The organism is Butyrivibrio sp. INlla21, from assembly GCF_900116875.1.
In the GTDB taxonomy this organism is placed as follows: domain Bacteria; phylum Bacillota; class Clostridia; order Lachnospirales; family Lachnospiraceae; genus Butyrivibrio.
This window is the reverse complement of the sequence record NZ_FPCC01000002.1, coordinates 171968-229638: the sequence shown is the minus strand read 5'-3', so window position 1 is coordinate 229638 and position 57671 is coordinate 171968. Positions and strand designations below refer to the sequence as shown.

At 40.8% G+C, this 57671-nt stretch carries 58 protein-coding genes, 1 tRNA gene and 1 pseudogene (2 of these 60 running past the window's edge); 44 read left to right on the top strand and 16 right to left on the bottom strand.

Annotated features, from left to right (window positions below; all coding sequences use genetic code 11):
• The 43 genes and pseudogenes from BM377_RS01245 to BM377_RS01020 all read left to right on the top strand — a co-directional run.
• Positions 1 to 578: the 3' portion of a hypothetical protein gene (locus tag BM377_RS01245; protein WP_092242508.1), read on the top strand. It extends 208 nt beyond the left edge of the window; 578 of the gene's 786 nt are visible here — the last part of the coding sequence; the start codon falls outside the window, past its left edge; the stop codon is at positions 576 to 578.
• Positions 579 to 617: 39 nt separating this feature from the next.
• Positions 618 to 1376 carry a hypothetical protein gene (locus BM377_RS01240; protein ID WP_092242505.1) on the top strand — a complete coding sequence of 253 codons (759 nt, stop codon included), beginning with the start codon at positions 618 to 620 and terminating at the stop codon, positions 1374 to 1376.
• A gap of 570 nt (positions 1377 to 1946) precedes the next feature.
• Positions 1947 to 2447, top strand: a complete 501-nt coding sequence (locus BM377_RS01230; RefSeq protein WP_092242499.1) for a hypothetical protein — start codon at positions 1947 to 1949, stop codon at positions 2445 to 2447.
• Positions 2448 to 2779: 332 nt separating this feature from the next.
• A complete protein-coding gene (locus tag BM377_RS01220) occupies positions 2780 to 3217 on the top strand; it encodes a RusA family crossover junction endodeoxyribonuclease (RefSeq protein WP_092242492.1) in 438 nt (145 codons plus the stop codon).
• Between the two features lie 283 nt (positions 3218 to 3500).
• On the top strand, positions 3501 to 4766 hold the full coding sequence (gene iscB / locus BM377_RS01215) for an RNA-guided endonuclease IscB (protein ID WP_092242484.1): 1266 nt from the start codon (positions 3501 to 3503) through the stop codon (positions 4764 to 4766).
• Between the two features lie 69 nt (positions 4767 to 4835).
• Positions 4836 to 6752, top strand: coding sequence for a glycosyltransferase family 2 protein (locus tag BM377_RS01210; RefSeq protein WP_092242479.1), 1917 nt, complete (start codon positions 4836 to 4838; stop codon positions 6750 to 6752).
• Positions 6753 to 6783: 31 nt separating this feature from the next.
• Positions 6784 to 7290, top strand: a complete 507-nt coding sequence (locus tag BM377_RS01205; RefSeq protein ID WP_092242477.1) for a hypothetical protein — start codon at positions 6784 to 6786, stop codon at positions 7288 to 7290.
• Complete coding sequence (locus tag BM377_RS01200; RefSeq protein ID WP_177223758.1) at positions 7241 to 7804, top strand: hypothetical protein; 564 nt, start codon at positions 7241 to 7243, stop codon at positions 7802 to 7804. Before BM377_RS01205 ends, BM377_RS01200 begins: the two co-directional genes overlap by 50 nt.
• 25 nt (positions 7805 to 7829) lie before the next feature.
• Entirely contained in the window at positions 7830 to 10886 is a 3057-nt protein-coding gene (locus BM377_RS01195; protein ID WP_092242471.1) for a hypothetical protein, read from the top strand.
• 450 nt (positions 10887 to 11336) lie between these two features.
• Positions 11337 to 11489 carry a hypothetical protein gene (locus BM377_RS16220; RefSeq protein ID WP_177223757.1) on the top strand — a complete coding sequence of 51 codons (153 nt, stop codon included), beginning with the start codon at positions 11337 to 11339 and terminating at the stop codon, positions 11487 to 11489.
• Positions 11490 to 11900: 411 nt separating this feature from the next.
• Positions 11901 to 15356: a phage tail tape measure protein gene (locus BM377_RS01190; protein ID WP_092242468.1), complete on the top strand. Its 3456-nt coding sequence runs from the start codon at positions 11901 to 11903 to the stop codon at positions 15354 to 15356.
• 106 nt (positions 15357 to 15462) lie between these two features.
• Complete coding sequence (locus tag BM377_RS01185) at positions 15463 to 16608, top strand: PDDEXK family nuclease (protein WP_092242465.1); 1146 nt, start codon at positions 15463 to 15465, stop codon at positions 16606 to 16608.
• A 161-nt stretch (positions 16609 to 16769) separates the two neighbouring features.
• Positions 16770 to 18779 (top strand): hypothetical protein, encoded by a 2010-nt coding sequence (locus BM377_RS01180; RefSeq protein ID WP_092242463.1) that lies wholly within the window; start codon positions 16770 to 16772, stop codon positions 18777 to 18779.
• Between the two features lie 331 nt (positions 18780 to 19110).
• Positions 19111 to 20340, top strand: coding sequence for a hypothetical protein (locus BM377_RS01170; RefSeq protein ID WP_092242457.1), 1230 nt, complete (start codon positions 19111 to 19113; stop codon positions 20338 to 20340).
• Entirely contained in the window at positions 20337 to 21272 is a 936-nt protein-coding gene (locus tag BM377_RS01165) for a hypothetical protein (protein ID WP_092242454.1), read from the top strand. Before BM377_RS01170 ends, BM377_RS01165 begins: the two co-directional genes overlap by 4 nt.
• Positions 21273 to 21287: 15 nt before the next feature.
• Positions 21288 to 23060 carry a DUF5048 domain-containing protein gene (locus BM377_RS01160; RefSeq protein ID WP_092242451.1) on the top strand — a complete coding sequence of 591 codons (1773 nt, stop codon included), beginning with the start codon at positions 21288 to 21290 and terminating at the stop codon, positions 23058 to 23060.
• Positions 23061 to 23075: 15 nt separating this feature from the next.
• Positions 23076 to 25136, top strand: a complete 2061-nt coding sequence (locus BM377_RS01155) for a hypothetical protein (protein WP_092242448.1) — start codon at positions 23076 to 23078, stop codon at positions 25134 to 25136.
• A 2-nt stretch (positions 25137 to 25138) separates the two neighbouring features.
• Positions 25139 to 25807, top strand: coding sequence for a hypothetical protein (locus BM377_RS01150; RefSeq protein WP_092242446.1), 669 nt, complete (start codon positions 25139 to 25141; stop codon positions 25805 to 25807).
• A 15-nt stretch (positions 25808 to 25822) separates the two neighbouring features.
• Complete coding sequence (locus BM377_RS01145) at positions 25823 to 26368, top strand: hypothetical protein (RefSeq protein ID WP_092242445.1); 546 nt, start codon at positions 25823 to 25825, stop codon at positions 26366 to 26368.
• Between the two features lie 15 nt (positions 26369 to 26383).
• Complete coding sequence (locus BM377_RS01140; RefSeq protein WP_092242444.1) at positions 26384 to 26587, top strand: hypothetical protein; 204 nt, start codon at positions 26384 to 26386, stop codon at positions 26585 to 26587.
• A 21-nt stretch (positions 26588 to 26608) separates the two neighbouring features.
• Positions 26609 to 26896: a hypothetical protein gene (locus BM377_RS01135; protein WP_092242442.1), complete on the top strand. Its 288-nt coding sequence runs from the start codon at positions 26609 to 26611 to the stop codon at positions 26894 to 26896.
• Between the two features lie 96 nt (positions 26897 to 26992).
• On the top strand, positions 26993 to 27616 hold the full coding sequence (locus BM377_RS01130) for an IS607 family transposase (RefSeq protein ID WP_177223765.1): 624 nt from the start codon (positions 26993 to 26995) through the stop codon (positions 27614 to 27616).
• On the top strand, positions 27579 to 28739 hold the full coding sequence (locus BM377_RS01125) for an RNA-guided endonuclease InsQ/TnpB family protein (protein WP_092242437.1): 1161 nt from the start codon (positions 27579 to 27581) through the stop codon (positions 28737 to 28739). Before BM377_RS01130 ends, BM377_RS01125 begins: the two co-directional genes overlap by 38 nt.
• Positions 28740 to 28932: 193 nt before the next feature.
• On the top strand, positions 28933 to 29271 hold the full coding sequence (locus BM377_RS01120; RefSeq protein WP_092242433.1) for a hypothetical protein: 339 nt from the start codon (positions 28933 to 28935) through the stop codon (positions 29269 to 29271).
• Positions 29272 to 29274: 3 nt separating this feature from the next.
• Complete coding sequence (locus BM377_RS01115; protein WP_092242430.1) at positions 29275 to 29583, top strand: hypothetical protein; 309 nt, start codon at positions 29275 to 29277, stop codon at positions 29581 to 29583.
• A 51-nt stretch (positions 29584 to 29634) separates the two neighbouring features.
• Positions 29635 to 30087, top strand: coding sequence for a hypothetical protein (locus tag BM377_RS01110; protein WP_092242427.1), 453 nt, complete (start codon positions 29635 to 29637; stop codon positions 30085 to 30087).
• Positions 30088 to 30098: 11 nt separating this feature from the next.
• Positions 30099 to 30488: a hypothetical protein gene (locus BM377_RS01105; protein ID WP_092242425.1), complete on the top strand. Its 390-nt coding sequence runs from the start codon at positions 30099 to 30101 to the stop codon at positions 30486 to 30488.
• Between the two features lie 65 nt (positions 30489 to 30553).
• Positions 30554 to 31051 (top strand): annotated as a pseudogene (locus BM377_RS01100) (RNA-guided endonuclease InsQ/TnpB family protein); the annotation flags it as partial.
• A 435-nt stretch (positions 31052 to 31486) separates the two neighbouring features.
• Entirely contained in the window at positions 31487 to 33106 is a 1620-nt protein-coding gene (locus tag BM377_RS01090) for a hypothetical protein (RefSeq protein ID WP_092242422.1), read from the top strand.
• A 13-nt stretch (positions 33107 to 33119) separates the two neighbouring features.
• The gene (locus BM377_RS01085) at positions 33120 to 33887 is read left to right on the top strand and encodes a hypothetical protein (protein ID WP_092242419.1); all 768 of its coding nucleotides are present in this window, start codon (positions 33120 to 33122) and stop codon (positions 33885 to 33887) included.
• 12 nt (positions 33888 to 33899) lie between these two features.
• Positions 33900 to 34259: a hypothetical protein gene (locus BM377_RS01080; RefSeq protein ID WP_092242416.1), complete on the top strand. Its 360-nt coding sequence runs from the start codon at positions 33900 to 33902 to the stop codon at positions 34257 to 34259.
• 12 nt (positions 34260 to 34271) lie between these two features.
• Positions 34272 to 34628 carry a hypothetical protein gene (locus BM377_RS01075; RefSeq protein ID WP_092242414.1) on the top strand — a complete coding sequence of 119 codons (357 nt, stop codon included), beginning with the start codon at positions 34272 to 34274 and terminating at the stop codon, positions 34626 to 34628.
• Positions 34629 to 34642: 14 nt separating this feature from the next.
• Entirely contained in the window at positions 34643 to 35143 is a 501-nt protein-coding gene (locus tag BM377_RS01070) for a hypothetical protein (RefSeq protein WP_092242413.1), read from the top strand.
• A 92-nt stretch (positions 35144 to 35235) separates the two neighbouring features.
• Positions 35236 to 35439: a hypothetical protein gene (locus BM377_RS01065; protein ID WP_092242412.1), complete on the top strand. Its 204-nt coding sequence runs from the start codon at positions 35236 to 35238 to the stop codon at positions 35437 to 35439.
• 58 nt (positions 35440 to 35497) lie between these two features.
• A complete protein-coding gene (locus BM377_RS01060) occupies positions 35498 to 35869 on the top strand; it encodes a hypothetical protein (protein ID WP_092242410.1) in 372 nt (123 codons plus the stop codon).
• A gap of 6 nt (positions 35870 to 35875) precedes the next feature.
• Positions 35876 to 36298 carry a hypothetical protein gene (locus BM377_RS01055; protein WP_092242407.1) on the top strand — a complete coding sequence of 141 codons (423 nt, stop codon included), beginning with the start codon at positions 35876 to 35878 and terminating at the stop codon, positions 36296 to 36298.
• 7 nt (positions 36299 to 36305) lie between these two features.
• Positions 36306 to 36524 (top strand): hypothetical protein, encoded by a 219-nt coding sequence (locus tag BM377_RS01050; protein ID WP_242948059.1) that lies wholly within the window; start codon positions 36306 to 36308, stop codon positions 36522 to 36524.
• Between the two features lie 56 nt (positions 36525 to 36580).
• Positions 36581 to 37390, top strand: coding sequence for a hypothetical protein (locus BM377_RS01045; protein WP_092242406.1), 810 nt, complete (start codon positions 36581 to 36583; stop codon positions 37388 to 37390).
• 12 nt (positions 37391 to 37402) lie between these two features.
• Positions 37403 to 37834, top strand: a complete 432-nt coding sequence (locus tag BM377_RS01040) for a hypothetical protein (RefSeq protein WP_092242405.1) — start codon at positions 37403 to 37405, stop codon at positions 37832 to 37834.
• 11 nt (positions 37835 to 37845) lie between these two features.
• Positions 37846 to 38178: a hypothetical protein gene (locus BM377_RS01035; protein ID WP_092242402.1), complete on the top strand. Its 333-nt coding sequence runs from the start codon at positions 37846 to 37848 to the stop codon at positions 38176 to 38178.
• A 71-nt stretch (positions 38179 to 38249) separates the two neighbouring features.
• A complete protein-coding gene (locus BM377_RS16470) occupies positions 38250 to 38984 on the top strand; it encodes a peptidoglycan-binding domain-containing protein (RefSeq protein ID WP_242948058.1) in 735 nt (244 codons plus the stop codon).
• Between the two features lie 9 nt (positions 38985 to 38993).
• Positions 38994 to 39890 carry a GH25 family lysozyme gene (locus BM377_RS01025; protein ID WP_092242398.1) on the top strand — a complete coding sequence of 299 codons (897 nt, stop codon included), beginning with the start codon at positions 38994 to 38996 and terminating at the stop codon, positions 39888 to 39890.
• Positions 39890 to 40459 (top strand): hypothetical protein, encoded by a 570-nt coding sequence (locus BM377_RS01020; RefSeq protein WP_092242394.1) that lies wholly within the window; start codon positions 39890 to 39892, stop codon positions 40457 to 40459. Before BM377_RS01025 ends, BM377_RS01020 begins: the two co-directional genes overlap by 1 nt.
• A 142-nt stretch (positions 40460 to 40601) precedes the next feature.
• Here the strand turns inward: BM377_RS01020 and BM377_RS01015 are convergent.
• From BM377_RS01015 to BM377_RS00990, 6 genes are all read right to left on the bottom strand, one after another.
• Positions 40602 to 40674 (bottom strand) — tRNA-Pro (locus BM377_RS01015).
• 139 nt (positions 40675 to 40813) lie between these two features.
• Positions 40814 to 41491, bottom strand: a complete 678-nt coding sequence (locus tag BM377_RS01010; RefSeq protein WP_092242390.1) for a hypothetical protein — start codon at positions 41489 to 41491, stop codon at positions 40814 to 40816.
• Between the two features lie 137 nt (positions 41492 to 41628).
• Entirely contained in the window at positions 41629 to 42696 is a 1068-nt protein-coding gene (locus BM377_RS01005) for a substrate-binding domain-containing protein (protein ID WP_092242387.1), read from the bottom strand.
• A 146-nt stretch (positions 42697 to 42842) separates the two neighbouring features.
• Positions 42843 to 43253 carry a hypothetical protein gene (locus BM377_RS01000; protein WP_092242384.1) on the bottom strand — a complete coding sequence of 137 codons (411 nt, stop codon included), beginning with the start codon at positions 43251 to 43253 and terminating at the stop codon, positions 42843 to 42845.
• 21 nt (positions 43254 to 43274) lie between these two features.
• The gene (locus BM377_RS00995; RefSeq protein WP_092242380.1) at positions 43275 to 44330 is read right to left on the bottom strand and encodes a transglutaminase domain-containing protein; all 1056 of its coding nucleotides are present in this window, start codon (positions 44328 to 44330) and stop codon (positions 43275 to 43277) included.
• 47 nt (positions 44331 to 44377) lie between these two features.
• A complete protein-coding gene (locus BM377_RS00990) occupies positions 44378 to 45298 on the bottom strand; it encodes a hypothetical protein (RefSeq protein WP_092242365.1) in 921 nt (306 codons plus the stop codon).
• Between the two features lie 128 nt (positions 45299 to 45426).
• Here BM377_RS00990 and BM377_RS00985 point away from each other — a divergent pair, with 128 nt between their 5' ends.
• Positions 45427 to 47208: a hypothetical protein gene (locus tag BM377_RS00985; protein ID WP_092242360.1), complete on the top strand. Its 1782-nt coding sequence runs from the start codon at positions 45427 to 45429 to the stop codon at positions 47206 to 47208.
• Here the strand turns inward: BM377_RS00985 and radA are convergent, their stop codons facing one another.
• The 10 genes from radA to BM377_RS00935 all read right to left on the bottom strand — a co-directional run.
• Complete coding sequence (radA, locus tag BM377_RS00980) at positions 47209 to 48591, bottom strand: DNA repair protein RadA (protein WP_092242357.1); 1383 nt, start codon at positions 48589 to 48591, stop codon at positions 47209 to 47211. It lies immediately after the preceding gene.
• 67 nt (positions 48592 to 48658) lie between these two features.
• Positions 48659 to 49069, bottom strand: coding sequence for an endosialidase (locus tag BM377_RS00975; RefSeq protein ID WP_092242354.1), 411 nt, complete (start codon positions 49067 to 49069; stop codon positions 48659 to 48661).
• Positions 49070 to 49158: 89 nt separating this feature from the next.
• Entirely contained in the window at positions 49159 to 51744 is a 2586-nt protein-coding gene (locus tag BM377_RS00970; protein ID WP_092242351.1) for an ATP-dependent Clp protease ATP-binding subunit, read from the bottom strand.
• A gap of 19 nt (positions 51745 to 51763) precedes the next feature.
• Positions 51764 to 52144 carry a GntR family transcriptional regulator gene (locus BM377_RS00965; RefSeq protein ID WP_092242348.1) on the bottom strand — a complete coding sequence of 127 codons (381 nt, stop codon included), beginning with the start codon at positions 52142 to 52144 and terminating at the stop codon, positions 51764 to 51766.
• 132 nt (positions 52145 to 52276) lie between these two features.
• On the bottom strand, positions 52277 to 53752 hold the full coding sequence (locus tag BM377_RS00960; RefSeq protein WP_092242345.1) for an SH3 domain-containing protein: 1476 nt from the start codon (positions 53750 to 53752) through the stop codon (positions 52277 to 52279).
• Positions 53753 to 53771: 19 nt separating this feature from the next.
• The gene (gene purD, locus BM377_RS00955; protein WP_092242342.1) at positions 53772 to 55046 is read right to left on the bottom strand and encodes a phosphoribosylamine--glycine ligase; all 1275 of its coding nucleotides are present in this window, start codon (positions 55044 to 55046) and stop codon (positions 53772 to 53774) included.
• Positions 55046 to 55690, bottom strand: coding sequence for a phosphoribosylglycinamide formyltransferase (purN, locus tag BM377_RS00950; protein ID WP_092242339.1), 645 nt, complete (start codon positions 55688 to 55690; stop codon positions 55046 to 55048). The genes purD and purN overlap by 1 nt, the downstream gene beginning before the upstream one ends.
• A complete protein-coding gene (purM, locus tag BM377_RS00945; protein WP_092242697.1) occupies positions 55687 to 56712 on the bottom strand; it encodes a phosphoribosylformylglycinamidine cyclo-ligase in 1026 nt (341 codons plus the stop codon). Before purM ends, purN begins: the two co-directional genes overlap by 4 nt.
• Positions 56713 to 56784: 72 nt before the next feature.
• Positions 56785 to 57285 carry a 5-(carboxyamino)imidazole ribonucleotide mutase gene (gene purE / locus BM377_RS00940; RefSeq protein WP_092242336.1) on the bottom strand — a complete coding sequence of 167 codons (501 nt, stop codon included), beginning with the start codon at positions 57283 to 57285 and terminating at the stop codon, positions 56785 to 56787.
• Positions 57286 to 57356: 71 nt separating this feature from the next.
• On the bottom strand, positions 57357 to 57671 hold the 3' end of the coding sequence (locus BM377_RS00935; protein WP_092242333.1) for an aminopeptidase. 1785 nt of this gene lie beyond the right edge of the window; 315 of the gene's 2100 nt are visible here — the last part of the coding sequence; its start codon lies beyond the right edge, outside the window — the gene reads right to left on this strand; the stop codon is at positions 57357 to 57359.

Here is a 57671-nt window from a genome sequence, read left to right as displayed (position 1 = left end):
AATATTTTCTTTCTGTTGTACAGGTAATGGATAAAGAAGCCACGAAGCTTATATTTGGTGACTTTGATTTCTCAGAATTTACTCTCCAAAAGAGAGACAATAATGGCGTACTTGAGTATGTCTTGTATAGAGAATCAGATGGATACATATTTGACGAGGCAGTATACCATGAAGTCATTGCTTATGTAAGGGAAATGGTGAACTTCCACCATTCGGGAAAGAAGGCCGCCAATAAATCCACTGCGAAACTTCTCATTATGGATGATCGCAGAGCGAGGGAAAGGAATAAGAATAAAGAATCAGAATCAATGCTTGATGGTATCTTAATCTCTTTGGTTAATACTGAGGAGTTTTCATATACGTATAAGACAGTATATGAAATAACAATATATCAACTTATGAAATCATTTACGCAGATATGCGGTAAGAAGTCAGCAATGGCTCTTATGCAAGGAAGTATGAGTGGTTTCATGGATACTTCTGGAATAGATTCCAAAGCTTTTGATTGGACCTATTCCGAGGAGAAGTATAAGCCGAAAGGCAAAAAGCTAATAACAAAAACAGTTAAAAAGAAGTAGTCCGTGTGGCTACTTCTTTATTTTTGAAAGGAGAAGGTTATGCCTACATTAAATCTTGATAAACTCGTAATCGACAGAGTTTATGATGCTTGGTTTGAGGACAAGAATCTCAATCTTCTTGCATGCCTTGATCAGGTTCAGAACTTTGGCGTAAACACAACTTCTGAGACAAAAGACAAGACTGATGCTCAGGGTGCTCTTATTAAGAGATACTACACATCAAAGTCAGTTGAGGTTACCGGAGAGAATGCTGTTCTTTCGCTCAACCTCATGTCTATTCAGACAGGTTCTGATAAGGTTGTTAACGAGAACGTTGTTCTTCCTCGTATCCTTATGCTTAACGCATCAGAATCACCCATTACTCTTCCCGAGACACCTATCGAGGGTACAGTGATGGTATATGGAACATATGACAATGGTCTTCCTAACACAGATGCTCCTTACACTGCAGGTGCAGCAGCAGCCGATGATACATACGTACTTACAACTGTTGACGGAGTGACAACTCTTACCGCTCCTACAAACGCAACAGCTACAATTCAGATCAAGTATGATTATCAGGTTGCTACAGGAAAGACTGCCGTTAGAGTTAACCAGTATGCATCTGAGTTCCCGAAGGAGTGCAAAGCTACATTCCGTGTACTTTGCTCTGACGTTTGTGATCCCGAGACAGTACGTGCTCTTTACATCGTATTCCCTCGCTTCCAGATGTCTCCTGACTTTGACTGGACTCTTGATACAGAGAGTGCTCAGAGCTTCTCTGGAACAGCATTTAAGGATTCAAAAATGGTTGCATAATCAATGGAGGTACAACGATGAACAACCAAAGTATAGATCCCGTATCGAGTAATCGGTATGAAAAAATGACACATTGAATTGCTGGAAGTTCCTAAAGCCAGGCAAACCAAAACAGAGTGTATGCTATCATAAATTAACAGTATATGTTATAATGTATGCACAGATGGTAAGGTTGCGAAAGTAGAAAGAATTGCTTGGATAGTGCAAGGTTAAATCCTAAACACTCAAACAATGGAAAATCAGCAGCCAAGCCCGAAAGGGAAGGTTCAACGACTATCTCCGTTAAGGAGAGTAGATGGCAAGTGCCATCGAAGTGGTGTGCCCCAGTGATGGGTGATGATATAGTCTCTGCACATGGCGAAAGCCTGTGGTGCGTATGCACAGATGAAAGTAACGACTTCATCTAAAGATAACAGATTGCGGTAAGGAACAGCTTCTGTTCTATGTTGCACTCGCTGAGGATTCAGATGAGTACGACACACAGTTCCCTTATTCAAACGGAACAGTTAGTGCTTAATAAGCAAACAAGGAGAGGGCTACGGCTCTCTCCTATTTTTGAAAGGAAAAATTATGTCACTAAAGAGTAAAAGAATTTGTAAGTGTTGTGGCAAGGAATATGAATATTGCCCTCATTGTGGGTCTAAGAGTGATGAACTATGGAAGAACCTCACGGACACAAAAGAGTGTCTTGCAGTATTTAATATAGTCGCTGCTTACAATGTTGGCAGAGCTACAGCCGAACAAGTAAAGAAGGTCCTTAAAGAAAACAACATTAAAGACTATTCAACATTTAATAGTGGCATCGTTGCTACGTTAGATAAAGTCTTTAAGCCAACTCCTACAGCTGAAACTGTAAAGACGGTTGTTGAAAAAGTAGATCCTTCAGCTCCTCATATTTATAATGTCGAGCCTACAATTGATGAACCCAAGGCTGAAGAGCCAAAGGTTGAATATTTAAAAAATGATGAACCCGAAAAGATAGAACCGGTTGTTGAAACTCAGAGTTCTTCGAGAAAAACCCGTAGCGGTAAAAAGAAATATAGAAAACGTAATACGGATATAGGATTTTAAAAAGAGGAAACATCCGTAGAGACAAATGGTTGTTTCCTCTTTTTTTTATGGACTGAAAGGACAACAAAATGAATGAGCTGGTAAAACCTGCGTTCCAAACAAAGTTCTATCATTCAAGAGAGGTTGTAAGGATCGTAGACAGGTATGAACAGTTTTTGTTCATAAAACATGGTGCATATCCTATAGATATGTATGTAAGTGATGAGAATCTTGTAATGATTTTCTTGAAACAAGACACGAAAGAATTATACGAAATGTATAGACAATATAAGTTGAAGTAATATAAAGCGGTCTGATATGGGCCGCTTTTGTATTTAATGAGGGAGGGATAAATGGAATATAAGATTGTAATCACGCAGTCTGATGTTGATAGATATGCGGAAGAATATTTTAAAGTGCATACGAAGGCTCGTAAGAAACCTATCGAACATCCATATCATCCCTCTATTAACACATGGTTTGTAATGAAACGACCTCAGATGAATGATCTTAAACAGAAATGGAAAGACTTCATTGAGTGGGTTATATCAGAAAATAATTTGTCAGACTTGAAGCTCACTACTTTTAGGATGACTTTCAAAACATATATGCCGACAAAAAGAAGAATAGATCCCGACAATACGGTTCCGAAATTTATTTTAGATGGAATGACTGAGGCTGGATTTATTGTAGATGATGATGGTGAACATCTTGTATCTTTGGAGCTATGTACCGGGTATGACAAGGACATGCCTCGTACAGAAATAACTATAACAAGCATAGAAAAATAAGAACAAAAGGAAAAAAGAATGTCAATTACCACGCACCTAAAGGTACGTGGCCTGCAAAAGCCACAAGTTGACTAGCCTAAGTCCTACGAGGACTACGTTAAGAGAGAATATATAGGTACTTTGGGATGTAATACCAAGTTCCAAACACTACGGCTTATATTTAAACAATCCTATGTGGTAGGGATAGTGATATAAGTATACAAAACCTCTTATTAACATTGGCGATGGTATACTAACCACTCTTCGGAGTGAGTAATTAAAATATGTGAAAGGAGTACACGAAATGGTATATGTATCAAATCAAGACGGACAACCTATAATGCCTACAAGTAACTATGCTAAAGTGCGTGTGCTTCTGAAAAATGGTAAGGCTAAAGTAGTAAAGCGTTGTCCGTTTACAATACAACTCTTATATCCATGTGATAACGAAGTACAACCTATTTCACTGGGAGTGGATGCAGGAAGTAAACATATTGGTATTTCTGCTACTACCAAAGGAGAAAATACCGGAGCAATAGTTCTTTACGAAGCCGATGTAACTCTTAGGAATGACATCGTGGAGCTGTTATCTACTCGTAGGGAAAATCGTAGAGCAAGACGTAACCGAAAAACAAGATATCGCAAGGCAAGATTTAATAACAGACGCAAAGGTGAAGGATGGCTTGCACCTAGTATCAGAGAAAAGATTGACGCACACCTTACAGTAATAGCCAATGTACATAAGATACTTCCAATAACAAAGATAACAGTTGAAACAGCACAATTTGATATTCAGAAAATAAAGAATCCCGATATACAAGGAATTGAGTATCAGCAAGGAGAACAATTAGATTTTTGGAATGTAAGGGAATATGTATTATGGCGAGATAATCATACTTGCCAATGTTGTAAAGGTAAATCAAAAGACAAAGTATTAAATGTACATCATATTGAAAGTCGTAAGACTGGCGGTAATGCACCAAATAACCTTATAACTTTGTGTGAGTATTGTCATTCGCAGTACCACCAAGGAAATATCAAACTTCCTAAAACAATAAAGCGTGGAACAAGTTTTAAAGATGCTAGTTTTATGGATGTTATGCGGTGGAATTTCTATAACAGACTTAAGGAGATATATCCGAATGTCCATATGACTTATGGGTATATAACAAAGAACACACGTATATCACGTAACTTACCAAAGGAGCATTACATTGATGCGAGATGTATAAGTGATTATCCCGAAGCAATTCATCCTTGGAACAAGACAGTAGTTTATTATCAAAAGAAAGTACGTTGCCATAATAGACAGATACACAAAATGTCAATTCTAAAAGGTGGTAATAGGAAACTAAATCAAGCTGAGTATATTGTAAAAGGTTATAGACTGTTTGATAAGGTTCAGTATCACGGGAAAAATTATTTTGTATTTGGTAGACGTACAAGCGGTTTCTTTGATATACGAACCCTTGATGGAGAAAAGGTTAATAAAGGAAGTATTAGTTGCAAAAAACTTAGATTAGTTGAGATGACAAAAGGTTTTTTAATAGAGAGAAAGGTAGTGGCATAGCTAAACAGCGTTCCTCCCACCACCTAAAGGTAGTGGGTTTCCACGCTTTGCTTGCCAAGGTAATTATTAATGAAACTATCAATTATAATCCCATACTATAACGCAAAAGAATATACTGACGAGCTGTTAGATGTTCTCGCTCCTCAGATGACAGATGAAATAGAATGTTTGCTTGTAGACGACGGAAGTGAAAAGCCTTTTAAGACCAAATACAAATGGTGTAAGGTATTCCGTAAGGAAAACGGTGGGTGCTCTACTGCACGAAATGTTGGATTGGATAACGCCATGGGTGAATACGTCTCTTTCGTAGACGCAGATGATCTTGTCCCCGATTATTATGTGAAGAAAATTTTGGAGGCTGCCAAGACTCTGCCAGATGTCATAGAGTTTTCTTGGAAATCCCTGTCTTCTACTGAAGGAGTTCAACACAACCATAAATTAAACAATCCAACAGACCACTTATCAAATCCTTCGGTATGTACAAGGGCGTTCAAGAGATCGTTTATTGGCGATATTCGTTTTAACGAAAAGAAAGATTCTACTGAAGATGAGGACTTTTCAAGAAAAATAGGATATTTAGATAAAACGAATAGATTTTCTCGGGCCGTCATTTATGATTATATGTATTACTATCGCACCGCTGTGACGGGCTCAAAAATAAAACGGTTCAAGAAGGGCCTGATGAAGACTAAACGTGTTGTGTATTACTATAAGCACGTTACTTCAAATATGAATTGGCTTATTGATGCTATAAAAAAAGAGGACGAAACCAATGAGGTGTGGCTTCTTACGGAACAAAATGATTTGCCAGAATTGCGGAGGTATTGCCAAATATCAAAGCCTATAAGTATTTGGGGACATTATTTAAAAGGTGAACCGTATAGTAGGTTTACTAAAATAGAGGTTCCTGTTAGAGCGCAAGTTGTATTGTATTGTGAATTTGCCAATATGATTGGTGGAATATCTACGTTCCTTTACAATACTTGCCAGCACTTAAAAGAACACTATGACATTCTTGTGTTGTACGACAGATTTGATCCAATGCAGTGTGACCGTCTCAGAAAGGTTGCTCGTGTGATGAAGAACGATCTCCAAAGGTCTATCGTGTGTGACACTATTATCCTTAATAGGCTTACAGATAAGATTCCTCCGAACGTGACTTATAAGAAATCAATTCAGGTATGTCATGCTTGTAGGCAGAAAGTGATAATGCTCCATCCAGAGAACACTGATTATCTTGTAAATGTATCTAAAGCTTCAAAAGATTCATGGGGAAAGATTGCAGAGAATGGAACGGTCATCCACAACCTCTCCTACCCCGAAGCAAAGGAGCTTTTACTAGTGTCTGCCACTCGCATGGGTGTAAGTGATAAAGGAAAGAATGACCACAGAATAAGAACTCTTGCGCGAATGCTTAACGAAAAAGGAATTCCGTTTGTGTGGCTGAATTTTTCTGATAAGGGATTGCCGGATCCTCCTGCAAACTTTATCAATATGAGTGCAAGAGCAAACATTCAGACATTTATCAAGAAGGCCGATTACCTTGTTCAGTTGAGTGATGAAGAGGCGTATTCAATGAGCATACTTGAGGCCCTCAATCTTAATACCCCAATTCTCGCAACGCCCTTTGCATCGTTGTTTGAGGAAGGTTTTGTTGATGGCGTGAATGGATATGTTGTGCCTTTTGATATGAAGTTTGACGTCGAGAAGATCCTTAATATCCCCAAGTTTGATTTCAAATATGATAATAAAGCTATTGTTAATCAGTGGAAGAAAATGTTGGGGGCTCCTGCGCCCAAAAGAGAACCGGTTCCTATTGAGAATTATTTATCCGTGAATGTTGTAAGGGAATTCAAGGATAAGTATACTGGAACGCTCTTTAGGAAAGGACTAACTACTCTCCCGGAAAGTAGAGTAAGAGAAATCTTGGCAACACAAAAGAAGAAACGAGTTAAGTTAATTGAAATAGCCGAGTCTGCACTTTGACCGGCAAACGGAATGAAAGGATAAATAAACGATGAACGTAAAAGAATTTATTGATGAATTTAATAAGTCTCAAAACAAGGATGCTTGCGTAAAAAAACACATAACCACAAGTTATATCCCGTATACCACAAAAGTTTCTATATGCAATAAAATTGCAACTACGACAACTCACAAGACTGTTCAAGGGAAAGAGGTGTTCTCTATTGATTCGTCAATGAGATATATGCTCTTTGTATGTTCGGTTATTGATAAGTATACAGATTTAGACTTAGGCAAAGGTGCCGAAAGAATGAATGGTTTCGATTTATTAGAACAGTATAATGTGATGTACTTTATTTCTTCCTGTTTAGGAGATGAGTATAAGAGACTTGAAACCGTATTAAAAATGAAGGTTGAGGATATTTATAGCAACGAGAGAGACTTTGCTTCGTTCCTTGAAACTAAGTTAGATGCTTTAAGCATTGTTTTGGATCAGATGGGTAAAATATATGAACAAAAGAATCAGCAATATGTTGGAACAGAAAATAAAACTGATTGATAAAACGATGACCAACATTGATAAGCTCCAAACTAAATATGATAAAAAGTTTGTTGACGACCTTAATGATATAGGAAGACAAATCATATCTGATTTTTATAGTTCATATGAGCCTCATCTATATCATAGAAAAGGTAGTTTGAAGGATGTCTTTAGAGTCACTATGTCTAAAGATCATGTTTTAACGTATGAATTCAGTGAAAGTTTTTTAACTGCGTCTCATCGTGTCTCTAATGAATATATTTATGATATAGCATTCATAAAAGGTTGGCATGGTGGAGCTCCTAAATCTAGCTATCAGTGGAGCCCCGTCGATAGCCAAACTCTTTATTATAGGGATCCTCCTCCGGGCAATGGGGGTCCAGCGTATGTAAAATGGGGAAGAGTTGCTGAAAGAACTGAATCCCCCAGAGATCGAATGGTTGAAGAAATGGACGCGAGTATAGAACAAAATCTTTATGAGATGCAAAAACAATTAGACGATATTACAGACTACTTGAAAAGACATCTATAAACTTATAGAAAGGTGGTGAGAACAGATGTCTGAAAAACACAGCAAGGGTACGAGCCTTAATTTAGATGAGATAAAAGACCTTTTGTCTGATATCCGAAATACCATAAGTGAGACTCAGAGAGCTGCCGAAAAGCCTTTAAACATAAAGGCAAACAGTGCCGAGGTTCACACCGCCAATCAGGAAATTGAGGCACTTTTTAAAAACCTTAACAATATAAAGAAATCTAATACGCTTCAAAAGTATTTTACTGATGCAGAAACAGCCCAGAAAAATCTTGCAAAAGCTTATGAGAATTATCAATCAAAGATAAAGAACGGATCAGAAAAACAAGCAAAACAAGCTATGGCTGACGTTGCAAGATACGCAAATGCTTTCTCTGCGCTCGGTGGCAAACCTGATGTTGTAGATAAAAAGATAAAAAGTATTACTTCAAAGTATATGAAAGCAAACAACCCTTCTACAGGTTGGCTTTACGACGTTGATAACTTCAAAGAAGCATTTGCTATCATGCAACAGATAGAGAATCTTGCTCCCGGAACTTTCTTTAAAAATATTTCTAACGAAGCAGAAAAGGCCGGTGACGCAGTAACTCAGTCTGTAAAGAAAATAAAAGATACTGTTGAGGGTGATAGCATTGCAAAAAACATTTTCAATAGTGACGAAGGCGAGCGTGAGGCTAATAAGCTTGTTGAGACTCTTGATAGAATATGGGCGAAAGTTTCTGTAGGGAACAAAGAACTTTCTTCAAGTGAAGCAATAGATTTTGCAACGGCTTTCCATCAGCTGAATTATTATCTCGAACAAACCCCTAGAAAAATGGATGATGCTCGTGCTGCACTTGTTGACTTTAAAAAATTCCTTTCTGATATTTATGACTTCCTGCCAGAAAACCAAAGGTCAGAGTTAACAGACTTTATGTCCACTCCAAATGGAAAGGTTGATCAAAAAGCTATGCTTGGAATTGCCATAGAGTATTGGCAAGAGTTGGCAAAAGAGATTAACCAAGCATCGGATGCGCAGAAGAACTTTTATTCAAATCAATTTGTTGAAATCCCTAATCTTACTGAGGCTCAAAAAGAATACAGAAAACTTGTTGAGTGGGTCCGCGAGTATTATGAATTAACTCAAAAAAGCAAAAAGGGGAATCGAAGCATTGTTCCTTATGGAGACGATGCCCTTCCGGGCTTAGTGTATGGCGGTGACGCCAGAAGAAAAAATGGTCAACTTCATACCACGCAGGCAAGTCTAAAGCGATTGCTATCGGATTATGACGATGCTAATACAAAAGGAACCTTTAACGAACAATATATAAACAATCTCATCGATAGAATTGCGGCTTATACATATGCGCTGGACAAATCGGTTGATGCTGAAAAATTATTTGGTAAGGCTCATGCTGAGTTATTCACCGAAGTTGCATTGAGAATTAAAAACGCGGAAGAGGCTGCAGATGCTTTTGCGCATTCGCAAAGTCTCACGGGACTTATATCTTCAAGCGCAAAGTCTATGGGTGGCAACCTTGTTACCTATGGAGATTTTGATAAGTTTGAGAAAGTTCTTCTTTCGGATGGTGTCGAAGGTGGTCTTAAGTATTTGGTTGAAACTCTGGGAATGAAACTGCCAGAGGCTGTGAAAGAAGCCACAGACGCTACCGATGGATTAACTTCATCTGAGAAAAAAGCGGGCGAGGCTGCCGAAGAAACATCAACCAAGGATAATAAGGCAACAGAGTCAAAGAAAAAGAAGACCGAAGCTACAAAGGCAAGCGCTAAAGCTGCTGAAGAAGAAGCAAAAGCTGAAGAAGAAGCGGCTAGAAAGGCTGAAGATGCTCAGAAACAGCGTGAGTGGAACGCTAAGAAAATAGCACAACAGCTTCAAGAAGCTTCCGAACGGGTTTATAAAAGTGAAACTCATAATGCCAATGGCTCTGTCACCTCTACTGACTATATTGATCATTTTAGAACGCGAACCACTAAAAGTGGGTATGACAAGAACGGCGATTATTATGTCCTTGAAAGTACAAAAGAAAACTATGTTGAATTAGAAAAACAGATTCAACGCAATGACAAGGCTATTACGCGCCTGACAAAGGACATGTACCTTAATGCAAAGGCTGGAGCTGACACTTCTGCTTGGCAGAACCAAATCGACGCTCTAGAAGAATACAGCAAAGTCCTTTTAGAAATTAGAAATGCCGGGTGGGTTGGTTCTGATGAAAATTTGCCAGAGGAATTCCATGCAGAAGTATTTGATACGGAGCGTTTGAAAGCCCAAAAGAAAGACTGGGAGTCCGTAATAGCTTCTGCTCAAAAGACACTAAAACGATTTATTGCAGATGCCGAGAGTGTTCAATCAAAGCCTCTTATGCCTGAACTTTCTACTAATGTAGACAACTTGGTTGATAATTTAAAACAGTTGTCAGCTGCCCCTCAGATAGATTTTAAAGACTCTAACATTGATAATGTCAGGCAACAGGTTGTAGCATTTTTGACGACATTAAGAGACCTTGAATCTGAATTAAATGTTGTTAGTAATCAGTCGAGGCAAAGTGAATTTATTCCTGCGGATATCAAAGATATTACTTCGTTAAACAATAATATAATGGCGTTCATGGACAATAATACCGCAATGGGTAAGGAGTCGAAAGAGGCCCTTAATGCAGTCCATATTGAGCTCCAAAAGATTATTGATACGGGAGAACAGATATCAAAAGTAAGGCTAGACGAGTTGGCTGCTGAAGCCAACAATGTGGAAGCTAAAGTAAGAAGCCTTCATCAGACAGGAAACAGTTTCTTTAGATCTTTTACAAAGCAGTTAAAATCCGCTAATGCTCAGTTCTTAGCAACGTATTTTAGTTTGCAAGACATGATGCGTTATGCTCGTGAGATTGTAACTACTGTAACGCAGATTGACTCTGCTCTTACTGAACTTCGTAAAGTATCTGACGCATCAACGGAAAGATTAGTCCAGAACTTTGAAGTATCCGCAAAGACTGCAAAGGAACTAGGATCTAGTATAACTCATGTCATCAACATTACTGCTGATTGGGCGAGGCTTAACAAACTAGGTCTCTTTGTGTAGCGATACGCAATAAGAAAATCCTCTCTAATCGGGGAAACTCCTGAAGAGGACAACCCCGAGGGTAAATGTATAACGATTATTTGTATTCCTCCTTTCAAGACGAAAGGAGGTTTTAAATTGTCAAAAATAAAAGATTTAACTGGCAATGTGTATGGTGAATTAACTGTAATTGAGATGTTGCGTAATTACAATGAGGTAATACAAATAATTGATGAAGTTATACACCCGTAACGACCACAGCTTAAAAGGTAACGATTAAGCGTATGGGGACAACTCTTATGAGTTGAAGGTATGGTCTGATCTGCAAATATAACAAAATGAAATTGCAGAGGTAGGCAGAAATGTCCTACCCCACTCTACGCAGAGTGAGTAACAATATGTGGTTTTAATGTTGATGATGCAGAAGAACTTGCAAGGGTAACTACCCTCTTTCAGAATGTCGGTGACAATATGTCAGCTGACGATGCAAGTTCGTTTATGATTTCTACCCTTAAGGGTTTTCAGCTTACAGCAGATGAAGCTGAACATATAGCAGATGTTTACAACGAGGTAGAATTTGCCTCCATTTACAGTAATGTAAATGCTCTAATTAAAATTAGATGATAGCAACTATATCGGTTAAAGTAGTGGTAGGACACGCAAGACCGAGCAAAGACTGTAGGGAAAAATATGGAAAAAGAAAAATTTAAAAATTATCAGTAGCCTAATATATATATATATATACCGTAGGGCATACGGGAATTTACGCTTGTGGACATTGTGTAAGACGGGCCGGCAAGGTAACTTGTTAGGAGCGCAGTGGTGGTTGAAGCAAGAATCCCACGACTTTAGTCGTGTGGAGTGTCAAAGAAAATATTTTTCACTACAGAATGCGTAACGACTGCAGAGGGGTGATTGGTAACAATCATTCCGAAGTTGCTCCCCTATAAATAGGGTGAATATACAGTCTGGACTCACGATATAATCCTACAATAATGAAACGTGAGAGGCAGCCAGAAATGACTGCCCGCTTAGATATTTCTAAGTCATAATGGAATCTGCTATTCCATAGTAACAGACCGAGCGAACAATTTTGCGATAGATACGGCGGGCATAGGAGAAGCACTTCAACGAAGTGCCGCTTCATTCAATGCCGCAAACACCTCTCTCGAAGGTGCTATTTCAGTTATAACAACTGCTAACTCTGTTGTTCAGAACCCTGAGATGGTCGGAACAGCAATGAAAACCCTTTCTGCCAGAATTCGAGGTAGTAAAGTTGAGTTAGAAGAACTTGGTGAAGAGGAAGAAGATGTATTAAATCTTTCATCTAAGCTAAGAAGAGAAGTCAAAGCTATGACAGGCTTTGACATTATGGAAGATGAAGAAACTTATAAAACCATCGACCAGATCATTATTGGTATTGGTAAGCACTGGAAAGAGCTTACTGATATCCAACAAGCTGCTTTGGCTGAAGACTTGGCAGGTAAACGAAATTCAAACGTTTTGATCGCTCTTTTGCAGAACGCTGAATTGGTAGAGCAAGTTTACGACAAAGCAACTCATGCTGCTGGAAGCGCAGCTAAAGAGCAACAAAACTATATGATGAGTATTCAGTACTCGTTAGATAGATTTACAGCAAGCATGCAAGAACTTGAAGCCGACTTAGTTGACTCTCAGCTTGTCAAGGATATTGTTGATATTGGCACAGTGATTGTTAATATTCTTGATGAAATAGTTGAGCACATCGGTCTTCTCGGTGCAGGTGCTTCAATTGCGGGCATCGTTGCTCTTGTAAAGAATTTTAAAGAATTAAAAGCCACGTTTGAATCCATGCAAACCATAGCTAAAACAGCAAGTTTGTTAAATTCTAAAGACCTTGTGGAACAGGCTGCTGCCAATGAGTTAGTTATTGCTACCACAAAAACTCTTACTAAAGCACAGGCAGAAGAAATACTGACTATAGCAGGTGTTAGTGCTGCTACCAAGGCTGACATTCTTGCTAAAGCGGGGTTAGCCGGCGCAAACGCTACCGCTACTGTTTCTGTTGACGCTCTTACCGCCTCGTTGTGGGCAAATGTAAAAGCGATGGCAGCATTTTTAGTGGGAACTCCTGTTGGTTGGGCTATCCTGGCTGCGGCCGCAATAGCTGGAACAGTTGCCACATTTGATGCTCTTACATCTTCTGTTGAGGAATCCAAGAAAAGAGTAGATGATTGTACTGAGTCTATAGCGAATATAACCTCAGAACTTGAAAGTCTTAGAAATCTCGAGAAGAAAACTCCTTATGATACTAGGCGTATTGATTATTTAGAAAGAGAGCTTAGCGTACAAGAAAAACTTCTTGAAATCGAAAAACAACGTAATTATGAAGATCTAACTAAAAAGACTTTTGCTAACTTTTTCGATGAGGACAATGCTGCAACAAGGTTGAGTAACGACATCTTTGGCCGAGGGGATTTAGGTCCTTTGCAGCTTAAGATGGGCTTCGCTTTATCTGATCTCAGAAATTTGAGTGCGGAAATTGATTCTATTACAGCAGATTTAGATAACGCTAAAACTGAAAAGGAATTAAAGAAACTTAACAAAAAGCTGGAAGATAGAAAAAACAAGTTTGAAGAGCTCAAAAAAGAAACAAAATCAGACGAATATGGTGAACTGTTAAATAAGTACAATTCGTATTTGGAATTGGAAGAAGAATTAGTTCAAGCTCTTGAAGACAGAACATCTAACGGAGATTATCTTACAACGGGGAAAGCAAGAAGAGATGCTGAAAAAGAGCTCGGTGACACAAAGAAAAGACTTAAGGGCATTCGCAATTCTCTTCGCGAATATGAAATTCTTGCAGGGGAGTTTGACCCTTTTAATAGCATAACCGGTATTGAATCGGAATATGCGATTAACGAAATAAAGAATGCTATAAATAGCACTGATAACCTTAAGTCTGCACAAGATAGACTTATGGCTCAGTTCCCTTCGTTGGATGCGCTGTGCAGCAAATATGGCCTCACTGTAAAAGAACTTGTTGAGTATTATTGGGAACAAAAAGAAGCTGTTGAAGCGGTAACTGATGCTGAGACAAAACGTGCAAGTACTCTTTCCACGGCTGTTGCCAATGTAAACTCTCGTATACTTCCACAGTTCGAGGAACTTGGTAAGGTATACGACGAGATATTCAATGGTGAAAAAGGCTTTGACTTATCTCATATTGGTGCTGAAGACCTTGAAGGACTTAGGTCCGCCTTTGAAGACTTAGACGAAGACCTTAATATTGATTGGGAAAGCAAAACAGAAGACGTAGATAAATTCCTCTCAGTAATAGGTAACTCCTCTTCTACTGCAACAGAGGTTCAGAGTGCGTTTAATGGTCTTGCGACTTCGTACTTTAACGCGGCTAAAGCATCTGGTGATTTCTCTGAGGAGAATGCAAAAGTTCTCGAGCAGATGCTTAGAGAAATGGGTGTTGTTAATGCTAATGAAGTTGTGATGGAAGAACTTAACGCACAAATGGAAGTTCAGGCAAATACTGCTGCTGCTCTTGCTGCTGCTAGTTCCGATATGGCAGGTGAAACCGAGAACGCTTCAGCTAAATTTGTTCAAGAAGCTCAGATGTCTAATCTGGCAAAAGTGTATTTGGCAGACCTTGTAGCTACCGAAACAGTATTTAATAATACCGGACTGAATGTTGATGATAAGGTGGCGGCCTTGTCACAGCTTGCATCCGCATATTTCGGAACTGCCGCCGCTGCAAAATTGGTCGAAATGACTAACAATAGAGGTTATGAGCATAGCTACTCTGTTTCTCCCGAAGAAGCTTGGAGACAAATCGTTGGCGAATTTACAAAGATAGAAATGCCAAAGATTGATTTTAGCGGAGGTGGAAAGAACACTAAAGCTGCTGGCGGAGCTGGCAAAGAAGCTGCCGATACTTATATCGAAGCTTTTGAAAAAGAACTTAAAGCCCTTGAAGAACAACGTGATGCAGGTATATTGTCCGAGAAGCAATTCCTTGATAAATACAAGGCTCTTATTGAGAAATACTTTAAGGATGTAGACGGCTACGGAGACGAATACGCCAAGCGTATGGGTGATTACTTCCAAAGAGCTATCTCCTACTACGAGTCAATCTTCTCTGCTGTCGGTACTCTTCTTAATAAGCGTATTAGTGCTGCTCAGAAAGGCAGAGATGCCGCTGTTCAAGCACTTAACGATGAGAAGGATGCTGCCGCAGAAGCATATCAAGACCAGATAGACCATCTCGATGATTTGATTGAGGCTAAAGAAAAAGAAATAGACTTAATCGACGATGAGATTAAGGGATATGAAGATCAGATTGATGCTATTGAAGATCAAATAGACGCTCTTGAAGAAGCCAACCAAAAGAGACAACAGGCTATAAATCTGCAAAAAGCCGAATATCAACTACAACGCAGCTTAAATCAAAAGACTCGCTTGGTAAATTATATGCCAAGAAACGCAGTAATGCGTTTTTAGAAAAAACAACTATATCGGTTAAAATCCTATAGGAAGGACAAGACCGAGGAAAGACTATATTTTGTTAATTTTTTGTAGTATAATAATTCATGCAAGAGGTTATTGTATGAAAAGAAAAACGACCGAAGAATATAAATCAGAACTTTCAAAATGTAATCCCAATATTGAGTGTGTAGAAGAATACAAGGGAACTAATACTAAAATTTTGCATAAATGTCTAAAATGTGGAAGAGAATGGAGTGTGCAACCTGCCAATATCCTATCTGGCACGGCATGTCCCGTATGTTCTTATAAGGATATGGGAAAAAAGAAAACAAGAAGCACACAAGAATATCGCGATTTATTAGCAAAAATCAATCCAAACATTTATCCATTGGGGGAATACACATATTCAAAAGAGAAAATTTTACACGGATGCAAAGCATGTGGAACCCATTTTATGCTTGATCCTAATCACGCTATGCAAGGCGTTGGTTGTTCCTATTGCAATAACACAAAACGTATCCAGAAGCGAACGAAGTCACAAGACGAATACGTTTCTCAGTGCGCGGCGGTATCTCCGAATATAAAAATAATAGGTAAGTATAGTGGGGCCCGTAGACCTATTGATGTTGAGTGTTCAGTGTGTGGATACCATTGGTCTCCTATGGCCGGGAACGTCCTTCGCGGAAGTGGATGTCCTGTGTGCGCTGATACGGCTACTAGCGCTAGGTGTAAGAAAACGACTGAGGAATATAAATTGGAGCTAAATACCAAATTCCCAGATATATTTGCAAAAGAACCTTATAAAGGTGCCAGTGTTTCAATTCTTCATCACTGCAACAAGTGTGGTAATGATTTTTATGCTCGTCCAGCAAATGTGTTAAGTTATGGATGTGGGCAGTGTCGCAAACCTTATTCTGGTGAGGAACGTGTAAAACAGTTCTTAAGGCACTATAACGTTCCCTATATTCATAATTATCGTTTTGCAGACTTAAAAGGGAAAAGAAACCCTCTTTCTTATGACTTTTATTTGCCAAAACACAATCGTTTGATTGAATTCCAAGGTGCTCAACATGAGTACCCGGTTAATTATTTCGGTGGAGAAAATCATTTTGCCGTGCAGCAAAAACATGACTTTCTAAAAAGGAAATATGCTTTTGACCACAATATAAAGTTAATTGAAATATGGCATTATGACTTCGATAAAATTGAAAAAATACTACAAAATGAACTAAATATAGAATCCGTAGAGACTGTAACAGAGGCGTAGGTAACTACGTCTCTTTCGTTGTTCCCCTGTCAGCAGGGTGAAGATCCAGTCCGACCTCGCACTATAATCCTAAAAACAAGAAATGCGAGAAGTAGCCAGAAATGACTACTCGCCTACAGATGTAGGTCATAAAAGTAACAGAATGATATAAAGATGGCCAAATGGTCTATGAAAATGACTCAAAAGAAGTAAGACAGGCTCGTGAGAATCTTGAAGATGCTGAGTTTGAGGTTCAGAAGCAACAACTTGAAGACCTTAAGAAACCTTTGCAAGAACAGATTGACCTTCTTGAAAAGCGCAAAGAACTTATACAAGAAGAGATAGATGCTTATAAAGAGCAGCAAGAAGAACTCCGAAAAGCTCTTGAAGCTTCTAACGAATACTACGACAATCTCATCAAGCAGACCGAGAAGTACTGGGATTCCATTATAGATGCCCTTGAACAACAGAAATCTAAATGGGAAGAACTTGCTGAGATTAAAGAGATTGCTAACGCATATGCTCTTATTCAAGAGGCCGGTGAAGAACTTGGATATTCTGTAGAGGATATTCTTAATGATGTTCCGGGTGCTTTTGAAGCGTTTAGAGACGCTTACGTCAATATACTTCAAGACGCAAACAGTGAGAATCAGAACTTCCTTGATGGTCTTACATATGCTACGGGAGCTGCCAAAGATAATGTCAGCGCTTCTCTCGATGAGATCTCCACAAAGGCTACTGAGGTAGACGAAGCACTTAAGCCTTTAGGTGATATTTCCACCAAAGTTGAAGATACTGCGACTGCTTTGGGTAACGTTGCAACCAATAGTGGAACTGCTGCAACTAATGTTGGCAATCTCAGCGGTAGTTTAGAAGACGCTGCTAGTACGTCTGAAGACATATCCGCTATTGATGGTTCGGTACAGAACCTTGCAAATACTTCTCTTGACAGAACAGTAGAAGCCTTTAATGGTCTTGCTGCTGCTCTTAAAGAATGTGCAACCGCTCTTGGTATTGGCGAAGGTGAAATGAGTGCTTTTGAAAGCGCACTTGTAGCTATTAGTGAAATCTCGTTAGGCGATGATACTACCGGTGCAATAGGTGCTTTCACTGCCCTTGCTGGTGCGGTAGATACTGTTACTTCTGCTATTAGTGGTGGAAGCTCTGGCGGTGATTCTGGGGATCCTGTTGAGTCAAAATCACCAAGTACGTCAGATGGCGCATCTGGTGCTGGTGGACTTATTGGTGCTATCGAAAACACAAAAAAAGCTGCTAATGATAATATTGGTCAGAAGTCAAGTGTTGGCGAAAACGGCGGCGGTGGAAATGCCGAAGGTGGAGAAACTGTAATCTCTGACTTTGATGCTTTGTATGGTGCTGTTAATAATGTTATTGAGATTATCGGCAATACTAAAGACGAATACAGTGAAGACGGAACGACTCTTGTCAATGCTGTAAAAGGTCTACCTGTTGTAGGTAAAGACGCTATAATGGGCGACAATGGTATTGTTGAGATGTTTAATAAGCTTCTCGAGATTATTGAAAAGTGCGTTGAAAAAGCCAACGAACTTCTTGAAACTATAAGAACCCTTAAGACTGAGGGTGGTGAGCATGTCCTTGATGGCGAATATGCAACGGGTAACGTCCATGTAAACGGTCATGCAGCAGGTAACGTTCACGGCAACGCTTATGCAAGTGGCAGGCTTGGACTTAAGAGTTCAGAGACTGCTCTTGTTGGTGAACTTGGTCGAGAACTAGTCTACAATCCTACAACCGGAACTTACCGTACGGTTGGAGATCATGGTCCTGAACTTACTCGTTTGCAAAAGGGGGACCTTATTTTCAACGCAGAACAGACCAGAGCAATCATCAAACATGGTAAGCGTGGCGGTAATTCATACGTAAACGGTAGTGGCTTGATGCCATTGTCAGATGCAGAGAAAAACTTATTTAAGACAATGGGCGAATCTCTTGTCGGAATAAAAGCAGATGTATCTCAGATGCTTGGTCCTGTTAAGACGATAGCTCAAAACATAAATAAAGTAACTACAAACAACGCAAGTCCCACAATTAACATCAATGGAACTTCGTTTACTGTTTCAGGTGTGACCGGAGAAGCTGTTGCTGTTCAGATAAGCGATGTTTTCGCCGGAATAATTTCAAACGCATATCAACACGCTATGAAACAATGATCTTAAGGCAGGCATTCTTAATTGAGTGTCTGCCTATTTAAGAGAAAGGAAAACGGTATCTGGAATGAGTATACAAGATGATTTGTTTAAATCAATTGAAATCTTGATAGAAAAAGCTTTACAGAAACAGAATATAAACCGCACCGTTGCCAGTACCGTAGAGGCAATAAGTGGAAGTAAATATAAGTGTAATATCGACGGGGCGTACTTTTGGTTAAAAAATGGATCCGGCGCTAGTTTGTCTAAGGGAACCCCTGTGTGGGTCCATATTCCAAGTAATAAGATGAACAACGCCTTTATTATGGGAAGACGATGAAAGGAGGTCTGAAGTATGGCAAAGCCTGTTGTTAACTATATATTCCCATTCGATGCGCAGGAACAGAAGAAAATAACCTTTACTTATACGGGAGACCTGCCTTATCAGAATAGATTGATTATTTATAATGCTGACACTCTTGCAACGGTGTATGACGTAACTTCACCTAGTAGAGTTCTTTATTGTACTCTCCCTGCAAATACTTGTAGAAATGGTGTTAAATATGCTGCTGCAATTCAGTGCTTTGATATGTATGGCGCTCCAAGTACCGTGTCAGACAAGAGATATTTCTGGTGCCTTGAGCAACCGTCCTTCTATTTTACAAATGTAGAGAGCGGACAGACAATAACAACATCTTCGTTTTATGCTGAATTGTTTTATGCTCAGACTCAGTTAGAGGGGCTTTCTCAATTCCAATTCTTGATATATGACGCTAATAAAGTGTTATTGTCAGAATCTCAGGTGTTCTATTCATCTGATTATTTGACATTTAACTATACGGGTCTTGAGGATGATACTGTTTACTTTATCAGAGCGAAGGGCCTTACACAGTATGGAACGGAACTTGATACCGGATATATCGAGATTGATGTTAACACGGCATATGATAACGCTGAGTTTAATAATATCAATGCTGTATGTGATGAAAATAATGGATTGGTAACATACTATACCAACTTTTCGATAATCAACTCCGACGAGGATAAGGATAGCTTTCAATATGAGAACAGCTATATAAACCTCCAAGGGAAAGAACTTAATTATACTACGGGATTGTCTGTAGAGGGCGATTTTATTTTATGTGTAAAAATAAAGGAATACTACGAAACCGGAACTATTCTTACTGCTTCTGATGAGTCCTATGGTTTTACGCTCTCATCTTTTGTTTATGATGATGCGTACATGAGGTTTAAGCTTACGGTTCCTAATGGGCTTACACCTTATATATTATATTCGGATCCGTGCATTCCTAATGCAACTACAGTGTTCACTATATACATTAAGCGAGTAAATAACATTTATCAGCTGTATGTATTTGTTACTGAGGACGATAACGAGAACAATATGCACTTCGGAATCAATGAACCTGCAATTCCTGACTTGTATGATATTTGGCTTAATAATGAGAACGAACCTACAGAAACAGTCCTCAAAGAGAATGTTCATAAGTTTGTTATGGATGAAGAACCTATTGTTCTTGCTGAGAACAGGTTTGACATATGGATAGGAGGATGGCAAAAATGATCTTTATGCAAAGCTTCTTTTGCGGTGAGACAAATACTGTTACCTGCACTCCTACCACTATAGAACCAATAACACACGTTAAACTTGAAAACGCATGGTTTGATGACTTGAGAATAACTAATGATATTAACGAAGAGATTAGTGAAAAGGTTGTTGATATATGGAACTATGATACAGCCATGCACGCGAAGTTTGACGATGATACTTACGCAGGTAACGTTAAGTGGGATATTGAACGAGTTTCATATCTTCTTATCAAGAGAAAGAAATCTTCTGAGTATAAGTGGACCACTATTGACTATAAGGATGTGCAACTTGCTACTGATGTTGGCGATTATAATCTTCAAGGAACGGACTTTACAGCAGTTCCCGGTTATGAGTATCAGTATGCAGCCGTTGCTATCGTAGATAACGTCGAAAACGAGTATTCTATTGAGAAGGTTGACGTTAAATCAAAAGGAATTGTTATAGCGGATAGTACTGCTCTTTGGTACACGTATTTGACAGACCAATATCTTGATGATGTGGCTGTAGTACCTAATGCGGTGGTAGAAACAATGTATGACCGCTATCCCACTATAGTAAGTAATACTCTTGCGAACTACGAACAAGTGACGGTTAATGGCGAGTTCGTACCTATAGGTGACGATGGGTGTACTCTTCTTGAGGATGACGAGGCTGTAAGAACTAAATGGAATAAAGAGGCAAAGTTGTTCTTAAGGAACAGACGTACAAAGGTATTGAAAAGCCCAGACGGAAGAATCTGGCTTGGATATATTACTACTCCCCCGTCGGATACTGCCGATGGTATTTATTATATCCGAAAGGTTACATTTACACTTACAGAGACGGGTAACCCTGACTCTGAGAAATACTTATATAAAGCAGGGATAATTGATGTTCCCGAGAATTTCTGGTCATATGAAACTTAAACGAAGGAGGTTATTATGTATAACATTTCAGTTAGCGATGTCGAGCTGTTAAAGCAAAGCATCATAGACCTCCGAGTGCGAATAACAATATACCATGAATTGACAGGTGAATATTTGGATCAATTAGAGTGCGGTATTATTTCCGGTTCTTGTACGGTAAGTGCAGAGTCAGATGTAAGACGCACTTTTTCTTTGGAATGTACTCCCGTGGACAATGATAGGTTAGTGCTTAATGAAGAAGGGATGATATGGCTCAACCGTATTATAAAACTTGAGATAGGGGTTTTAGATACTCGTGAACAAGTTTATACGTGGTACGAGGAAGGTAGATACGTGTATACAAACATGTCTGCTACCTTCGACCCTACCACGAACACTATCTCGCTTTCATGTAATGACCTTGTAGCAAAGCTTGACGGAACTAAGAACGGTCAGATAGGTGGAGCTGAAATCATTGAGTACCCTGCCTATGTTGAAAACGAATCAACAGGGGCCGTTATTCACTATAACCATATCCGTGATCAAGTCATAACCACTCTCACGCAGCTCTCTTTCGTAAGAGATTATGAGGTTGATGAGATTGGTGAATATAAGGGAATGCCACAATATAACGCGGACTATGAGACATATAGAAATCAGTCAAGGGTTCCGGTACAAAGTGGTGCTCTTGAATATACTTGGAACGCCCTGCCCTATGACCAAGAGTTTTCAGTTGGAACTTCTGTGTGGAGCGTATTGACGGCCTTTAGAGATTTGTACCCTAATTATGAAATGTACTTTGACGAAACGGGAACCTTTATCTGCCAGATGATACCGAGTAGATATATGGACGATACCGTTCTGGATAACAATTTCTTTAGAGACGTTCTTATATCTGAGAACACTTCTATAGACTTGTCTACGGTAAGAAATATCTGTGAAGTGTTTGGAGAGTCCATTGAGGCTGATTTCTATTCAGAAAGCACAAGTCTCAGCGGAACTATATATTCTGCAACGGTTTCAAGTTATGACCAATATTATAACGGCGATGTTGTTGCGCTGCTTATTAGGACGACTAACCCTGCGAGCGCATCTCTTAAGATTAACAGCCTTGCAAATATACCTATTTACGATGAGTATACCGAGGAACCGATTTCGGCTAGGGTTCTTAATCCTAACACTGTTTATACATTTAAGATTAAGAGTAAAAGAGTAGATAATGCTTCGCAGTTTAGAGCGTATCTTCTTGGTCATTATCTTCCTCACGGAATAGATGTTCTCACTGACGGAACCGTCTTAAATGAGACATGGACAGATCAAAGCGGTACATCTCATAGGATATATTCTAAAGATTATTTCCAAGCAAAATATAATTGCGAATGTGTAAATATGACAATTATTCCCGACTCCCCTTTTACTGTCCAAAAACTTGGCGAGATATTAGATGTCAAGACCGGTGGCGAGTATGAGAATATTACTTCCGATGCTCTTGCTGTTAATAGGGCAATTTGGGAGAATTGGAAGAATTGTCGTTTAACGGATTCTATTACATTGAGTACGAAGATTACTCCCTTTGCAGACGTAAATGTAAAGGTTGAGTATCGCCCAAGTAATGATGATGTTGACCATCAGTACATTGTAAAGAACGTGTCTCATGATTGGAGCGGTGGTACGACTTCATGGACTCTTATGAAGTTCTATCCTCTTTACGATGATGAGAATTATGGTGGCACACATGAGATCCTTTCTAAGTATACTCATGGCACTCTTGCAAGATACACGCATTCACAGATGTCTAATCTAGTTTAGCCGAAGGAGGCAAATATGAATTATACACAAAATTATCATCTCGGCTTGCCAATACCGGCTGAGAGATACGATGTAAGTATTGTAAATGCAAACAATACAGTGATTGACGGTCAGTTAAAAACAAACGCTGATGCAATCAGTTCACATGCAAATAATGTTAATAACCCACATGGAGTCACTGCTGCTCAGGTGGGACTTGGCAATGTAAATAATACAGCAGACTCTGTAAAACCCGTAAGCACTCCTCAGTCTCAGTATATCGCTTCGGCGGTCGCAGCTGAGGCTACAAGAGCAACGAATGCAGAAGGCGCATTGTCCGACAGAATCACAACTGCTGCAGGAGAGGTTTCTGCAGAAGTGACAAGAGCGACAGGCGTTGAGTCAACTTTATCAACGCAGATCACAAACGAGGTAACCAGAGCGCAAGGTGCTGAGAGTGACCTTAGAGATTATGTTGATGAAAAGCTTTCAGTAACATATAAGGCAAGTGGTTCAGTCTTCTTTGCTGATCTCCCTGCACTTGCTGCATCGAGAGAAGGACACGTTTATAACATCAAGGATGATTTTACTACTACTGCTGACTTCGTTGAAGGTGCTGGTAAAGATTATCCGGCAGGCACAAACGTTGTTATTATCGAAAAAGATGAAGAGTCTTACGAAACAGCAACGGTTGAAGAAGGTGATAACCCTTCTGAAATGGGATTGTATGAACTTGACGGAACAGACTATATTCCCACAGAAGACACTTCACCTGTAAGCGGAAAAACCTACTACGAGTTAGTTGCAGTCCCTACATATTATTATGATGTTCTTGCGGGATTTGTTGATACCTCTGACTTTATTACAGACACAGACTATGCCACAGCACAGGCAGCAGGCATTGTAAAGCCCGATGGAACTACTATTACAGTTGATGCGAACGGAGTTATCCGTTCACAAGGCGGTGGTGGTGATGTTTCCTCAGAGGAAATGGCTGATGTTGTAAACATCTTAGGAGCAAAGAACCTTGTCCCACCAAAAACAGGTGAGATGCAAGTTGAAATAGACAATATGACTGTCACCTTTAGAGAAGATGGGAGTGCGTATATTTCGGGACAAGAGGGTTCAGGTCAGCCCACATATACTTATACATATAACAAGTTGCCAAAAGGAAGATACACTATATCAATAAACAATGAAGATGCCGAAGGTGTTTGGTTGTACGCAGAGGTAAATGGTTATGTAGTGGCGCACAGCGACACAGACTCATCATTTACTCTCGATAGCGAACAAGATGTATGGTTTGGAATAGGTTTTGATGAACAGAATTGGTGCGACGGAGAAAGAATTTGGCCCACTTGCATTCCTTATAATATCGAGGATAAAAATTTTGTTGCCTTTGCTAAAACCAATAAGCAATTAACTGTCGATGTAAACAATATCAACCCGAGGCTTGATTCTATTCTTAATTTTTTAGGCTCGAAAAATTTATTACCGCCTAAACCCGGACTTGAACCAGAGCAGGTAGACCACGCTGATGTTACTTTTAATAGTGACGGAAGCATTACTATTGACGGAAGTTGCGGACAGAGTGAAGAAACATTGATATCTTCAACGGTTCTTCCTAAAGGCAAATATGAATTAGTAGTTGATCAAGAAGAACAGCAATCAGGCGTAGGCATAAATATATATGATGGAAACCATAATTTAATAGCCAACGCTGATTGGTTAGATGATTTCACGTTAGCAAATGATACCGAGGTCTTTTTCTATTTGAAATTATACCGAGGCTTTCAAGAACAAGATTACACGATATTCCCAATGGTACAACCTGCGGATGTAAAACAGTATGATAACGCACCATACGCCAAAACCAACCGTCAGCTCACAGAAACAGTATTAAAACAAACACTTACAGCGGGTTCTACTTCACTTACTTTTACAGATGATAGAATCACGGACGATTGCCTCATCAAGATTGCACCTAAAAGATGGGTTCCTCCAACTTCTGCAAGTCAAAGTGGTAACACAGTAACAGTAACATTTCCAGAGCAAGCTGCTGATTTAGATGTAGCAGTACTTATAAGGGAGTTATAACTATGGCATATTTCGATTTAAGTGGCGGTGGTGGAAGTACACCACCAACAGGAACATATACAGCAACTACTAGAGCGGCAAACATTGACATGGGAGCAAATAGCAACAACAGATATCTGGATACTACGGGTGTTCCGAACAGTAACACGGAAACTTATACTCCCACAACAAGAGCCGCTTCTATAGACATGGGTGCAACCAACGCATATAGATATGTGAATACAAATAGCGTCCCTAACACAAATTCAGGCACATATACATTTCCCGCAAATGACACAGGTGGACAAAAAGACCTTGGAGTAACAAATACCTATCGATACGTCACAGCAACTAATGTCTATAATAAAGGCAAGGCAGATGGCGCACCGAGTAATAAGAATAACGGTCTGGTAGAAAGTAGTAATAAGACATGCAGTTTTTCTGCCACAAGTGGATGTATATACGCAATTACTTCAACGTATCTAAACACAAATAGCTCTGCAATGCCATCCGTTACTAATGGAACTGCCTTATTAAACAAATGGTGTGCTTATGCTGTTCATAGGTCATCAGATAATTACTCAATATCTGTATTGCTACTTGTAAAAGCAACGAGTTCAACAATTACCGTTGTTGCGCCTAGTGGAGGTTCAGGTCAGTGGCATTCGGTTGCATGGTGTAAATTAACCTAAAGGAGGTATTTGATAGTGAGAACAGTAAAATTCAATGAAATCAGTTATCCATTGGTAGACCATGAAAATATCATCTCATTGTATTTTCAGGCAACGATCCTCAAAGGTGATTATACAGTGGATGAGATAGTTGAGGATGCTTTAAGTGCCGAAGAAATCAAAGTGTATGAGAATGATGAGCAGGTTGCTATATATCGCGGATATGACCGTTTAAATGCCGCTTCCATGTATGATGTAAGTGATGGAAGAGTTGTTTCGTTGGAACTTCTGAATACTGACTATGAGCAGCGATTAAATGATTTAAGTAACGTTGTGTCAGATATGCAGCAGGTTCAAAACGAGCATTCTGAGGCGATAGAAGAATTGACACCCTATGTAGACAGCGCAACAGCATATTTTAATGAGAGTGAAAAAACTTTCTACAATGTGCCAGAGGGTAATATTTCAGTATTCTTTGATAACTACAACGGAAGCTATTCTGTGAACAGAGTATCAGACAGGGTAACAGTATCTTTTGACACATTAACACAAAGTACGAACATAACAATCTCGGTAAGTTAAAAGGAGGACGAAAAAATGTATGATGTAGTTCAGAAAGTAAATGGAAATTTAGTTATCAGGTCATCTTGGGCAGACGACCAAAAAGCAAAAGCAAAACAGGCATTCCACGACACTTGTAGACTTCTATATGCTGATACTGCTACTACAAGCGGTATTGTCGCCACTCTTGATGATAATTTAGATGTGGTTGATGGCTGCAAAGAATTTATCAAGAAGTAAAAAGAAAGGAAATATTAAATTATGACAGTAGAAATGTTTATTTATCTATTCACTATAGGAAGTTTGTTCGCATCTCTTTTAACACAGGCAACAAAGAAAGCATTCCCTAATGTTTCAAGTAATATCTTGGCGCTTGCCAATGCGATTATTGTAGGTATCCTTGGAATGGTATGTGCCTATGTGCTTATGAGCATTCCTTTTACAGCAGTGAATGTTATCTATATTGCTCTTATGGCAATTTGTATCTGGATGGGTTCAATGCTCGGATATGATAAGATTGTTCAGACTTTGGAGCAGCTTAAAGGATAATTAAGGAGAAATGTTAAGCAACCTAAGATATTGACCAATGTGATTAAATGTGTTTAAATGTACTCGAAGGAGTAAGTTATTATGAACACATCAAATATCACAAATTACAAGCCAAAAGATTTCGCCGAACTATTGGGTGTTTCCGTTAAGACATTGCAGCGATGGGATAGGGAAGGAACTCTAAAGGCGAACCGAACTCCAACTGATAGGCGTTATTATACTTATGACCAATATCTTCAGTTTAAAGGTATAAACATAGAAAATGATAATCGTCAGATTGTTATTTATGCCAGAGTGTCTACAAGAAATCAAAAAGATGACTTACATAATCAGGTATCTTTTTTACGGCATTTTTGCAATGCTAGAGGTATTATTGTAGACCAATGTATTGAAGATTATGGAAGTGGTCTAAATTACAACCGTAAAAAGTGGAATGAACTATTAGATGAAGTTATGGAACAAAAAATCAAAACTATCATAGTAGCGCATAAAGACAGATTTATCCGTTTTGGCTATGATTGGTTTGAAAAATTCTGTATGAAGTTCAATACGACCATAGTGGTAGTAAACAATGAAGATCTATCACCACAAGAAGAACTAGTACAGGATATTGTTTCAATACTCCATGTGTTTTCTTGTAGGTTGTATGGACTTCGCAAGTATAAAAAACAAATAGAAAGGGATAAGGAAATTGCTAAAGAGCTTCAAGACGGAAATTAATCCGACAGCCGAGCAAAAAGTTAAAATCAGTAAGACTATTGGTACTTGTAGATATGTCTACAACTTCTATCTTGGTCATAACAAAAGCTTACATGACAAGGGTGAGAAGTTCATGACAGGCAAGAGTTTTAGTGTATGGCTTAATAATGAATATATTCCTAATAACCCTGACAAAGTATGGATTAAGGAAGCATATTCAAAAGCCGTAAAGAAATCTATTGAAGATGGATACACTGCTTTTACAAGGTTTTTCAAACATCAGAGTGCTTTTCCAAATTTCAAAAAGAAAGGCAAGTCAGATGTAAAAATGTATTTTGTAAAGAACAATCCAAAGGATTGTCGCTGCGAAAGACATAGACTAAACATACCGACTTTAGGTTGGGTGCGTCTTAAAGAAAAAGGTTATATACCTACAACTAAAGACGGATGGAAAATCAAAAGCGGTACAGTATCCATCAAAGCAGACAGATACTACGTATCAGTTCTTGTTGAAATTCCTGATGTCAAGATTGCCAATAATAGCAATGATGGCATAGGGATTGACTTAGGCTTAAAAGATTTGGCGATTGTTTCAAATGGGAAAACATACAAGAATATCAATAAGTCAGCAAGATTAAGAAAAATTGAAAAACAACTGCGTAGAGAACAAAGGTGTCTATCACGCAAGTATGAAAATTTAAAGAAAGGAGAGTCCACACAAAAAAATATACAAAAACAAAAGCTCAAAGTACAGAAGCTTCATCATAAGATAAACAATATCCGTACTAATTACATCAATAAGACAATAGCTGAGATAGTGAACACCAAACCGTCTTATATAACTATTGAGGACTTGAATGTGTCGGGAATGATGAAGAACAGGCATCTTTCAAAAGCTGTTTCATCGCAGAAGTTTTATGAATTTAGAACTAAGTTAAAGACTAAATGTGATGATAACGGTATTGAACTTAGGATTGTAGACAGATGGTATCCATCATCAAAAATATGCCATTGCTGCGGTAATATCAAGAAAGATTTAAAACTTTCAGATAGAATTTATCGATGTGACTGCGGTTATGTTGAAGATAGAGATTTTAATGCAAGCCTAAATCTTAGAGATGCCAAAACTTACGAAATTGCATAACTAAAGCAAACGTAAGTATGTACTGTGGGCTATCGCAGGAATTTACGACTGTGGAGTGTACAAGAACTTGTGAGTAGCGTATTGTAAAAGATCGCCAAAGCATGCACGTTGAAACAGTAAGAAGTATCCGTGAGGACTTCAATTTCTCGATGTGTTTGAGTATATTTAAATACATTTTGAGTGGCAGGTTTGTATGGCGAGTTATACTCATGAATACAGTTCCTTCCCAGATCAGATTTTGACCCGTCATCAGTTCAGAGATGCGGATGATTCTATTGCGAACGTCATCAACCAGATAAAGATTCTGCAGTCACAGGGAGAATACTCTCGTGCTGCTGAATATATTAGCGTACATAAAGCTGAACTTGGACCTTATGTTCTGGGAAGTGAATACCTTAATACTATCGACGAAGAAACAAGAAACGTTGAAATATACGCTAAAGCCAAGAAACAACAGATCTTTTATCAAGGTGCTGAACCCGACAACAGCTCTGTTGTTGGTGATGTTTGGCTTGGAGAATACGAGGTGTAAGGTATGAAAGAATATAATACGGTCTTTCCAAACCTCATAGATGATAGATATTTCTTTCAAGATATATCAATCGACAAGCTTCCTATCATGGATAAGTATAACGGCATGATAAATGTAAGCGCATACACAGATGCAGCTGAGTATATCAATGCACAGGACGTTACTTTTTATGGTGCTTGGTTATTAAACATGCTTGAAGAAAGGCTTATTGCTCTTGAGAATTATCTTGTCTATGACGTGGAAAAACCAGAATTAGTATCATACACAAATACAGAGCCAACGGGAGTTCCTGTTGGTTACTGTTGGACATAACTATTAACGGAGAGGCTTAGTCCTCTCCTTTTTAATTGAAGGGAGAAATTTATGGCCTCGATTATAAATAATGTTTTGCATAGAGACTACAAGGTTCTTGCAGACAATACCATCGGATCATTCATCTGGAACAGGCTGTCTTTTTGGACTCATGCCTCTGATGTGCAATTTGACGATGGTGCAACAGCTCAGGAGAAGGTCGGCGCAATCAACGGTATTACAACGTCAACCTCTGTTACTACTCCGGGTTATGCTGCAGACGCAACAACAGTATCAAACATTAACAAAAAGGTATCTCAGTATGTATCGGGAACCCTTGCTGCCAATGCTACTTCTATCTCGTTTACAAATTCAAACTTTAATGCAAACACACACTTTGATATTTACTCTTCTGTGTTTGGGCTTGATCCTACCGGAATGACTTTGAGCGGAACAAAGCTTACGATTACGTTTAAAGCCATCTCTCAGGCTGCAACAATCAAAGTGCATTACTTCGAGCTGTAAGGAGGGATATTATGGCAGTAATAAAATTCTTATCAAACGATGCCCTTATAAATGCTGATGTTCAGCTTGAAGGACACAGGGTTATAGTAACCGTTGCAAATCCTGTTGCTGACGTAAACTCTTTGATAGCTTCGGGATTTCACGAACTTAATGAAAATAACAATAGCGTAATGAGCGATTTTAGTGACCACAAATACCTCTACCATCAGGAAGATGACGGCTGTACTTTCACTCTTACTGATGAACCGGATGACATTTGGTTTGAGGAAGTGTTTATTCCCGAGCCTACTATAGAGGTGGCAACCGAAGCAACTACAGAGCCTATAGTAGATGCTGTGGAAGAAGCCGCCGAGGAACCTGCAGAAGAGACAAAGACTCGCTCAAAACGCAAGAAAAATTAACATAACTATTGACGGAGAGGTTTTATCCTCTCCTTTTCTTATAAGGAGAATACTTTAAGTAATTTGAAAAACAACTGCGTAGAGAACAAAGGAGTCTCTCGCGTAAGTATGTAAATATAAAGAAAGGAGAGTCCACTCAGAAAAATATACAAAAACAAAGGCTTAAAGTACAGAAGCTTCATCACAAGATAGACAATATCCGTACTGATTACATCAATAAAACAATAGCTGAGATAGTGAAAACCAAACCATCTTATATAACTATTGAGGATTTGAATGTATCAGGAATGATGAAGAACAGGCATCTTTCAAAAGCTGTTGCATCGCAAAAATTCTATGAATTTAGAACCAAGTTAAAAGCTAAATGTGATGATAATAGTATTGAATTGAGGATTGTAGATAGATGGTACCCATCATCTAAGATATGTCACTGCTGCGGTAGTATTAAGAAAGATTTAAAACTTTCAGATAGAATATATCGCTGTAATTGTGGTTATGTCGAAGACAGGGATTTCAATGCAAGTCTAAACCTCAGAGATGCTGTAACTTACGAAGTTGCATAATCAGGCAAACGTAAGTATGTACCGAAGGCTATTTCGGGAATTTACGACTGTGGAGTGTACAAGAACTTGTGAGTAGCGTATTGTAAAAGATCGCCAAAGCATGCACGTTGAAACAGTAAGAAGTATCCGTGAGGACTTCAATTTCTCGATGTGTTTGAGTATATTTAAATACATTTTGAGTGGCAGGACGACATGTATTGGATAAATCCAAATAATAATGATATGCGTGACGGTTGCAGGGCTTTTCAAGCAGATGCGCAAGCTGATGTCAAGAACCTTCCTACTTCTTCTAAAGAAGGGGTTCAGCAGGGCGACGACGTTATCTCGTGCCAGAAAGTCCAAAAAGGAAGCACATGTATGGTATTGAATCCTGCAACTTATTACATTCTTAACTCTAGCGATGTATGGACGATGTTGTAAAGGAGGTGACGGTAAATGCAAGGCGAAGAAGCTTATGTACTCAGTAAAGCGTTAACAGAAGCTATTGTAGCTGGTGTATCTAACTACACCATTTCAGATACCGGACTCCTTGAGTTTGATACTTCAGACGGACAACATCTGTCATATCAGTTCAGAGAACCCGAAGACGGCGTTTCTGTAACAGGACTCGCTGTAAATCAGAGCAATCATCTTATTGTTACTTTCTCAGACGGAACAACTGATGACGCAGGTCTTGTTCCTACTGTTAAAGGTGATAAAGGTGACAAGGGCGATAAAGGTGATAAAGGTGACAGGGGTACAAAAGGTGAAAAAGGTACGCCCGGTGACAAAGGTGAAAAAGGTGATAAAGGCGACATGGGTATCGGTATCCCTACTGGTGGATTGGCAGGTCAGGTCGTAACAAAGAAAAGCGGAACCGATTATGATCTTGAATGGGAAACACTTGGCGATGCTTCAATGAAATCAATAACTACTTATGTTAGCCCTGACAACGAAGACATTCCCACATCTGCATCAGTATATCGTGCTATGTCAGCAATGCTTAGTGGTGCATTCCACCCTGCAGGTGAAAAGACAGTAGCAGAATTAACAAGTGCACTTCTTATAGCAGAGAATATTGGAAATGTGTATCTTATCACTGATTCCGGCGAAACTGATGCTAATTGGTTTGGCGGTGCCGGACAGACTATTGAAGCAGGCAACAATGCGGTAGTAAACAGAGCAACAGATGATACGTACAAATTTCAGCTCCAAAAAGGTGTAAGTATCGACACATCAGCATTTCAGGAAAAGACATTATCGACACCCCTCAATGTAGATGGAACAGAAAAAACAACTGTTGAAGACGCATTGTCAGCAATCAATACACTTGCAGGTGAAAATAAGAGTGAACTTGCAGACAAAGTAAGTACATCTCTCACAGCCGGATTGTTAAAGAATGACGGCACTGTAGACGAAACAGACTATCAGAAACGCATGCAGTACACATCAATGCCAACAGCTTCAGCAGATAATGTTGGAACAATAGTTCAGTACATCGGAGCCACCACAGTATCTTATACCAACGGATATTTCTATAAATGCATAGAACAGAATAGTTCATATTCATGGCAACCGCAGAACGTACAGCAAGGCGGTGGAGGCGGCGGTGGTGGATATACCGCAGGTGACGGAATAAACATCTCAGCAGAAGATGTTATTTCCACAAATAACTTACAGAGTGGGGATATGGATGATGTAGTAACACCATTACCAAGTATTCCTGCGAGACTACATAAATATAGCACAGAGGAACAGATAGTTGGTGAGTGGATAGATGGTAAGCCGATTTATAGGAAAGTAGTCATTCAAGACCTTTCTAATGCATTTACAGGACTTATTCAAATCAATTTAGATATTCAGAATATAGATACTCCGATTAGAATAGCATGGGGCAGAGCACAAGTTGTGGGTACGAACAGTAGTGTAACGATACCAGCTCAGTATGATGATACCACTTTTGTGCATTTAGGCGTATTTGACCCATCTTACGTTCAGCTATACGTAGGTTCAACAAATTGGACAGCCGTAAATCGTATTATATTATGTTTGGAATACACCAAGACAACAGATTAAGGAGGTATAGGAAATGAACGTACAAAATCCAGAAAGAGTAGTAACAAAACAAGACCTAGCTGATTTCTATGAGCATATACTTCCTTATTTGGGCGGTATGCCAGAGATATTAGCTAATAAATTCAGTAAAGGCGATATGTACTCTACTGATGAGAGAATGATAGGACAGTGGATAGACGGGAAGCCATTGTATCAGAAGAATTTGACTAAAACTTTTAGCAATACATCAGGTTCTTGGACAGACTTAGAAACAATGTCTGGTGTGAATATTGTAAGGTTTAGTGGATATGCTACAGATGGGACTCAAAACTACTCCGCACCATACAACAGTGGTTCGGCTTATCTTGAATTTAGGTATGAGTCTGGAAAAATTCAGTACATAACAAGTGATTCTTCATGGATGAATAATAACACACTTTATCTGACAATTACTTACACCAAAACAGCAGACTCACCAATATCCATAGGAAATGATACAGATTACAGCACTACAGAAAAGATTGTAGGAACTTGGATTGATGGAAGCCCGATTTGGCAAAAGAGTGTCCAGTTAAATAGTCCAGTAAGTTTGACACGTGATACGTTTGTAACACTCTTTAATCTAAGTGATTACAGTATGGACAAACTGATTGGAATAACCTTATACACTAGCAGTTCATTCAACAATCCTTTGTATAACTTTATAACATGGTTAAGGGATGGACATTGTGACGTAAGGTCTTGTGGCATTACTTGGAATGTTGAAGCATTCACCATTCAGTACGTTAAGGCGACATCATAAGGAGGTAAATACATGGCATTTTATAGATGTGGTGGAAAAAACCACTATGATGAAGGATATACTGCAGGCGATGCTGCAGGATATACCGATGGTTACAATCAGGGTAAGGCCGAAAAGAGAAATAGTGGATATGTGGATGGAACGTATACAGCGTCTAATGTTAATGAATGGGAAAAAACTGTAACAATCCCCAATATCTCTAGAGTGGATGCTATTGTAAGTGCCTCTCTAACCGATGTTAATGGCGGAAGACATGGCTTTGCGGGTATCTATATCAATGGAACTAATACCGTTCATTATGATGTTGATGGTGCTTTTTCTCAAGGATGGAACGTGTCAATCACAGGGCGACAATATCACGCAAATGATTAAAGGAGGTACTATATGCCATTTTATAGATGTGGTGGAAAAAACCACTACGATGAAGGATATACTGCTGGATATGCCAACGGAAAAAGTAGAGGCTTGCCAGCTGGAAGGGCCGCTCAAAAAGCTCGTGGATCTACACAAGACGTTCGCAATGCTTATGTAAGTGATAACCGTTTTAGTGTCACTTTCCCATGGAGGGTTGACGCGATTGTTGATGCAACGTGCCAAAAAGACGATGGAGACGGTGAATGGTCAGGAGGCGTTGCCGGCATAAGTTTCTCTGGCAGCACTGTTTCTGGTTGGATAGTTGCAAGATTTGCTCCTCAGTATGTTTCTATTACAGCAAAACATTTTTACAGTTTAGATGCTTAAGGGGGAGGGTTAATATGGTAATACAGTTAAAATATGATAAATCATTACAGATTAACTCTCTTAGCACGATAATGCAGGGAGAAAATCTGGTAGATAAATTAAAGATCTACGTTCCAACAATATACGAAGACAGCGACATGTCTAAGTTTTCTGCTAATCTGTTTTACAAAGATTCTGGTAACAGTGTGTATTCAGAGATACTTGAGTCTGTAGACAGTGATAAAGAAAACTTCTTAGAGTTTGTTCTGCCTGTTACTACTGCTATTACAGACATTGCTGGCAAAGTAGAGATATGGCTTGAATTCTCTTATACCAACACTGATAATTCAAGTGCACCGGAACGTCAGGTCTTAAGAAGTAAGAGTGCTTCTTTTGAGGTAAAGCCTTGGGATAATTATGAACTTGCAACAAACGTTAACGCACAGCTTTCTGTAATGCAAGAAACAATCAATGACTTAAATACTAAGCTTGATGTCCTTACGGCATTAGTTACGTCTACTGTTGTAAGTGCTTAATTCGACCGCTACTTTATGATTCATCCTCTACTTTGGTTATGCTCTTCTCTTCTGTGCTATTGTTAGAGAAAAGTATAGCTTGGGAGGGAATCATGACTACTACATTATCTCGCACGGAAATAGAAAATCTTATTGATGAATGGGTACTTTCGGAGAGAGACAGAAAGCTTATGAAAAGACGGCTCATTGATGGTATCTGCATAGAACCATTAAGTGAAGAATTTTCAATGTCTCCTCGCCAAGTGCACAGAATTGTCAAGAAAATTACATTAAAATTGCAGGAAAGAGGCTTTTAGATGGCATCGTCTAAAGGCTTCTTTTTATATATCATTACCTTAAAGAAAGAGGTAAGAAATGTATGTAGAATTTAATTCAAATCCATGTAAAAGGTCCACCGGAGATTGCGTTATAAGGGCAATATCAAAAATTTTAGGGATAACATGGAAACAAGCATACGTGGAACTTACCGAACAGGGCTTAAAAGATTGCGATATTATATCCAGCAACGAAGTCTGGGGTAACTTTCTTAAGAACAATGGGTTCAAGAGATACATTATCCCAGATACCTGCCCTAACTGTTACACCGTCAAGGACTTTTGCAGAGATCATCCTTATGGTGAATATATCTTAGCAACAGGCAATCATGTGATTGCAGTTATTGACGGGAATTACTTTGACGCATGGGATTCCGGCAATGAAGTCCCGATATTCTATTTCAAAAGGTAAGGTATTATGCAAAACTATTTCCCTGCAACTTATCAGCAATATTATCCTCAGCAAAATTATTCTCAGTTTCAATCACAGCAAGCTCCGCAGCAAAGCGGAATTACTTGGGTAGACGGGGTGAGCTCAGCGAAGGCTTACCCTGTGTCTAATGGAACAAGCATATTGCTTATGGATTCTAACGAGAACGCTTTTTATATCAAATCGGCAGACCAAAGCGGAATGCCAAGTATAAGGGTGTTTGATTATTCAGAGCGTGTTATTGCACAGAATCCTCAACCACAAGCAGCTCAAGTTCCCGAACAGACAAACGAGGCTCCCGAGATTGACCTTAGCGGATATGTGACAAAAGAAGAACTTAAAAAGGTTGCAACGGACATAGAGAAGAAAATAGATTCGTTATCTTCTCCTAAGACCACAACTAGAAAGTGAGGTTCGTATGGCAAATTCTATTTATAACATGCTTGGAAATTCACAGCCTAGCGGACCGTTCGGCAATGTAATGCAGATGATGAAACAATTCAATGAGTTTAAGAGTTCCTTTAAGGGGGATCCGCAACAGCAACTTCAACAGATGCTTAACTCTGGAAAAATCTCTCAAGCTCAACTTAATCAGTATGTTCAGTTGGCGAAGCAATTCCAACAGTTCATAAAATAAGTTTACTACTCCTTGCGCAAGGAATGTAAAAATACATTCAAAAGGAGAACAAATATATGAGTTTAACCGATGGTTCAGGATATTCTTTGTCTGATATAGCTGCTGCTACAGGTAATGGTGGCGGTTTTGGATTCGGTGGAGATTCCGGCCTTTGGCTTATCGTTCTTTTCCTCTTTATTTTTGCCGGAGGATGGGGCGGAAATGGCGGATATGGCGGTGGAGCTACTCCATACATTCTGAACAATAATACTGACGCTACTGTGCAGCGTGGCTTTGATCAGTCTGCAATAATGTCAGGACTTAGCGGTATTCAGTCCGCTCTTACAAACGGCTTTAGTGATGCAGCCGTGTCACAGTGCAACCAGACTATGAGTCTTGTGCAGGGACAGAATGCAATCACAAACGCAATTGCTAATGACCGCTTTGATACGGTCACAGCTGTAAATAATGCAGCTAACAATCTCAACGCTACACTTATGCAGAATGAAGCTAATAGGCAGAACTGCTGTTGTGACCTTAAATACGCGATTGCGACAGAAAATTGTGCCGACCGTGCTGCTCTTTCAGATGGTATCAGAGATATTATCACAAATCAGACAGCGAATACGCAGGCTATTCTCGACAGAATGTGTCAGCAAGAAATTGAAGCGAAAAATTCTGAGATAGCAAACCTTAGGACTCAGCTTAATATGCAGAACCTTGCAGCTTCACAGTCTGCTCAGACAGCACAACTTATTGCTGATAACACCGCGCAGACACAGTACATTGTAAACAGGGTAAGTCCTTATCCCGTCCCTTCATACACGGTACCAAACCCTTATGGTTACGGTTATGGCTTTAACTATGGCAGTTATGGCATAGCTTAAGGAGGTGATGGCATGGCAACTTTTACGGCAAATGCTTTACAGACCGTAGCAGCAAATAATGACATCATCTATGATAATGCGGCAGTGCCTTATCCCTATCCTTATGGTTCAGTAATGCACAGAGAAGACTCTGGGCTTGTAACCCTAAGAGGAAATTCAAACCGTAGATTTTCTACATATAGGGTTTCCTATAGTGCGAACGTTGCTATCCCGGCAGACGGAACCGTTGAGCCAATCTCATTGGCAATATCTTTGAATGGTGAAGCCCTTCCGACTAGCACAGCAATAGAAACTCCTACGGCAACAGAGGCATTTACGCACATCAATGATACTACCGACATTCTTGTTCCTAATGGATGTTGTGCAAGCGTTTCTGTAAGGAATACAAGCACACAGGCATTAAGTGTACAGAATGCAAGTCTGACCGTAAATAAACTGGCATGAAGGAGGCAAATATGGATAAAACATTAGATATGTTATGTGACAGACTCCTTGATGAAATCGAGAGCACTGTCAAAAAAGACTTATCTCCTGCCAGCTTAGAGATGTTGGATATGGCAGTAGATATTATAAAAGACATCAAAGAAGTTGAAGCTATGGAGTCGGTTGGCTATAGCGGAAGAGATAGAAGCTACGCCAATTATGACAACGGAAATTCAATGAGAGGAAGATACGAGCGTTCATACAGTAGAACCGGAAGTCCTATGACTGAACTTGAGAACTTATACAACAACGCTCAGTCGGATAAGGAAAGAGAGATTATCCGAAAAGTAATGAATCAACTTTGAGAATAAGGAATGGCAGGGTTTAATCACCCTGTCATTTTTATATATAGATATTTCTAAGAAAGGAGATCCTAATGAGTACAATAGTTCACGCAAGCTGTGATGAAAACAGAAAGATAAAAGGCGGTGCTGCAGGCGACCAGACAGGCAAAGAAGTCTGTACAAGAAGTTGGTATTCAAAGCCTTGGTCGTATGTATTAAGACCTAAGGACCCTCAGATAGCCGAAAAAGCTATTCAGGCTGCCATATCGCTTGCAAAATCAAATAAGGTAGGGTATGACCAAAATCAACGGAATACGCTTTATAATGAGCTTAAAAAACATAATTTTGACGTGAATAAAATAGGTTTCTGTGAAACCGATTGTTCTGCTTTTGTGACCGCTTGTTATATAATTGGCGGAATACCTCAACTTAACTACACTTCTAACGCTCCCACTACATCAACTATGGTCAAGACTTTTCTTGACACGGGATACTTTGAACCTTTAACAGATGCAAAGTACTTAAAGACAGATATGTTCTTAAAGCGCGGAGACATTCTTGTAAAGCCCGGTGCTCATACTGTAATGGTTGTTGAAGTGTCTAATCCTTACAAGGAGCCAACTACGTTGATTAAAAAAGGCTCTAAGGGAGATGGCGCTAAATGGGTTCAATGGCAATTGGCTTGTAAAGGTTATCTTGAATGGAATGAAGTTGACGGTGAGTTTGGTCCCAAAAGCCACAATGCAACCGTAACATTCCAGAAGGCGAATAACCTTGAAGCTGACGGAATAGTAGGACCTAAGACAAGAGAAATATTAAGAAAGTGAGGTGATGAAATGCGAGGAATAGACGTTTCTTCCTATCAAGGGGATATAGACTGGCGTAAAGTTAAAGATAATGGCGTTGAATTTGTTGTCTTAAAAGTCATGCGAAAAGATCTTACCCCGGATAAAATGTTTGAAACTAATTGGAACGAGGGCCAAAAAGCACAAATAATTATACAGGGAGTGTATAATTACAGCTACGCTACCACGGTAGAAAAAGCGAAGATAGACGCGAGGAAAGTCTTGGAAATCCTCGGAGAAAGAAGACCAATGATATGGCTAGATATCGAAGATAAATGTCAAATGGGATTAGGTGATAGACTCTTAGATATTATATTAGCCTACAGAGAAATAATACGTGGTAGTGGAAGACAGTTTGGTGTGTATACCGGACTGTCTTTTTATAACTCTTATCTTAAGAAGTATTCTTCAAAGATGTCTGATATTCCTTTTTGGATAGCCAGATATCCATCTAAGAATACGATTACGATAAAAACACCCATCAATATATTAAAGAAACCTGCTATTGACAACACGTTATATGGCTGGCAGTACTCTTCTACTTGCATCGTTGAGGGGATCAAGGGGAATGTTGATGTAAATGAATGGTACATAAAGGTCGAAAAAGATTCAATCGACGATGTTGTTGATAAGTTGCCCGTATTACGGTACGGAGATAGTGGTCCCGAAGTCAAGAGGATGCAGGAACTGCTATTAAAGAACAGGTTTAAAACAGCCATAGTAATGGTTAATGGCAAGGAAGTCCGAAAACCACTCACCCCCGATGGTAAGTTTGGACCACTCACGCAGTCGGCGCTTATAAGATATCAAGGATATAAAGGGTTAAAGCAGACGGGAGTTTGCGATGAAGAAACATGGAGAAAACTTATAACCGGAGGTTTAATGTAATGGAAATTATTGTTACAGCATTTTGTTCGCTTCTTGGAGTTCTTCTTGGAAGTGGTATAATTCAATTCTTTGTAAACAGAAAGGATAAGAAAGCAGAAGACTTAAAAAATGATAAATACGAAGAATTGCGGAAAGAATTCCAAAAAGAGCTGAATGAACGTGAGGGGACGGGGGAGCTAAGACATAAGGAAAGCAAGACCATTATTGAACAGATGAATGTTGCTTACCAGAAAGACTTTAAAGAATTAAAAGATGCCATTGTTAAATTAACAGACAACGATACTAAGATCACGGATAGTATACAGAAAATGTCTGATAAACAAGAACTAATGGCAGAATCATTGTTGGGGCTATCTCACGACAAGATCATTTCAACCACAGACAAGATAGCCATGAGGGGCGCAATAACAATAAAAGAACAGGCTACGCTTGATTCAATGTATAAACCATATTCCTCATTAGGAGGGAATGGTCATTGTAAGAAAGCAATGGAATATGTAGCAAAACTTTCGGTCGTGTCAGATGAAGAAGCACGAAGAAGGGATGCTGAGTTAAGACTTGGTAGTTGATTAAGATAGGGATGACTTAAGAATCATCTTAGGTTATCCCTATTTTTTTATTTGTATAAAAATTTGTATAAAAAATAAAAATCTAAAACTGAATGATTAAAAATAAAAACGGGAAGCCAGATGATTACTAGCTTCCCAAGTATCGGAGTGACAAGATTCGAACTTGCGGCCCCTACCTCCCTAAGATAGTGCTCTACCAACTGAGCCACACCCCGACGACGTTCTCCATTATATATCGTGCCAAATAGAAAAGCAATAACTTTTTCGAGAATTTTTTCTTTTTTTTGCAAAAATCGCTATAACGTGCATGGTTATGCTGTTTTGGCGCACTCAGATAACTCTTTTTCCACGGATTTATCTCTGCTCTTTGAGCTTTTGTCTTCTGGCGCCGGTAACATAGTGCCAGAGCACCAGGAGCATTATTACGATCCCGCCGAAGACAAACTGTGGTTTTACTCCGAATGAAGCGGTCTCGGCGGCCGGGACTCCGGGATATGTATCCCTATATAGGAGCATACTAGTACCCACCGTATCTGTATTTACCGACAGCGTATCGGCCTCGGTATCATAGTCCTCATACAGCGTGCATGCGCCGAGCGAATCCGTCATAAGATAGTATTCTCTGTTTTCCCTGATAAGATAGAGCGGGATTTCAATCTGAAGCTCCACATTTCCCGCAAGATTATCGATGGTAAGCTCCTCTCCCGCATCGACTCTTTTTACAGCGTTTGCCTCCAGGGCAATTCCTTCACTAAGCTCACCGAAGTTTTTCGAAGCTCTTGAAACAGCGGATGAAAGCGTATCGTATTCGGCTATTTCCTTGGGCTCATCTGACATAACAAAAGAAAAGGTGAGATTTGCATGTTCACCCTCAAGGATCTCTTCGAGCTCTTTTTTTGTAAAACAGGATTCGAGCAGCTGCTCATAGTCTCCAAATCTGATGGTCGGAGCCGGAATATCGCTCCTACTCTCAGAAATAAGCTCTACGCTCACGATGCCGTCTCCATAGGTAATCTGTGTCGTATCGCGCATATTACCTCCGCTTGGAAAAGAATCGCCAACGCTGTCAAAAGTATCTGTATCTAAAGTATCATTAGGTGTATTTATATTTTACTATAAAGACAATTTTCGGTTTCTTAAAAGACTATAAAAAAGAACCTTACCCATGATCAGTGAGCAAGGTTCTCCAGTATAGTCTGTGCATTGTCCGCAGTTACGGCCACGTAATCACATGGAATGTAATGCGGGTTATTCTCATTCTTAAGATAAGCTGTCACGGCATCCGCAGTCGAGTGTGCCTGCTGAACGTAGTTGTTAAACACTGTTCCGGCCATCTGTCCTTCAAGTACCGCGATAAGTACATCGGTAAGAGCATCAACTCCGACGATCTTAATCTCTTTTCCCGCACGTATTCCTGCTTTCTCTACTGCAGAAAGAGCTCCGAGCGCCATGGCATCGTTGTTGCAGAAAATAACTTCCGCGTCGGGGTATTTCTGCAAAGCCTCGGTTACCACATTCTCAGCTTCGGTCCTGTCCCAATCTGCAAAGGCTTTGAACACGCAATCGCTCTCGATACCGGCATCATTGAGCGCCTTAATACAATACTCCGTCCTAAACTGCGTATCGGCATTATCGGGATCGCCTTCAACCATAATGTACTGCGCAACGCCGTCGCCGTTCCTGTCTATGTTTTCTATTCCCAGATCTGCAATGATCTTGCCCTGAATGGTTCCGGACTGTCTGGCGTCACACCCTACATAAGTGACATTCCATTTGCCCTCTTCCCACCTGACTTCTTCATCCGCGTCGGGTTCTCTGTTGATGTATACAAGCGGTATATCTGCCTCGACCGCCAAATTGGTGATACTCTTTACATCTGACGGATCTACCGGATTGATGATCAGCGCATCGACACCCTCTTCAACAAACGATCTCACATGCCTGTCCTGAACAATCTCGCTGTCCGCAGAATCCAATATCACGATATTCTCTTTTGCAAATCCCTGATCCAATAAGTACGACTCCAGCTCTCGTCTGAAAAGAGTCATATAGTTATCCGAAAAGCGGTATATACAAACGCCGATCTTAACCTGTGAAAGATCAGACTCTATTACATCCTCTGTATCGTTTTTATCTTCCGTGAATTTGTGCTTTTCCTTATCCCCCATATGACAGCCTGTAACTACAAAAGCTATCAGCAGAGACATCACCCCTAAAGCCAATAACATCTTTTTCATTATCAAACTCTCCAAAAAAAGCTCCAAATACTTGAAACTAAATTTCACAACCAATTTAGTTTATCATCAAACATTATTCACCGCAAATAAAAAGCCCAACCCCAGGAGCAGCCTGAGTTTGGGCTCTATCTCGATAAAAGAAATCATCACTCTACTATCTTTCTGCCATCCGAATAAGTCAGTACCCAGTACCCCTTACCGGTTCCGCAATCTTCGTAGTAGGTTCTGTCTATTATGACCGGCTCATCCTCGAAATCATCTTCCGATTCACCGTCTTTTTTATCCAAATTGTCAAAGTATTCGTTCGCAGCTTTCATGGAAGCATCTTCATCCTTGAAAGAATCGGCGCCGTCTGTTATGTATCTGACTTCGTTGTTTTCTTTTACGATAGTCACTCCTTCGCTCACTTCGACAACAGGAATGTTCGAGTCGTTCTTAGCAGCGGAAGATATCATATCCTTATAAGCAGGCATGATCGCGCACAATAATATATTAAATAAAAGAACGCATACCAGAGCGCCTAAGAATACGACTGATATTCCAAATATCCTCCTCATAAAAAAGCTCCTTCCGAAATCTCAAAAACTAACAGTGATCGCTGCTGCCTTTTCAAGCGGCTTGGCGGGATAACTCTGATAGGTCTGCTTGTAATAGCCGTCTCCCTTGGCATCCTGCATCTCAGCATCAAACACATACCAGTTCTCGTTTATCTTAACCTCTGTCCATGCATGAGGTGTCTTTCCTCCAAGCGATGACAATACGGTTCCCGTACATACCTTGGCATCATACCCGAGTCCCTTAGCCATGTAAGCAAAAGCCGCTGCGTAATTGTAGCAGTTACCCTTGCTTTCCATAAGCATGTCCTTTGCATACTCTCCGGTCCAATCTCCCACGGGAACTTCGTTGTTCCTTTCATATGATGAAAAATCAACCAGATATTTAAAGCACCTCTCAAGCTGTGCATTCTGCGTCATCGTCTCATCCGTTGCAAATTCAAGCACCGAAGCAATGAGCTTTTTAAGCTCCGTGTCAGGCTCAGAATAGCTTCCGTCTGCCTCTCTCCACTTAACGCCATACTTGGTATGGATGAAATGCTCTCCGGGAACATCTTCCAATTTGAGGTTCTGCTCCGCCTGGCTCTTAACGACCGCTCTGATGTCATCCTTGAGCTTTCCTCCGACGCCCGTAAGCGCATATTCTCCGATCTTCGTCACAGAAGAAGGAATCATAGCCCCGTCAAGCTGAGGCGGGAAGCACAAAAGCTCGGTCATATCCTTGTTATACAAGCAGTCACTGTAAGAAGCATAAAAAGGATTGTTCTCGCTCACCGTTATCGAACGAAGCTTCATAAGCCCCTTGAACGCGCCCGGTGTTATCTCGGTAATGTCACTTCCGATATGAACGGTGGTTATGTCAACATTCCTTCTGAACGTCGACTGATCGATCTTGGATGTCCCCGAGACACTTCCGACAGTGGCTCCCGTCGCGCTTCCTGCGCCTGCTCCCGAAACATTTCCGGCTGCGTTTACCTTAACACTGCACATCCCTGTCAAAAGAGCTATCGAAAGAAGAGCCGCTACTGCCTTAAGCCCGATCGTTATTCTTTTTTTATTGTCAAAAAAACTTGTTGTCATTTCAGTCCTCTATAGCTGCTTAATCTTAATCTATCAAAAAAGAATTATCACTTCGTCGCCTTAGGCTTTTGCGTAGCAACTTCGAATTTATATCTTATCTTTGCGTATGAAACGGCATCCTTGGCATTACCGCCTTCATTGGGATGCTTACCGTATCCGGCTGCCGCGATCATCGGATCTCCGTAGCCTTCTTTTCCGTCCACGATTACCTGGCACCACTGATCTTCCCACTGATTGATGTTCTTATGAACCCAGTTTATTCCAAGATAATCAAGAATAAGTCCCAGCGCTCTGGTTGAACCCGCGCATGAATACTGGCCTCCAATGAACACTCCGTAAGCCGTCCTGTACATCTTTCCTTCCGTCGTGTATGTTCCGAGGTCGCAGTATGCTTTTACAACGCCCGCTGCGTATGCTACCTTCTCAACCTCTTTTATCTCCTTGGTCTTAGACTTGGATTTGGAAGACTTTGACGAAGAAGAACTGCTGCTCTTTGAAGTATCCGAAGCCTCGGCTGCATTATTGATCGCCGCAGCTATCTGCTTGGCAATGCTTCTTGCCTGAATTTCCTGATCGTAGGTCATTCCACCGTTGTCATGCTTGGTCTTTGGAATAACCACAACTCCTTCATCTCCGGTCGGAACCACGAACTCAGTGCTGTCACCGATAAGTCTGTTCGCAACTCTCTTCTCTTTTTTTCCGAAAAGAACCCAGTGCTCGATAAGCTTATTGGCATCCGTTCCGAAGGCCTGCCTTAAGTCGGCATAATTAAGATAATAAAAAAGCGGATTATACTCAGATTTATAGTCCACACCGTTATAGACGGTAGTGGCCTTTGAAAAAGCTGTATAAGGATCGTCCGCGGCATGAATCTCCAAAGAACACACCTCGGAAAACATAATGAATAAAGTGAGCGCAAATGCCGATAATACGGCGAATGCTGATCTGATAATTTTCTTCATAAGCACAGACTTACCCCTCTTTAGAATTTCTATATAAAATTTATCGACATTATTTACAAAAAGTTTAGTTTTTGTGTTATTATATTCGAGTATGTTCGATTTAATGTTTTTTTGAATATTTGGGGAGCACTTTAATGATTAAGAGAAAGAACAGATCCGCGGCGCTATTATTGGCTTTTTTTCTCATATTTGGTTTTACGGCATTACAGTTATCGCCGATTATAGCCTACGCTGAGACACCGGGGTCCGATACGACCACCGAAGAAAATGATACAAATGATATAAAAGAGGACGATTCGTCCGCATCAAACAGCTCATCTACTTCAGATCCTTCAGTCACAAATCCCATCCCGGAAGAAAAAAAGGATACAGATAACGATAAAGAAGAAATTGTCCCTACGGAAACCAAAAACAAAAATATAGTTTCCGATAAAGAAGCCACACCCGAAATCTCGAAAATTCCCACTGAAACTCCCACTGAAACTCCTGAAAAAACAACACCCGTGGATGCTCCTATAGTTACAGATATACCGGTAGAAGCTCCTAAGATCGAAGAGCCTACCGCCGATACAAGAAAACTCCCCACTGTCACATACAGTACGGCAAACTTCTATATTCTCAATGAGATAAACGCAGATATCCCGGAAGAGCCGGCTAATCATTCAAGTGATAACTACAGCAGTGCAATCACGATAGATGAAGCTATCCCCAACGATTACAGATACTATTCCCCCATCGTTGACGGAAGTGGTTCGGAAGACAGCCTTAAGGATGATAACATCACGGCTGCCAACGCGGTATCCGGTTATCTTCACAACATTCCAACCGCTGAAGACATCAAGAATGTCATCCCCACTTTTGATCCCGAGAATCAATTCGTTATATGGTACGTCAAAAAAGTTCAGAAATCAGGCGTTCATGTTGACGGTGTTATAAGAAATAAAGCTTCTTCGCAGGAAATAATACCCGAAGATTATCCCAATGTTTCCATAGAGATCTATACGACCTGCGAGGAAACAGATATCGAATATGACGGAAAAGAGCACATAATAGGCGGTTTCAATATCGTTGTAAAAGACCTTGATAACAAGAGGCCTTCTCTCAGGAATATATTCAATGCACTCGGAGAGCTTCTGACTGTTGAAGCCTATGCCGGAACAAACGGCTCCGGAACGTATTTCTCCAACAACGGCATCAATTACTGGGTTAACATCGATGCAGCTTATGTAGTGGCATCTGAGATCAAGACTTATACAATCCCTTTCCTGTTTAACGGAAAAGAGATTTCACCCGAGGAAATCTCGGTAAGCTACGAGAAAGACGGCGAGTGGTTCAAACTCCCTGCCAGCGTCATCACTCAGCAAAAGCCCACCACAGCCAAGGTTAACGTTAAGCAGCGAAACCTCACGCTTGAAGCCGGAACTACCGTTAAGAACTACGACGGTTCTACAATAACCAATGATAAAGTAAGCATCACATCAGGCTCTCTTCTTGAAGGCCACAAGCTTAAAAACGTTGTCATCAACGGAAGTCAAAGTGTTATCGGCTCATCCAAGAACGAGATCGCATCATTTATAATTGTTGATGAAAACGGAAAAGACGTAACATCACTCTACAATGTAAAATGTGTTGCCGGAAAGCTTGAATTTGTCGATGACGGAACCTATACATCCTATACAGAAGACGGCCAGGACAGTGATCCCAATAATATCGCAGCAAATGCCATTAAGAAAACCGTGATCACTAAAGCATTAGAAGAAAATGACGCCGATGTAAAGGTACTCGGCGCCACTAAGAAATTACCAAGAATGGGTCAGACAGGCGATGAAACAAATATCGCGGGAAGAATCATCGCGATCATCGCTTCCACCGCTGCCATAGTCATTCTGAGTAAGAAAAAGAAATCAATTATTTAATTAAATATAGTTCATAGCATCAGCTACAGAAGCCACTCCTATTATATTGATATCGGGGTGGCTTTTCTTAATCTTTGCGCAAAGAGCCTTGGGAACGATACAAGTCTTAAAGCCAAGCTTTTTGGCCTCAGAGACTCTCTGCTCAGCCATATTTACGGCTCTTACCTCTCCCGAAAGTCCAACCTCACCGAATGCTATCATATCATCGCTTATAGGCTTATTCTTAAAGCTTGAGATAATAGCCATGCAGATTCCCAGATCAAGCGAGGGTTCCGCTATCTTCATTCCGCCCGCAAGATTGATATATGCGTCGTAATCTCCGAGCTGAAGTCCTATTCTCTTTTCAAGAACAGCCATTAACAAGTTGACTCTGTTATAATCCGTTCCGTTGGCCTGGCGCCTCGGAAATCCGAAATTACTTCTGCACACAAGTGCCTGAAGCTCTATAAGAATGGGTCTTGTTCCCTCTACAGAGCATGTAACTATAGAGCCGCTGGAATTCTCCGGTCTTCCCTCCAGCATGAACTCAGAAGGATTCTTAACTTCAATAAGGCCTCTCTCCGCCATCTCGAATACGCCGATCTCATTGGTCGAACCGAAACGATTCTTTACAGCCCTAAGTATCCTGTATGAAGCATGTCTGTCGCCCTCAAAGTACAGAACGGTATCAACCATGTGCTCAAGGACTCTAGGTCCCGCAACCTGTCCTTCTTTGGTCACATGTCCGACTATAAACACCGTGATATTAAGGCTCTTGGCAATTCTAAGAAGCACCGCCGTTGACTCTCTTACCTGAGAAACACTTCCGGGTGCCGATGATATCGCCTCATTAAACATTGTCTGGATTGAATCTATGATGATGATCTCAGGCTTTACGGATGTGATCGTATCTTCTATCACAGAAAGATTGGTCTCGCACATAAATTTCAATGTGTCCGAAAACTCTCCTATCCTGTTGGCACGAAGCTTGATCTGCTTGAGCGATTCCTCACCCGAGATATACAGAATATTCTTTTTATCTCCCGAAAGATTGCCCGCAACCTGCAAAAGAAGTGTGGACTTACCGATTCCGGGATCTCCTCCGACAAGGATCATGGAGCCCCTTACAAGGCCTCCTCCCAAGACTCTGTTGAGCTCTCCGATATGTGTGTCCGCTCTCTCTTCGTCATTTATCTCTATCTCTGAAAGAGATTTTGGAGCCTCCAAGGCTCCTGAGATCATGCGGGCACTTGATGAAACCGCACCCTTGGTCTTAGCCGCAGGCTTAACCGTCTCCTCAACAAATGTATTCCATTCTTTACACCCCGGGCACTGTCCCATCCACTTGGATGATTCATATCCGCAGCTCTGGCAATAAAATATAGTCTTTATCTTAGTTGCCATATATCCTCCCATAAACGTCGAGGGCTTTTCAGGTATCCCGAAAAGCCCTCGGCCATTTATTTAATTTTTATTTTTCAATCTTAACTTTGGCAGAACTTCCATCTGACAATTCAACACTAAAATTGAGCTTACCGCCTACATTAGTGCTCATCTTGCCGATAGCGGATCCGTTTACAAACACGCTGTACTCTGTGCTTTCCAAAAGTCCTAAAGTGATCTGTGCATCATTGACACCTTCTACGGTGAATTCTACACCTCCGTCGGACTCCTTAAAGCCTGTGACCGCTGTGCCGGGAACCGATTCATAAACAAAGTTCTCGTTGCACTCGAGCTTAGTAATGTCCTTGAAAGTCTTAACCTTGAGAATATCTCCGTTGTGCTCGAAGTTCTCAAGTTTCTTCTTCTCGGGAAGCTCATAGTTACCAAAGCTGATGCTTCCGTCGCTCTCAGCGCGAATCAACTGCTCTACGACAGCCATATTAACCCTCCTGAAATAAAACATGTATTTAGTTAATTACATTATAATTCAAGTCCACCTAATGATAAACTGAAATTTTTATTACTTTTTTACTTTTTCTTCGATCTTGAACTCGAAGTTTTTTTGGCTGCCCTCGCAGGTTTCTTTGTAGTTACCGCACTTTTGGTCTTGGAAGCCTTCTTCGGCTTGGTCGTCTTAACATTTACCTTCTTTACGGAAGTCTTTTTACCGTCCGCAGCTGTAAACACAATCTTTTTATCCTTAAGACCGACCGTAACATCATCTCCTGCCTTGATATTGCCCTTTAAGAGCTCTTCAGCCATTGCATCTTCAATTGTTGATTGAATGGCTCTCTTAAGAGGTCTTGCACCCATTTTGGCGTCGGAATGCTTCTCAACGAGGTACTTCTTAACCGCTGGCGAAATGGTAAGTTTAATATCCATCTGTGCCTTGCATCTCTTGGCAAGATTGCTTGAAAGAAGTGTGACAATCTCCATCATTTCTTTCTCGGTAAGAGTATGGAATACCATGATCTCATCGATACGGTTTATAAACTCAGGCTTAAAGAGCTTCTTAACTTCCTCCATAACACCCGACTTCATATCCTCGTAGTCTTTCTTGGCATCATCTCCCGCGCCGAATCCGAGCTTTTTGGGATCAACAATCTTCTGAGCTCCGACGTTTGAAGTCATAATAAGAATTGTATTCTTAAAGCTTACTTTTCTGCCCTTGGCATCCGTGATATGTCCGTCATCAAGTACCTGTAACAGTACGTTGAAGATATCAGGATGCGCCTTCTCGATCTCATCGAAAAGAATAACCGAATAAGGATGTCTTCTTACTTTCTCACTGAGCTGACCGCCCTCGTCATATCCAACGTATCCCGGAGGTGAACCGATCATTTTGGATACGGAGTGACCTTCCATATACTCAGACATATCAACTCTGATAAGCGCATTCTCATCGCCAAACATCGCTTCGGCAAGAGCCTTTGAAAGCTCTGTCTTACCTACACCCGTAGGTCCGAGGAAAAGGAACGATCCGATAGGTCTGTTGGGATCCTGAAGTCCCACTCTTCCCCTTCTGATAGCCTTGGATACAGCCTTAACCGCATCCTCCTGGCCGATAACCCTCTTATGAAGTACCGATTCAAGCTTAAGGAGCTTCTCGGATTCTTTCTCCGCGATCTTCTTGACAGGGATTCTTGTCCATTCGGCAACAACCTCCGCTATATCATTCTCATTAACGATAAATCCGGATGAAAGCTCTTTTCTTCTCTCAGCCGCCTTAACTCTTGAAAGCTTGGTGATAAGAGACTTCTGTCTCTTATTAAGCTCGCCCGCAAGAACAAAATCTGAATTCTTAAGAGCGGCCTCTATCTCCAGATCAAGGTTCTTGATCTGATCGTCAATATCTTTTACCTTGGAAGAAACTCCCATAGTGCGCAGTCTTACTGCGGATGCAGCTTCGTCAATAAGGTCGATTGCCTTGTCGGGAAGGTTTCTGTCGTTGATATATCTCTCGGAAAGCTCAACGGCAGCCTTTATCGCCTCAGGTGTGATCGTAACCTTATGATGCTCTTCATACTTGTTGACAATTCCCTTAAGTATTTCTGTTGCCTCTGCCTTGTCGGGCTCATCAACGTTAACAGGCTGGAAACGTCTCTCAAGAGCCGCATCCTTCTCGACATATTTGCGGTACTCGGTGATGGTAGTCGCACCGATCATCTGAATCTCGCCTCTTGCAAGAGAAGGCTTAAGGATATTGGAAGCATCGATAGCACCCTCGGCACCTCCGGCACCGATAAGCGTATGCATCTCATCGACAAAAAGAATGATATTGCCGTCTTCAGCAACCTCTTTTATAACCTTCTTAATTCGTTCCTCGAACTCACCTCTGTACTTGGAGCCCGCGATCATACCCGAAAGATCGAGTGTCATAAGTCTCTTATTCTGAACGGTAAGAGGTACGTTTCCTGCGGCAATTCGCTGTGCAAGTCCTTCAACAACAGCCGTCTTACCTACACCGGGTTCACCGATAAGGCAGGGATTATTCTTGGTCCTGCGGCTGAGGATCTGTATAACACGCTTGATCTCGCGCTCACGTCCTATAACGGGATCAAGTTTATCCTCCATAGCAAGTGCAGTCATATCACGGCTGTACTGCGCAAGTATAGATGCTTTCTTGCCTGCCTTGGGATTGTTCTTTCTTCCGAGGTCCTCTTTTACAATGTTGGGGTCCTCTCCCATTGCAGCCAAAGTCTCCGCGTAGATCTTCTGCGCGGGAACATTTAGAGTACTGATAAGCCTTACGGCTACGTTCTCTCCTTCTTTTATAAGAGCCAAAAGAATATGCTCTGTACCTGTCTTGTCCGCATGAAAACGCTCAGCCATTCTGTGAGCTTCTTCAAGAACTTTCTCCGCTCTCGGCGAAAAGCCGTCCTTATCCAAAGTACGAACATTACTGTCGGGAACGATCAGATCTCTGATCATTTCCATCATACGATTCTCATCTATGCCGTTATCTATGAGGATTCTTGAAGCAACGCTTCCGTCCTCCAAGATGAGACCCATAAGGATATGTTCTGTTCCGACATAATTAAGTTTCAAGGATCTGGCTGTTTTCTTGGCTAGCTTGAGAGCATCCAAAGCCATTACGGTGAATTTAGAATCCATATCTCATCATCCTTTCATGTTATCTGCTGTTAAATTCATAATTGTCATAAAGCTCATCAACAAGAGCATGAATATCTTCTCTTCCTATTCCCTTACAGATTGCCCTTGCAAGAACTACCGCAAGTTCATCGCGGGCTTCGTTAAGAGCCTTGAGCTTGTTGATGTCGATGGCAATTATGGCTCCTCGCCTTCTGTCTATTTTGACAAATCCGTCCTGCTGCAATATGGAATACGCCTTATTTACCGTATGCATATTGATGCCGATAGTCTCAGCCAGCTGTCTGACACTGGGGAGCTGCTCACCCTCACGAAATTGAGACGTTGCAATGCCCAGTATGATCTGATTGCAAAGCTGCAAATATATAGCTTCATCACTATTAAAATCAATCTCTATGATCATATCCGCCTCCATGAGTTTTCTTTGTGATATGTTTAGTATAACACACATAACAAAAATAATAAAATATGAAAAAGAACCGTGCAAAGCATAGCTCTGCACGGTTCTTGGATATCTTCATATTAACATTCTTAATTATTTCTCGTCATCAAGATCAAGGAACTCAAACTCGAAATCGTCATCGTCTCCGATAAAATTCTTTGCTCTTCTCCTTGGAGCCTCGCGCTCCTCATCTCTATATGAAGGTCTTGAAGATCTGTCATCCTGTGTGGAATCCGCAGTTCTTCTTGAAGGACGATCGTACTCTTCCTCGCCTCTTCTCGGACGAGCCGGTCTGTCTTCGGGATTTCTTGAAGGTCTGGCAGATCTGTCATCCTCTGAAGGACGAACAACTCTCTCATCGTCAGCCTTTCTTGAAGATTCGGGTCTTACAGGTCTTCTGGAAGAACGGTCCTCATCACGTGAAGGACGCTCTCTTCTTGCGGAATAACGATCTTCTTCGCCATCCTCGGAATCATCTCTTGCTCTTCTTCTCCTGCTTTCTGAGAAGCGGTCGTACTCTTCCTCTTCCTCATCGTCTTCATAATACATAGACTCTCTGAGCTTAATTGCAAGGATTATAACAGCTATAAGAAGAAGTCCCGCAAGTGCACCAAGTCCGATCGCGATAAGCTTGAAGTCCTTGGCTTTCTTATCAAGTGCAGGAGCTGAGTTTGCAACATCTATAAGCTCTTTTACCTTTACTCTGAGCCCTGTGCTGTAATCATTTAAGTACCATGTTTCATTCTCATAAGCAAGTGCATATGTTCCGTCGCCTACAACAGCGGGTTCTGCCTGCTCTTCCTCTTCTTCGGATTCCTCAGAATCTTCCTCGGACTCTTCACCCTCTGACTCTGAATCTGAATCTTCCGATTCGCTGTCTTCTGACTCGCTCTCCTCGGGAGCCGCCGCAGGAGCTTCATTACTCTCTGCGGGAGCGGGAGCTGCCGCCTGGGTGTTTCCGCTTGTATCAAGAAGGTCGCCTCTTATGAAGCCCTCTTTTCCGTCGCCGAAAGAAATTCTGTACCATGTCTTTCCGTCGGTTCCCTTAGCTTCTCCTGTGATAGTAACTGAATCACCCTTTGTTCCTTTTGCAACGGAATCATAATCCTTACCTGCGCCTTTTCTGATAACAACGTTATCATATCCGACAGCTGCGGATTTATTCTCAACATCCGTAACCTTGGTCTCCGCAGGCGGAGTGGATGCCTTTTCTTCCTTTTTGGGAGCTTCCGTATTTGTATTTGATGAGCTTGAAGAACCTCCTGCCTTATTTACAAGGTCGCTTCTTACATATCCCTGCTCATTTTTATTGACTCTTATCTTGTACCAGATATATCCGGAGGAATCTGTCTCCTCTCCGATAATATCTATGGAATCTCCTTTTTTAAGACTTGCTACCTGTGATGCGGTCGTACTAGCCGACTCTCTTACTTTAACATTGTCGTTGGAAACCGTTCCTGTAGTTTCTGTATATGCAAATGCCTGGATCATTGCTGACAAAAACATTGTAACGATCATTGCTATAGCGATGGCAAATGCAAATACTCTCTTTCCTGTCGCTTTTTTCATAATTAGCTTTCCTCCTTCCTTACTTAGCGTCGTCAATTGCTTTTCCTATATCATGACGCATATATTTATTCTCAAAGCTAACCCATTCTGTCGCTTCATAAGCTTTAGCACGCGCTTCCTTAAGGGTATCCCCTTTGGCGGTTATACCAAGAACTCGTCCGCCGTTTGTAACTATTCCCTCCGGAGTAGCCTTGGTTCCTGCATGGAAACAATAATATCCGTCTTTGCCCTTGAAGTTTTCAAGTCCCGTTATAAGCTTGCCCTTCTCGTAGCTTACGGGATATCCGTCACTTGCAAGAACAACACAAACTGCCGCTTTATCATCAAATTCAAGATCTATATCCGCAAGTGTACCGTCTATGCAGGCATTGAATACATCAATGATGTCTGTCTTAAGTCTGGGCAAAACAACCTGTGCTTCGGGATCTCCGAATCTTGCATTATACTCAAGAACCTTGGGGCCGTCCTGTGTAAGCATAAGTCCAAAGAAGATAACTCCCTTAAACTCTCTACCCTCGGCAGCCATCGCTTCAACAGTTCTGCCGTAGATGTTCTCTTTGCAGAACTTATCAACTTCTTCGGTATAGAAAGGGCTGGGTGAAAAGTTACCCATTCCGCCCGTATTAAGACCTGTATCACCGTCTCCCGCTCTCTTGTGATCCTGAGCGGATGACATTATCTTTACTGTCTTTCCGTCTACAAAAGAAAGAACGGAAACCTCGCGACCTGTCATGAACTCTTCGATGACCATGTGATTGCCGGCATCACCGAACTTCTTATCCTCCATGATCTCTTTTACTCCGGCCTTGGCTTCTTCCAAAGTGTTGCAGATAAGAACACCCTTTCCGAGTGCAAGTCCGTCAGCCTTAAGAACGATGGGGAATTTGGATGTCTCAAGGTACTTAAGAGCAGCTTCTGCATTATCAAATGTCTCATAAGCCGCTGTTGGAATGTTGTATTTCTTCATAAGGTCTTTTGAAAAAGCCTTACTTCCTTCAAGGATAGCTGCGTTCTTTCTGGGTCCGAATACCCTAAGGCCTGCCTCCTCAAACTTATCTACAACTCCGCCTACCAACGGATCATCCATACCGATAACGGTAAGATCGATCTCTTTTTCTTTTGCAAAAGAAACGAGTTTATCAAACTCCATGGGAGTTATCGGAACACACTCGGCAAGCTCTGCGATACCGCCGTTACCGGGTGCACAATAAATCTTATCAACCTTGCTGCTTCTTGATATAGCCTCGCAGATAGCGTGTTCTCTTCCGCCTCCGCCTACAACCAAAACTTTCATCAGAAAACCTTCTCCTCTTCGTAACCTTCGATTATGACCTTGCGGTCAACTACTTTAACTTTGCCGTTGGCGATAAGATCGATCGCCATTGGCATTATCTTCCACTCCGCCTGCTCCATAATTCGTCTCTGAAGAACTTCGGGAGTATCGTCCTGCCTGATCATAACGGGCTTCTGTAAAATGATGGGACCTGTGTCTGTTCCCTCATCAACAAAATGAACCGTTGCGCCCGATACTCTGACGCCCCTCTCAAGGACCTTCTCATGTACCTTAAGTCCGTAATATCCCGTTCCGCAAAATGAAGGAATAAGTGACGGATGAATGTTGATGATCTTGTTGGGGAATGCCTTTACAACGCACTCCGGAATAACAACAAGACATCCCGCAAGTACTATAAGATCGGGGTTTGCGTCCTGTAATATCTTAAGCAGTGCCTCATTAAAATCCGCTCTGCTGTCAAACTCCTTGGGGCTCTTGGCAACATACGGTATTCCTGCCTTCTTTGCTCTCTCAAGAGCATATGCATCCGGATTGTTGCTGTAAACCAGCGATATCTTGGTATTGGTAATAACACCGCTGTCTATTCCGTCTATAATTGCCTGTAAATTGGTACCGCCTCCGGATACCATTACCGCTATATTCATACGAGCTCTACACCCTTCTCGCCGTTCTCGGCACTTCCTACTATCCAAGCCTTGTCGCCTGAAGCCTCAATAGCCTTCATTGTAGCATCGACATCTGCGGGATCAACCGCAAGTACCATGCCAAGACCCATGTTGTAGGTGTTATACATCATCTCTTCTTCAATTCCGCCCTTCTTAGCCATGAGACTGAAGATAGGAGGAATGTCATAGCTGTCTTTTTTGATAACGGCCTTGATTCCGTCGGGAAGCATTCTCGGAATATTTTCATAGAATCCGCCGCCTGTGATGTGGCTGCAGCCCTTTACCTTAACGCCCGCATTCTTGATGGACTTCATCATCTTAACGTAAATTTTTGTGGGAGTTAAAAGAGTCTCTCCGAGAGTTGCACCGAGCTCATCATAATATGTCTCAAGGCTCTCTTTTGTCATATCAAATACTTTACGAACAAGTGAAAAACCATTGCTGTGTACGCCGCTTGAAGCAACGCCGATAAGCACATCGCCTGCCTTAATTGTGCTTCCGTCGATCATATCCTTGCGATCTACAACGCCAACCGCAAATCCGGCAACGTCATACTCATCCTCGGGCATAAGTCCGGGGTGCTCTGCAGTCTCACCGCCGATAAGTGCCGCATCAGACTGCTTGCAGCCTTCTGCAACGCCCTTAACGATAGCTGCGATCTTCTCGGGAATATTCTTGCCGCATGCAATGTAATCAAGGAAGAATAAAGGCTCGCCGCCTGCGCATGCTACGTCGTTAACGCACATTGCAACAGCGTCGATACCGATTGTGTCATGTTTATCAAGAAGGAATGCAAGCTTGATCTTGGTTCCTACTCCGTCTGTTCCGGACAAAAGAACCGGATCTTCCATATCCTTTATCTTGCTAAGTGAAAACGCTCCGGAGAATCCTCCGAGTCCGCCAAGTACCTCGGGTCTGTTGGTCTCTTTAACATAACCCTTGATAAGTTCTACAGATTTGTAACCGGCTTCAATGTCAACTCCGGCCTTCTTGTAATCCAGTGCCATAATATTTAACTCCTCATTTCTATAAAAAGATCTTTCGGTACCGATCATCCGGTAAGTGTACCGATATCAATAGTTCTTGTAGCCTACTTCCTGAAGCTTCTTGTCCTTGGCTACCACCGCATCCTTAAGTGAAGCTTTGTAGTCCTTGAGTTTCTTAAGAATCTCATCATCGCTTGTTGCCAAGATCTTGGCTGCAAGAATTCCGGCATTGGCGCCACCGTTTATCGCTACTGTGGCAACAGGAATTCCTGAGGGCATCTGTACGATACTGTATAAAGAATCACGGCCTCCGAGTGAAGTTGTATGCATGGGTATTCCGATAACGGGCATCGGGAAGATCGCTGCGCACATTCCGGGAAGATGCGCCGCCATTCCTGCTCCCGCGATAATTACCTTAAATCCTTTTTCTTCGGCAGTCTTGGCATACTCGAAAAATTCATCCGGTTCCCTGTGCGCCGATATAATGCGCATCTCATAAGAAATTCCAAGCTGATCGAGAATGTCAGCTGCTTTTGACATAACAGGCATGTCTGAGTCACTACCCATTACAATTCCAACTTTTGCCATGTTTTCCTCCATTTGCATTGCAATATTTAGTCCCTTGTATCATAGCACAATACAATATATTGTGCCAGTCTTTACTCATCTAAAGCTTTGTTTAGTTCCTCCGTACCCGGAAGCACGAAACGTCCTTCCTTCATGATGGTTACTCCGCTTCCGTTCTCTCTTACCGCGGTTATCTCACCGAGTTCGTCGTACGGAATGGTTATATCGGTATGGCAGTTAAAATAAGCCTTATCGGGATCTGTTTTTCTTTCCGCGGAAACTTCATTTTCTTTTGCGATATGTCTTTTTCCGTCGGGATTAAATGTATCGTTATCCTCATCAAAGGAATAGCAGGTATCGCCCACAGCGAAGTGAGGTCCTGTCTTCTCTGCAATGAGAATATCAAG

Excerpts from the sequence above, each read along its gene's own strand:
- BM377_RS01155 (WP_092242448.1), top strand. The coding sequence starts at position 23,076 with ATGAATTATACACAAAATTATCATCTCGGCTTGCCAATACCGGCTGAG.
- BM377_RS01050 (WP_242948059.1), top strand. The coding sequence starts at position 36,306 with ATGGCAAATTCTATTTATAACATGCTTGGAAATTCACAGCCTAGCGGA.
- BM377_RS01005 (WP_092242387.1), bottom strand. The coding sequence starts at position 42,696 with ATGAAAAAGATGTTATTGGCTTTAGGGGTGATGTCTCTGCTGATAGCT.
- BM377_RS01060 (WP_092242410.1), top strand. The coding sequence starts at position 35,498 with ATGTATGTAGAATTTAATTCAAATCCATGTAAAAGGTCCACCGGAGAT.
- BM377_RS01185 (WP_092242465.1), top strand. The coding sequence starts at position 15,463 with ATGAAAAGAAAAACGACCGAAGAATATAAATCAGAACTTTCAAAATGT.
- BM377_RS01065 (WP_092242412.1), top strand. The coding sequence starts at position 35,236 with ATGACTACTACATTATCTCGCACGGAAATAGAAAATCTTATTGATGAA.
- BM377_RS01045 (WP_092242406.1), top strand. The coding sequence starts at position 36,581 with ATGAGTTTAACCGATGGTTCAGGATATTCTTTGTCTGATATAGCTGCT.
- BM377_RS01090 (WP_092242422.1), top strand. The coding sequence starts at position 31,487 with ATGCAAGGCGAAGAAGCTTATGTACTCAGTAAAGCGTTAACAGAAGCT.
- BM377_RS01070 (WP_092242413.1), top strand. The coding sequence starts at position 34,643 with ATGGTAATACAGTTAAAATATGATAAATCATTACAGATTAACTCTCTT.
- BM377_RS16220 (WP_177223757.1), top strand. The coding sequence starts at position 11,337 with ATGTCAGCTGACGATGCAAGTTCGTTTATGATTTCTACCCTTAAGGGT.
- BM377_RS01055 (WP_092242407.1), top strand. The coding sequence starts at position 35,876 with ATGCAAAACTATTTCCCTGCAACTTATCAGCAATATTATCCTCAGCAA.
- BM377_RS01115 (WP_092242430.1), top strand. The coding sequence starts at position 29,275 with ATGAAAGAATATAATACGGTCTTTCCAAACCTCATAGATGATAGATAT.
- BM377_RS01150 (WP_092242446.1), top strand. The coding sequence starts at position 25,139 with ATGGCATATTTCGATTTAAGTGGCGGTGGTGGAAGTACACCACCAACA.
- BM377_RS01085 (WP_092242419.1), top strand. The coding sequence starts at position 33,120 with ATGAACGTACAAAATCCAGAAAGAGTAGTAACAAAACAAGACCTAGCT.
- BM377_RS01165 (WP_092242454.1), top strand. The coding sequence starts at position 20,337 with ATGATCTTTATGCAAAGCTTCTTTTGCGGTGAGACAAATACTGTTACC.
- BM377_RS00960 (WP_092242345.1), bottom strand. The coding sequence starts at position 53,752 with ATGAAAAAAGCGACAGGAAAGAGAGTATTTGCATTTGCCATCGCTATA.
- BM377_RS01075 (WP_092242414.1), top strand. The coding sequence starts at position 34,272 with ATGCCATTTTATAGATGTGGTGGAAAAAACCACTACGATGAAGGATAT.
- BM377_RS01135 (WP_092242442.1), top strand. The coding sequence starts at position 26,609 with ATGACAGTAGAAATGTTTATTTATCTATTCACTATAGGAAGTTTGTTC.
- BM377_RS01120 (WP_092242433.1), top strand. The coding sequence starts at position 28,933 with ATGGCGAGTTATACTCATGAATACAGTTCCTTCCCAGATCAGATTTTG.
- BM377_RS01010 (WP_092242390.1), bottom strand. The coding sequence starts at position 41,491 with ATGCGCGATACGACACAGATTACCTATGGAGACGGCATCGTGAGCGTA.
- BM377_RS00995 (WP_092242380.1), bottom strand. The coding sequence starts at position 44,330 with ATGACAACAAGTTTTTTTGACAATAAAAAAAGAATAACGATCGGGCTT.
- BM377_RS01220 (WP_092242492.1), top strand. The coding sequence starts at position 2,780 with ATGGAATATAAGATTGTAATCACGCAGTCTGATGTTGATAGATATGCG.
- BM377_RS00975 (WP_092242354.1), bottom strand. The coding sequence starts at position 49,069 with ATGGCTGTCGTAGAGCAGTTGATTCGCGCTGAGAGCGACGGAAGCATC.
- BM377_RS00985 (WP_092242360.1), top strand. The coding sequence starts at position 45,427 with ATGATTAAGAGAAAGAACAGATCCGCGGCGCTATTATTGGCTTTTTTT.
- BM377_RS00970 (WP_092242351.1), bottom strand. The coding sequence starts at position 51,744 with ATGGATTCTAAATTCACCGTAATGGCTTTGGATGCTCTCAAGCTAGCC.
- BM377_RS01140 (WP_092242444.1), top strand. The coding sequence starts at position 26,384 with ATGTATGATGTAGTTCAGAAAGTAAATGGAAATTTAGTTATCAGGTCA.
- BM377_RS01020 (WP_092242394.1), top strand. The coding sequence starts at position 39,890 with ATGGAAATTATTGTTACAGCATTTTGTTCGCTTCTTGGAGTTCTTCTT.
- iscB (WP_092242484.1), top strand. The coding sequence starts at position 3,501 with ATGGTATATGTATCAAATCAAGACGGACAACCTATAATGCCTACAAGT.
- BM377_RS01110 (WP_092242427.1), top strand. The coding sequence starts at position 29,635 with ATGGCCTCGATTATAAATAATGTTTTGCATAGAGACTACAAGGTTCTT.
- BM377_RS00965 (WP_092242348.1), bottom strand. The coding sequence starts at position 52,144 with ATGATCATAGAGATTGATTTTAATAGTGATGAAGCTATATATTTGCAG.
- purE (WP_092242336.1), bottom strand. The coding sequence starts at position 57,285 with ATGGCAAAAGTTGGAATTGTAATGGGTAGTGACTCAGACATGCCTGTT.
- radA (WP_092242357.1), bottom strand. The coding sequence starts at position 48,591 with ATGGCAACTAAGATAAAGACTATATTTTATTGCCAGAGCTGCGGATAT.
- BM377_RS01205 (WP_092242477.1), top strand. The coding sequence starts at position 6,784 with ATGAACGTAAAAGAATTTATTGATGAATTTAATAAGTCTCAAAACAAG.
- BM377_RS01180 (WP_092242463.1), top strand. The coding sequence starts at position 16,770 with ATGGTCTATGAAAATGACTCAAAAGAAGTAAGACAGGCTCGTGAGAAT.
- BM377_RS01160 (WP_092242451.1), top strand. The coding sequence starts at position 21,288 with ATGTATAACATTTCAGTTAGCGATGTCGAGCTGTTAAAGCAAAGCATC.
- BM377_RS01195 (WP_092242471.1), top strand. The coding sequence starts at position 7,830 with ATGTCTGAAAAACACAGCAAGGGTACGAGCCTTAATTTAGATGAGATA.
- BM377_RS01230 (WP_092242499.1), top strand. The coding sequence starts at position 1,947 with ATGTCACTAAAGAGTAAAAGAATTTGTAAGTGTTGTGGCAAGGAATAT.
- BM377_RS01210 (WP_092242479.1), top strand. The coding sequence starts at position 4,836 with ATGAAACTATCAATTATAATCCCATACTATAACGCAAAAGAATATACT.
- purD (WP_092242342.1), bottom strand. The coding sequence starts at position 55,046 with ATGAAAGTTTTGGTTGTAGGCGGAGGCGGAAGAGAACACGCTATCTGC.
- purN (WP_092242339.1), bottom strand. The coding sequence starts at position 55,690 with ATGAATATAGCGGTAATGGTATCCGGAGGCGGTACCAATTTACAGGCA.
- BM377_RS01080 (WP_092242416.1), top strand. The coding sequence starts at position 33,900 with ATGGCATTTTATAGATGTGGTGGAAAAAACCACTATGATGAAGGATAT.
- BM377_RS01105 (WP_092242425.1), top strand. The coding sequence starts at position 30,099 with ATGGCAGTAATAAAATTCTTATCAAACGATGCCCTTATAAATGCTGAT.
- BM377_RS01170 (WP_092242457.1), top strand. The coding sequence starts at position 19,111 with ATGGCAAAGCCTGTTGTTAACTATATATTCCCATTCGATGCGCAGGAA.
- BM377_RS01240 (WP_092242505.1), top strand. The coding sequence starts at position 618 with ATGCCTACATTAAATCTTGATAAACTCGTAATCGACAGAGTTTATGAT.
- BM377_RS01035 (WP_092242402.1), top strand. The coding sequence starts at position 37,846 with ATGGATAAAACATTAGATATGTTATGTGACAGACTCCTTGATGAAATC.
- BM377_RS16470 (WP_242948058.1), top strand. The coding sequence starts at position 38,250 with ATGAGTACAATAGTTCACGCAAGCTGTGATGAAAACAGAAAGATAAAA.
- BM377_RS01200 (WP_177223758.1), top strand. The coding sequence starts at position 7,241 with ATGAACAAAAGAATCAGCAATATGTTGGAACAGAAAATAAAACTGATT.
- BM377_RS01040 (WP_092242405.1), top strand. The coding sequence starts at position 37,403 with ATGGCAACTTTTACGGCAAATGCTTTACAGACCGTAGCAGCAAATAAT.
- BM377_RS01025 (WP_092242398.1), top strand. The coding sequence starts at position 38,994 with ATGCGAGGAATAGACGTTTCTTCCTATCAAGGGGATATAGACTGGCGT.
- BM377_RS01000 (WP_092242384.1), bottom strand. The coding sequence starts at position 43,253 with ATGAGGAGGATATTTGGAATATCAGTCGTATTCTTAGGCGCTCTGGTA.